Source organism: Pseudomonas sp. R84 (genome assembly GCF_009834515.1).
GTDB lineage: Bacteria > Pseudomonadota > Gammaproteobacteria > Pseudomonadales > Pseudomonadaceae > Aquipseudomonas.
In genome coordinates this window covers 5,533,518-5,591,188 of record NZ_CP019426.1, presented here as the reverse complement: position 1 = coordinate 5,591,188, position 57,671 = coordinate 5,533,518, and the positions used below count along the sequence as shown (strand labels likewise).

Below are 57,671 nucleotides of genomic sequence, written 5' to 3'. Positions count from 1 at the left end.
GGCGGCGCGATCCAGCGTGCCATCGGCCAGCAGCACGCCGGGGCCGAAGTGTTCGGCAATCTTTGCCAGCGCCGGACGCCCCGGCTCTACCACCCAGCGCGCCGCATGATCGGCATCCACCACGTGGATACCCAGATCAATGAAGTGCTGGGCCGCCGCGCTTTTGCCGCTGCCGATGCCGCCGGTGAGGCCGAGAATCCAGGATTTTTCCACAGGGGTATTCATTTCAAACCGACAAACTGCCAATAGAAGTCGGTTATTTGACCACCCCAGAGCAAGGCAATCCAGCCGGCAATTGCCAGATAGGGGCCGAAGGGGATGGGGGTCGAGGTTTTCTCATTACGCAAGCGCAGCAAAATCACCCCGATAATGGCGCCGACCAGCGATGACAACAGGATCGTCAGCGGCAAAATCTGCCAGCCGCCCCACGCTCCAAGCAACGCCAGCAGCTTGAAATCACCGTGGCCGATGCCGTCCTTGCCGGTCAGCAGTTTGAACAGCCAGAATACTGACCACAGCGCCAGGTAACCGGCCACCGCGCCCCACAGTGCATCGTGCAACGGCACGAACAAGCCGAAGCTGTTGACGATCAGCCCTAGCCACAGCAACGGCAGTACCAGCACATCGGGCAACAGTTGATGCTCGGTGTCGATCAGACTCATCGCCAGCAAACCCCAGGTGAGGACGATCAACAGGCACGCCGGCCAACCGAAACCGAAGTGCCAGGCGATGAAGGCCGAGAGCAACCCACAGGCCAGTTCGGTTAGTGGATAACGTTTGCTGATCGGTGCGGTACACGCAGAGCAGCGCCCGCGCAGCCACAGGTAACTCAACAGGGGAATGTTTTCCCACGGGCGAATCCGGTGGGCGCAATGCGGACATTCGGAGTGCGGCAGCATCAGGTTGTAAGTGGGCAGCGGCGTTTCACCAGGCAAACCGAGCACATCGTGGGCCTGCTGGCGCCAGTCGCGCTCGAGCATTTTCGGCAGACGCCAGATCAGCACGTTGAGGAAGCTGCCGACCACCAGACCCAGCAGCAGGGCGGTGAAGACAAAGGCCAGCGGATACAGGGCGAACAGTTCTTCGATAGGCATGTCAGATCGCTGAGCCAAGTTGGAAGATCGGCAAATACATGGCCACCACCAGCCCACCGACGATTACCCCCAGCACCACCATGATAAATGGCTCCATAAGGCTGGTGAGGTTGTCGACCATGTTATCCACTTCCTCTTCGTAAAACCCCGCGACCTTGTCGAGCATCTCATCCAGCGCGCCGGACTCTTCGCCGATCGCGGTCATTTGCACGGCCATGTTGGGAAAGACCCCGGTGCTGCGCATCGAAAAATTCAGCTGCATGCCGGTCGAGACGTCCTGACGAATCCGCAGCACAGCACGCTTGAACACCACGTTGCCGGTGGCGCCGGCCACCGAGTCGAGCGCTTCCACCAGCGGCACACCGGCAGCGAATGTGGTCGACAGGGTTCGAGCGAATCGCGCCACGGCGGATTTGTACATCAGCGTGCCCACCAAGGGCAGTTTCAATAGCCAGGTGTCTTTGCGATCGCGTAATGCCTGAGATGTTTTCAGTGCATGGCGAGTACCAAAGATCGTCACGACCAGCGCGCCGAGAATCGCCCACCACCATTGCTGCATGAATTCCGACAGACTGATCACCATCAGCGTGAAGGCCGGCAGCTCTGCGCCGAAACCGGAAAACACCGACTGAAACTGCGGCACCACTTTAACCAGCAGTATTCCGGTCACGACTGCTGCCACCAGCACCACGGCGGTGGGGTAGGTCATGGCTTTTTTGATCTTGGCCTTGAGCCGTTCGCTTTTTTCCTTATAGGTCGCGACCCGTTCCAGCAACGTGTCGAGTGCGCCGGACTGCTCGCCGGCGTCGACCAGATTGCAATACAACTCGTCGAAATACTGCGGCTTCTTGCGCAGGGCTGTGGCGAAGCTGTTACCGGCCGCGACCTCCTGCTTCACCTCGTCCACCAGTTTGCGCATGGCCGGGTTTTCAAAGCCTTCGCCAATGATGTCGAACGACTGCAGCAGCGGCACACCAGCCTTCATCATGGTCGCCATCTGCCGGGTGAACAGAGCAATGTCCTGGGCTTTGATGCGTTTGCCAAAGCTCAACAACGACGCGGTCTTCTTGCGTACTTTGCCGGGATTGATCCCCTGTTTACGCAGTTGTGCCTTGATCAGTGCAGGGTTCTGTCCACTTAATTCGCCAGTGACTTTGCTGCCTTTCCTGTCCGTGCCTTCCCAGGCATAAATGCTGATTTTCGCTGCCTTGACCGCCATGTTCAGTCCTTGGTGACCCGGTTGATTTCTTCAAGGCTGGTGATGCCTTGCATGGCCTTGTGCAGCCCGGAGGTGCGCAGGTCGTCGAAGCCGTCGCGGCGCATTTGAATGTCGATTTCCAGCGAGTTGCCTTCGGCCATGATCAAGCGTTGCAGCTCCGGTGTGTTTTTCACCACTTCATAAATCCCCACGCGTCCCTTGTAACCGCCGTTGCAGTGATCGCAACCGACCGGCTCGTAGATCGTGAAATGACCGATGCGTTCCTCGGGGAAGCCTTCCTTGATCAAAGTTTCGCGTGGGATCTCGATGGGCTTCTTGCAGTGGCTGCACAGTTTGCGCGCCAGGCGCTGGGCGATGATCAGACTGACCGACGTGGCGATGTTGAAACCGGGAATGCCCATGTTATGCAGGCGCGTCAGAGTTTCCGCGGCGCTGTTGGTATGCAGGGTCGAGAGCACCAGGTGACCGGTCTGCGCAGCCTTGATCGCGATCTCGGCGGTTTCCAGATCGCGGATCTCGCCGACCATGATCACGTCCGGGTCCTGGCGCAGAAACGAGCGCAGCGCCTGAGCAAAGTCGAGTCCTTGTTTGGGATTGACGTTGACCTGGTTGATGCCTTCCATGTTGATTTCCACCGGGTCTTCAGCGGTGGAGATGTTGATGTCGACGGTGTTGAGGATATTCAGGCCGGTGTACAGCGACACGGTTTTACCCGATCCGGTGGGCCCGGTGACCAGAATCATGCCCTGTGGCTGCTTGAGCGCGGCCATGTACAGGTCTTTCTGCTCTGGTTCATAGCCAAGGGCGTCGATGCCGATCTGCGCACTGGACGGGTCGAGGATCCGGATCACCACTTTCTCGCCCCACAGGGTCGGCAAGGTGTTGACGCGGAAATCGATCGACTTGCTCTTCGACAGACGCATCTTGATCCGCCCGTCCTGCGGTTTGCGCCGTTCCGAGATATCGAGGCTGGCCATGACTTTCAGGCGTGCGGCGATGCGCCCGGCCAGTTGAACCGGTGGCTTGGCCACCTCGCGCAGGATGCCGTCGGTGCGCACCCGCACCCGGTAGTTCTTCTCGTAAGGTTCGAAGTGCAAGTCGGATGAGCCGCTCTTGATCGCGTCTAGCAGCATCTTGTGAACGAAACGCACCACCGGCGCATCGTCGGCATCGAGGCCACCGATGGCCTCCTGTTTGCTGTCGTCGATTGATTCGACATCGAGGCCATCGAGATCGACATCGGCCATGTCTTCCAGGCCACTGGTGTGGGTGTCGAAGAACTTCTCGATGGCATCGGTGAGCTTGTCGTCCTCGACCAGAATGGCTTCGGTGCTCAGCCCGGTACTGAACTGAATGTCGTTGATCGCTTGATGATTGCTCGGGTCGGAAATCCCCACGAACAGCTTGTTGCCGCGTCGCCACAAAGGCAGGGCGTGATGCTGGCGTACGAGTTTTTCGCTGACCAGGCCTTTGGGCTGGGTTTCCTTGTCCAGACAGTTGAGATCGAGGAACGCCATGCCGAAGTGCTCGGAAGCGATCTCGGCGACCTGTGAGCTTTTCACCAGTTTGTTCTGCACCAGATAGCTGACCAGCGACAGGCGATTGCGCTGGGCCTGTTGCCAGGCTTGCTGGGCGCCTTTTTCCGTGAGCAGTTCGGCCTGCACCAATTGTTTGGCCAGACCGCTCAGAGCGATGTCATTCATGGGGATCCCGCACGCTTGCAGTTCATGACTTATAGCCTAGTCAAGTGACAGCGCCAAACACGCCCGGTGCAGGTGACAAAAATTGTCAGATAGTGCGGTTGCGGGTTGTAGGAAAAGGCGTTGTAGGGGGTTCGCGCCCAACGGGCTGGGCTTGGAGGCGTTGGCATGGCCTATGCTGCGTCCCTTGCAGATCATGAGATTTCGACTCATGCATGGAGCGTGTCTATGAAAAAACAACAAGGTTTTACTCTGATCGAACTGCTGATCGTGGTGGCGATCATCGGGATTCTGGCGACCATCGCCTTGCCGCAGTATTCCAAGTATCAGGCGCGGTCGAAGGTAACGGCGGGGCTGGCGGAGATCAGTGCGCTGAAGGTGCCGTTTGAAGACACCATCAATCAAGGAACCAATCCGACACTGGCCATCGTGAAGGGCGATGCGGCGACCTCGACATCCAATTGCGCGCTGACGGCCTCCGGTACTGCCGCCGATGGTGCGGGAACAATCGTTTGTACGATCGCCAACGCGCCAGCTCCTGTGCTGGGTAAAACAATCACTCTGACACGTACCGCCACCACTGGGTGGGCGTGTACTACAAACGTGTCGCCGGATTACTCGCCTAAAGGCTGCACCGCCAGTGGTACATAACTGGGTTGTGTGCTGACCAGAATGCCCCGCAATGCGGGGCATTTTTCATTGCGCAGCCGTTCACAAAAGCTTCAATAATTTCAGCGTCTTAGGAACTTTCCAAAAAACCGCAAGTTGCATGCGAATATTGTCCGGCTCATGCAAATTGCATGATTTCGAAAATTCGTGATAAGTATAACTTGTTGATTTATAAAGAAATTATATAGCTGCAAAAGTTGGCACAGCGTTCGCAACTACCTTGGTAACCCTGCTGACAAGACAACCAGCAGACTTTCCAGAAAAACAGGAGTTACTCGTATGAAGAAGTTCGCTATCACTGCCGCTGCTGCTACCGCGCTGACCCTGACCATGGCTTCCGGTGCATTCGCACAATCCACTCAGGCTACCCAGGCTCCAATGACTCTGGCTGCCGGTGAAGTCACCCAGGCTAAAGAAGCTACTTCTGACACTTGGATCACCACCAAAGTCAAAGCTGACTTGGTCACCGAAAAAGGCATTCCAGGCACTGACATCAAAGTAGAAACCAACAAAGGCGTTGTATCGCTGTCGTCGACTACTGCTGTAACTGAATCGCAGAAAGACGTTGCTGTTGCGATCGCCAAGAAAATCAAAGGCGTCAAAGCGGTCTCCGCTGACGGCCTGAAAGCCGAGTAAGGCATGACTTCTCGCCTGGACCGGGAGAAGGCGCGACAGACGGGCCGAGCAATACGTCTGCCGCAACTTTAGAGTTCATGCGAACGGTCACACGGATGTGACCATTACAGGCCCCGCCACTTGTGTCGGGGCCTGTTCTATTTCAGAGACAACACAAAACAAATGTAGGAGTGAGCCTGCTCGCGATAGCGGTGTGTCAGTCCGCAATTTGATTAGCTGACAGACCGCTATCGCGAGCAGGCTCACTCCTACAGGGGGAATCGGTGTCGGGTCAGTTACCGCGTTTGCTGTTGATCTGGCGCAGGCGATTGCCTTCGAAGCGCAGGTATTGAAACATGCCGTTACTTGGGCCGTAGGTCCATTCCTCGACCTGAAACTCCTCGCGGCGATTGGCGCTGCGCTTGTAGCCGAGCAAATCGCGACTGACCGGCTCACCGCACTTTTGCAGGACTTCGCTTGAGCGGTCGCCAAGGCTGATCAACTGACTGCCGCAGCGCAGGGTATCGGACGCCGAGGCGTGACTGGCCGCGAACGTCATTGCGATCAAGGCCAGCCACTGCGGTTTCATCACTCGGCATCCAGATGCATTTGCGTTACTACGCGGCCATCGCTCTCGGCTTCACCCAGATTGGCGTCGATGAAGTACACGCGGTCGTCTGCCAGTTGGCCTTTATCAACCAGATAATCCTTGATGCTGCTGGCACGGTCCTGACCCAATTGGCGCAGCAACACATCGCTGCCACTCCAGAACTGGATCACCCCTTCGCGCATCTTCGCCGTGCGTTCTTCCTTGCCCAGATCCTTCCATTCGGCCGGCGGCTGGGTTTTCAGGCGGGTGCGGTAAATGCCCTCGAGCAGTGGACCTTTCTCGCTGTCGGGCACTTGCAGCAGCGACGCCTGAGCCGGGACTTTATCGCCACGACGCTGGAGCATCTTGTAGTAGTTGTACTGGTATTCACGTTCCAGACGCTGCTCGGCGAGCAACGGGCCGTCACTGCTTTTGGCGGCCGTGCCTTCGATCTCCAGACGCAGTGCCGGACGCTCCTTCAGCGCCTGAGACAGTTTGATCAGCGCCGCTTCGGCATCCTTGCTCAACTCGCTGGAACCCGGAGCAAACGACACGGTGCCAAGGTCTTGCGAACTGCCACCACTGATCAGGCCGCCAATCATCTTGAATGGCGCGGCGGCGGCTTTGACGATCAGGTTGCGCAGGGTCTGCCAGACAATCGGCATCACGCTGAACTGCGGGTTGTTCAAGTCGCCGGTCACCGGCAATTCGATGGAGATCTTGCCGTCGACATCCTTGAGCAAGGCAATCGCCAATTTCAGCGGCAGGCTCACGGCATCCGGGCTGTCGACTTTTTCGCCGAGCTGCAATTGCTCGACCACCACTTTGTTTTCGGCTTTGAGCTGGCCCTTGGTGATCAGGTAATGCAGGTCGAGGTTGAGCCGGCCTTTGCGGATGCGGTACCCGGCGAATTTGCCGGAGTAGGGCGTCAACGTGGTCAGCTCGACGCGTTTGAAACTGGTAGCGATGTCGAGGCTGGCCATCGGGTCGAACGGATTCACCGCGCCCTTGATGGTCACCGGTGCATAGCGGTCGACCTTGCCTTTGATGTCGACGCTGGCCGGTTTCGCCTGACGGCTGTCGATGGTGCCGATCTGGCCGTTGAGCTGCTGCACGGCGGTGGCGAAGTTCGGCGTCAGGCTGAAGTCGGCGAAGTTGGCCGAGCCGTCGTTGATGGCGATGCCGCCAATGTGAATGCCCAGCGGTTTTTCGTTGCTGGCCGGTTTCGCCGCTGTGGTTTTGGTGCCGCTGTCGGCGGGCTGCGGAATCAGCAGATCGTCAATGTTGGTGGTGCGATCATCGTTGATCATGAACCGCACATAAGGCTGGAACAGGTTGACCTTGTCGATCGACAGGCTGTCGCCGTGTTGATAATTCAGGCCTTCGACGACCACCTGCTGCCACTTGAGGAAGTCGCGGGTTTTCAGAGTGTCGAGGGTGTGCAGTTGATCGATCTGCGCCCGTCCGGTGACGCTGAGCGCCAGCGGTTCGGTGCTTTTCAGATTGACCTTCAGATCACTGCCGAGCATGCCGCTGCGCAGTTCCAGGCGAATGAACGGGTTGATGTAGGACTGTGCGACGCGCAGGTCGATGTCCTGGGTTTTCACATTGAGCTGGGCGTTGACCGGGGCGAGATTGACGGTGCCGTCGGCCGTGATCTTGCCTTGCTTGCCCACGCCGCTATCGAGCTTGAGCTGGAAGGGCGAACCGTTGAGGCTGTCGAAGTCTTGCAGGTCGACGTTCAGCGGGGTGATATCCAGTGCCACCGCAGGTGTTGCCGAACGGTCGGCCAGATGCACGGTGTAGTTACGCAATTGCACGTCTTTGAGCAGCACCTGCCAAGGCTTGCTCGGCGCAGTGGGTTCAGCTTTTGGCGAGTCGGCAGCGGCCGGCGTGTCTGCCGGTTCTGCGGCGGCTTTGGCGGCGGGTTTCGACGGTTGGCTGGCGAACAGTTTCTGCCAGTCCAGTTGTCCGTCGGCTTCAAGGGCTGCCCAGGTTTCCAGTTTGTTGCTGCGGATCTTGCCGACCACGACTTGTTGCTTGGCCAGATCCACCGAGGTTTCGCTGACGTCGAGGCGTTCGAGTTTCGCCAGTGGCCGTCCGTCCGGGGCTTTGATGGCAAACGGCGCGATGCTCACCGCCACGTTGTTCAACTGCAGTTCGGTTTCTTTCGACAGATTGAGTTTGTATTCGCTGCTGAGACTGATCACACCGTCTTCAAGCACCAAGGGCACTGAATCACGCACGTAGGGCCAGAAGGCTTTCATCTTGCCGTCGGTGACTTTCAGGGTGCCTTCGGAGGTGAACGGGATCAGGCTGAAATTGCCACTCCAGTCGATCCGGCCGCCAGCGGGGCCGATGGCGACCAGGGTCATGTCGGCGCTGTCTTCGGGGAGGGTGCTGAGGTTTTTCAATTCGAAGCTCAGGTCATCGTAGAGAAACTCGATGGGCTCGCTCGGGCGCACGTCCTCAAAGTGCACGACGCCGCCGGCCAGTTTGATGTTGTCGATGCGCAGCGGGAAGGGCTTGGCGTTCGGATCGGCCGGTGTCGGCTCACTGGCCGGCACATTGAACAGGCCCAGCAGGTTGAGCTTGCCGTCTTTGGCGAAAAGGATTTCAGTCTTCGGCTTGTCCAGCTCGATGTTCGCCAGATGCAGGGCTTTGGTCCACAGGCTGTCGATTTGCAGGTCGGCGTACAGGCGATCGAAACCGATCTGCTCCTTGCCCGGCTCGCCAATGACCAGCCCCCACAGGGTGACTTCAAGGCTGAACGGGTTGAGTTCGACACGCTGGATATGCGCAGGCACCGTGGCGTAATTGGCCAGTTGTTGATTGGCCACACGCAGGGCGATGCCTGGCAAAATCAGAAACCCCAGCAGGCTGTAGAGGGCCAGAGCAGTCAACAGGGCGCCAATCGCGCGAATCAATCCTTTGGGCATGTGCGGCTTCATCTGTCTGAATCGGAGTGCCTTGGAGTATGGCACGCGATTCTGGTTCCGAAGTACCTCGCATGGAGCAGGATTGTTCAGATTCTTCTGTCGGAACGCTTTCCATGTGGGAGCGAGCCTGCTCGCGAAGGCGTCATACCAGTCGCTCTATTAGTTGGCTGATGCTCCGCGTTCGCGAGCAGGCTCGCTCCCTCATTGGACAGTTGTCAGCCGCGCGGTCGGATCAGAGCTGCAGGATCAGGGTTTTCAGCGGCGGTTGCTGGTCCATGGACGGGAAGTCGGCGCCCGGTGTCATCACGCTCCACTCACGTACCGGTCGCCCAGCCTTCTCGGCGCAGCGCAGCACCTGCTCGCGCCAGTCGTCCATGCTGACTTTCGCCAGGTTGTTGCAGCAGATCAGCACGCCGTTGTCGGCGGTGGTCAGCAGGGCCGGTTTGAGCAGGCTCTGGTAGTCGCGCAGTAAATCGACAGTGCCGAATGCGCTCTTGGCCCACGCGGGCGGGTCGAGCAGGACCAGGTCGTATTGGCGCTGATCGAGGCGTTGGTAGCTCGGCAGTTTCTGCCCGCGACGCTGGCTGATCGGCAGGCCGGCGAGTTGGCGAATGGCCGGGAAGTAGTCCGACTGGATGAACTCCATCTCGGGCAACTGCGGGTTGAGCAGACCGTTTTCGCGACCGACCGCCAGATTGCCTTCGGCGAAATCCAGGTTGCACACTTCACGCGCGCCACCGGCGGCCGCACTGAGGCCGACGCCGCAGGTGTAGGCGAACAGGTTGAGCACGGATTTGCCTTTGGCGTGATCCTTGACCCAGCCGCGCGTGTTGCGCAGGTCGAGGAACAGCAGCGGGTCTTGTCCGGCATGGCGACCGCGCACCCGGTAGTTCAGACCCCATTCGTGACCGACCAGATCGGCCAGCGCGGCGTCTTCGGCTTTGTAGACGCTGTCTTCACGATCAATGCGCGAATTGCCACGGGAGCGGTCGTTGTAGACCAGCAACGTTTCCAGCCCCAGGCTCTGATTAACCATCGCGTGCAATTGCAGCAGGTCATCGCGCTCGAGCGTCTGGTGGAAGCTTTGCACCAGCAGTTGCGGGCCATAGCGGTCGATAGTCAGACCGCCGGCGCCTTCCTGGCTGCCGTGGAACAGCCGATAGCAATCGGTGCCCTGGCGGTGCAACTCGGCCAGCAGATCCTGGCGTTGATCGAGGGCGGCGCGCAGCGCCTGATTCAAGGAAGACATGCGGGCGCCTTGCTGGAGAGAATGGGGGCGCGGGAGTTTAGCAGTTACTGAGCGGCAAGCTCCAAGCTTCAATCCCCAAGCTTAAATCTTGCAGCTTGCAGCTTGCAGCTTGCGGCTTGCGGCTCTGAGCGTCAGCTCAGCCCCATCCGGCGGTTGGCGCGTTGCACCGAACCATTGCGCATCGCCCAGCGCAGCATCGGTGCGCTGCGTTTGACACTGGCGCGAATCAACTGGCGCTGCAGCGAACTCTGTCGCACATCAAGCATATCGCTGGCCCAATCCGGCAACAGATCGATACCGGCCTTCATCATCAGATCGCCAAACGGTCGCGCCAGAACACTCGGCGCCGGTGCGTCGAGCAACAAGCGCAAAACCTCACGGCTGCGCTCATCGCACAGCAACTGCGGGCGCATGCGTTGCAGATAATCGGCTACGGCTTGCCGCGATTTCGGCACATCCCGCGCACCGAGGCGTTCGGCAATCACGGCGATTTCCGCGTAATAACGATCCTGATCCGCCCCCGACAACTGCGGATTGCGATAACGCAAATGCGCCGCCAGAAAGTTACTGACTTCAGCCACGTGCACCCACGTCAGCAAATCCGCATCGCTGGCCGCATAAGGCCGGCCATCCGGCGCGGTGCCGACGACTTGCAGGTGAATGGTGCGTACCTTCTCGATCAACCAATCTGCATCGCGGCGCGAGCCAAACGTGGTGCCGGAAACAAACTGGCTGGTACGCCGCAAGCGCCCGAGCATGTCCTGGCGAAAATTCGAATGATCCCAAACCCCGGCCAGTGCCAGTGGATGCAGGGCTTGCAGCAACAACGCGCTGATCCCGCCGATCAACATGCTGCTGAAATCGCCGTGCACTTGCCAACTGACCGAGTCGGGGCCGAACAGGCCGGGATCGCCCTTGGGGTTTTCCAGATCGAGTTGGCCGAGGGACAGCCCGGTCAGGCTCATGAGTTGGTTTTCAATACGACTGCGGATGAATTCCATGACCACTCAGTGCGAAAGGGCGGGCGCGGGCGTTTGACCGCGCCCGGGGTGTTACTGATTGAGGCGCTTGTCGATCAGGCCTTGCACCACACTAGGATCAGCCAGGGTCGAGGTGTCGCCGAGGCTGTCGAGTTCGTTGCAGGCGATCTTGCGCAGAATGCGCCGCATGATCTTGCCTGAACGGGTTTTCGGCAAGGCCGGCGCCCACTGGATCAGGTCTGGTTTGGCGAAGCTGCCGATTTCCTTGCTGACGTGGGCGAGCAATTCTTTTTTCAACTCGTCATTCGGTTCGGTGCCGTTCATGGGTGTGACGAAGGCGTAGATGCCCTGACCTTTGACGTCGTGGGGGTAACCGACCACGGCGGCTTCGGCGATGCTGTCGTGCAGCACCAGCGCGCTTTCGACTTCGGCGGTGCCGATGCGGTGGCCGGAGACGTTGATCACGTCGTCGATGCGCCCGGTGATCCAGTAATCGCCATCCTCATCGCGGCGCGCGCCGTCGCCGGTGAAGTAGTAGCCGGGGTAGGGTTTGAAATAGGTGTCGACCATGCGTTGCGGGTCGCCGTAGACGCTGCGGATCTGCGCCGGCCAACTGGATTTGATCGCCAGCACGCCGCTGCCGGCGCCTTTGATTTCCTTTCCGTGTTCATCGAGCAGTACCGGTTGTACGCCGAACATCGGCTGCGTGGCGCAGCCCGGTTTGATCCGCTGGGCGCTGACCAGCGGGCTGAGCATGATGCCGCCGGTCTCGGTCTGCCACCAGGTGTCGACGATAGGGCAGCGCTGTTCGCCGACCACGTTGAAATACCACTCCCACGCTTCCGGGTTAATTGGCTCACCGACGCTGCCGAGTAATCTGAGGCTCTGCCGCGAGGTTTCCTTCAACGGTTCGGCGCCCTCGCGCATCAACGCGCGCAGCGCAGTGGGTGCGGTGTAGAAAATGTTGACCTGGTGTTTATCGATGACCTGCCAGAATCGTGAACTGTTCGGGTAGCTCGGCACGCCTTCGAACATCAGCGTGGTCGCGCCGTTGGCCAGCGGGCCGTAGACGATGTAGCTGTGGCCGGTGACCCAACCAACATCGGCGGTGCACCAGAACACCTCGCCGTCGCGGTAATCGAGCACATATTTGAAAGTCATCGCCGCTTGCAGCAAATAGCCGCCGGTGGTGTGCAGTACGCCTTTGGGTTTACCGGTGCTGCCCGAGGTGTAGAGGATGAACAGCGGATCTTCGGCGTCCATTGGTTCCGCTGGGCAATCGTCGCTGACATCGCGTACAGCCTGGTGATACCAGAGGTCGCGGCCTTCGACCCAGTCGACGTTGCCTTGGGTGCGCTCTACCACCACGACGGTGCTGACGTCCGGGCAACTCTGCAGGGCTTTGTCGACGTTCTGCTTGAGCGGCACGAACTTGCCGCCGCGTACACCTTCGTCGGCGGTGATCACTGTGCGGCAATCGGCATCGAGAATACGGTCACGCAGGGAATCAGGAGAGAAGCCGCCAAACACCACCGAATGGATCGCGCCGATTCGTGCACAGGCAAGCATAGCGTAGGCAGCTTCGGGGATCATCGGCATGTAGATGCACACCCGGTCGCCTTTGTTCACGCCACGGCTTTTCAGCACGTTGGCCAAGCGGCAGACATGGTGATGGAGTTTTTTGTAAGTGATTTGTGCCGATTCGGCCGGATCGTCGCCTTCCCAGAGCAGTGCGGTCTGTTCGCCGCGCTTTTCCAGGTGGCGGTCGATGCAGTTGTAGCTGACGTTCAGTTTGCCCCCGGCAAACCAGGCGGCTTCACCGGTTTTCAGGTCGTAGCGCTGAACGGTCTGCCACGGCGTGCTCCAGTCGAGGAACCGCGTGGCCTGTTCGGCCCAGAAGGCCGTGGGGTGTTCAATGGATTCGCGGTACAGGCGCCGATAGTCTTCCTGACTCAATTGCGCAGCCCGGCGGACGGCATCGGCTTTGGGGAACGTGCTGATATCGAACATGACGGTTCCTTATTCTTGTGGAGCGACAGGAATAAAGATGCGCCGAGCGATGCAGAGGTTCAAGTCATGCGCAAAACAACTGTGGGAGCGAGCCTGCTCGCGAATGCGGTGAGTCAGTCAACAAAGAGGCTGAATGACACACTGCATTCGCGAGCAGGCTCGCTCCCACATTGAAGATGGGTTGCCCACTGGAATTGTGGGCAACCCATTTACATCACCCGCGGTGACGACCGCGGAAGTAGTTGATCAGGCCCTGGGTAGAAGGGTCATCGGCAGTGGTTTCATCGCTGCCGACCAAGCGGTTGTAAACGCCTTTGCCCAGTTCCTTGCCCAATTCCACGCCCCACTGGTCGAAGGCGTTGATGCCCCAGACCACGCTTTGTACGAACACTTTGTGCTCATACATCGCCACCAGTGCGCCGAGACGACGTGGACTGATGCGTTCAACCACGATGGTGTTGCTCGGACGGTTGCCCGGGATCACCTTGTGCGGCGCGAGTTTGTGTACTTCTTCTTCGCTCATGCCTTTGTCGCGCAACTCTTGCTCGGCTTCCGGCAGGGTTTTGCCGAGCATCAGTGCCTGGCTCTGCGACAGGCAGTTGGCGTACAGCCACTGATGGTGGTCGGAAACCGGGTTGAAGCTGACGATCGGCACGATGAAATCGGCCGGGATCAACTGCGAACCTTGATGCAGCAACTGGTGGTAAGCGTGCTGACCGTTGCAGCCGACGCCGCCCCAGATCACCGGACCGGTATCGGTCGACACCGGCGTGCCGTCCTGACGCACGCTCTTGCCGTTGGATTCCATGTCCAGCTGTTGCAAGTGCTTGGTGATGTTACGCAGGTAATGGTCGTACGGCAGGATCGCGTGGCTTTGCGCGCCCCAGAAGTTGCCGTACCACACGCCGAGCAGCGCAAGTAGCACCGGCATGTTCTGTTCGAACGGCGCGGTCTGGAAATGCTGGTCCATGGTGTAAGCCCCGGACAGCAATTCCTTGAAGTTGGACATGCCGATGGCCAGAGCAATCGGCAAACCGATGGCCGACCACAGCGAATAACGACCGCCGACCCAGTCCCACATCGGGAAGATGTTTTCTTCGCGAATACCGAACGCCACGGCCGCTGCGTTGTTGCTCGATACAGCGATGAAGTGACGATACAGCTCGGCTTCCGAACCGCCCTGCGCCAGGTACCAGGCGCGTGCAGCTTGAGCGTTCTTCAGGGTTTCGAGGGTGTTGAACGACTTCGACGAAACGATGAACAGCGTGGTCTCGGCGCGCAGTTTCTGCGTCAGTTCGTGGAACTCACTACCGTCGATGTTCGCCAGATAGTGGCAACGCACGCCTTTCTGTGCGTACGACAGCAGCGCTTCGGAGACCAGCTCAGGGCCGAGGAACGAGCCACCGATGCCGATGTTCACCACGTCGGTGATCGGCTTCTCGGTGTAACCACGCCACAGGCCATCGTGTATGCGGCCAACCAGATCGGTAATCTGGTTCAAAACCTTGTGGACTTCCGGCATCACGTTGACGCCATTGACCGACAGCTTGTCGCCCACCGGGCGACGCAAGGCGGTGTGCAGCGCCGGGCGGCCTTCGGAAGTGTTGACGATTTCGCCTTCAAACAGCGCTTTGATGGCGCCTTTGAGATCGACTTCATTGGCCAGACCGACCAGCAGATTGCGGGTCTGGGCGTTGATCAAATTCTTCGAATAATCGAGAAACAGTCCGCAGCTGCTGAGGGTGAACTGGTTGAAGCGCTGCGGATCGGCGTTGAAGGCTTCGCGCATGCTGAAATCCTGCATGGCTTGGCGGTGATCTTTCAACGCTTGCCAGGCGGGCAGAGCGGTAACGTCTTGAGGAGTGAGGTAATACGCCATCGCTGCGGTTTTCCTTTTTACTTGAACGGCCTTTTGAACACTGAACAGACCCGGCACGCCATGTTTGTGCACGGGATCAACTGTGTCGACACGATTTCCGGACACAGGGCGAATACAGTAAACCTCGCGCTGCGTTCTGTCTTGACTTTGTCTGACCAGATCCCTGTACTTTTTTAACATCGAGACCGGGAACTGGCCGACAAACGGAGGGGGCGGGGCGAAATCGGGATCAGGCGAGCTGAACCGGGATGGCGTTGCTGGTGTGGCTCAGTTCATTGCCCGGCGCCATGTAAAGCATGCGCGGCTTGAAATTGACCAGATCGGCTTCGCTGTAATGGGCGTAGGCACAAATGATTACGCGGTCGCCGACCTTGGCCTTGTGCGCAGCGGCGCCGTTGACCGAGATCATCCGCGAGCCTTCTTCGCCACGGATCGCGTAGGTGGTGAAACGCTCGCCGTTGTCGACGTTATAAATCTGGATCTGCTCGTATTCGCGAATACCGGACAAGTCCAGCCACTCGCCATCAATGGCGCACGAACCTTCGTAATCGAGCACCGCATGAGTGACTTCGGCGCGGTGCAGTTTGGCCTTGAGCATGATCGCGTGCATGAGGGTTTTCCCGGGTTGGAATCAAACGGCGGGCAGTGTGCCCGAAGGCTTTGGGGGCGGCAATACGCCTTGAAATGCAATTTCAAGAGCACCGAAAAACACTGTAGGAGTGAGCCTGCTCGCGATAGCGGTGTGTCATTCAACGCTAATGCTGACTGACACACCGCTATCGCGAGCAGGCTCATTCCTACAGGGGGGATTGCGGTGTTTTTAAGCGGGCGTATCGAGGTTCAGGTGCAGGTTGTCGATCAACCGTGTGGTGCCGAGGAACGCGGCCACCAGAATCACCAGATCACGGTCTTCAGCCGTCGCCGGGCGTAAGGTTAGCGCATGGCGGATTTCCAGGTAATCCGGACGCAGGCCTGCCGCTTCCAGCTGTTGCAACTGGCCACCGATCAGCGCCGGGAAGTCCCGTTCACCTTGCTTGATCGATTCGGCAATATTGCTGAGGCTGCGATAGACCACCGGAGCCACCGCGCGTTGTTCTTCGCTGAGGAAACCATTGCGCGACGACAGCGCCAGGCCATCGGCTGCACGTACGGTCGGCTCGCCAATGATCTGGACCGGCATGTTCAGGTCATGCACCAAGGCACGGATCACCGCCAATTGCTGATAATCCTTCTGGCCGAAAATCGCCAGATCCGGCTGGACCATGTTGAACAGCTTGCTGACAACAGTCGCCACGCCTTCGAAGTGCCCCGGACGGCTGTCACCGCAGAGCCCTTCGGACAATTGCGGCACGCTGACGCGCGTCTGTCCGGCCATGCCGTCGGGGTACATTTCTTCGACAGTCGGCGCGAACAGCAGGGAGCAACCGGCTTCGAGCAGCTTCTCCTGATCCGCCGCCAACGTGCGCGGGTATTTATCGAGGTCTTCGCCAGCGCCGAACTGCAGCGGGTTGACGAAAATGCTCGCGACCACGAAGTCCACACGTTGGGTGGCTTTGGTGATCAGTGCAACGTGGCCGCTGTGCAGGTTGCCCATGGTCGGCACGAAGCCGATGCGCTTGCCTTCGCTGCGGGCGCGGGCTACGGCGGCGCGCAGTTCGCGTACGGTTTTAACGGTGTTCATGCAGAGAATCCGTGTTCGATGCCGGGGAACGTGGTGGCTTTGACTTCGCTGACGTAAGCCTTCAGCGCGGACTGGATGCTGTCCTGACCGTGCATGAAGTTCTTGACGAATTTCGGCACGCGGCCAGTGATCGACAGGCCGAGCATGTCGTGCAGTACCAGAACCTGACCGTCGGTGGCGTTACCGGCACCGATGCCGATGACCGGGATCTTCACAGCCTGACTGATTTCGGCGGCCAGCTCGCTCGGCACACATTCCAGCAGCAGCATGGCCGCGCCGGCCTGTTCCAGCGAGATCGCATCAGCACGCATCTGCCGCGCCTGGTTCTCGTTACGTCCCTGCACTTTATAGCCACCGAGAATGTTCACCGCTTGCGGGGTCAGGCCCATGTGCGCGCAAACCGGTACGCCGCGCTCGGCGAGCAGACGAATCGACTCGGCCAGCCACAGCTGACCTTCGACTTTGATCATGTGCGCGCCGGCCTGCATCAGCATCGCGCTGTTGCTCATGGTTTGTTCGAGGGTGGCGTTGGCCATGAACGGCAAGTCCGCGAGGATCAGGGCATCGGTGTTGCCACGTTTGACGCAAGCGGTGTGATAGGCCATTTCTGCGGTGGTCACCGGCAAAGTGCTGTCGTGACCTTGCAGGACCATGCCGAGGGAGTCGCCCACCAGCAGCACTTCGACACCGGCCTCGTTGCAGGCGTGGGCGAAGGTCGCGTCATAGCAGGTCAGCATGGTGATCTTTTCACCTTTCTGCTTGAGGCTCTGGAGCGTGGTCAGGGTGATGGCTGGCATGTAAAAAATCCTCGTTCAGGCGCTCTGGAAACTACTGCGAGTAACGCGCGTGATTCTTCATCTACTCAGGCGCACGCTCTTTTGTCGTGCTTATAAGGCCTGGATTGCGCCCGTATGTGCCGGGTTGGCGGCAGCGGGACGCCTATAGTCGTGATGAGCCAACAGGAAGTCAATTGCGTGTGTTACCGCATTGTTACGAGGGGAGTGTTACCGGCGTTACTGATGCGATTCAGCGGCGCCGCGGGGCTGATGCGCGGGGTTTTTGTCCGACAATAAATCTGGATATGGAAAGCTATTCCTGTAGGAGCTGCGGAACGCTGCGATCTTCTGATCTTGGTTTTGAAGATCAAAAGATCGCAGCGTTCCGCAGCTCCTACAAGGGATTTGTGTCAGGCGTGGGGAAGGCGTTCCAGACCGACGAACGGGCAGGCTGCCAGCAGATCGGGCAGGCTGCGGCCGTCGGCAAGACGCAGATCCTGCGGGGCCAGTTCGGCGAGCGGGTAAAGCACGAAGGCGCGTTCCTGAATCTGGTAATGCGGGACTTTCAGGCGCGGTTCGTCGATCAGTCGATCACCGAACAACAGAATATCCAGATCCAGCGTACGTGGGCCCCAGCGCTCAAGGCGTTCGCGGCCCTGATTGTTTTCGATCGCCTGCAACGCATCAAGCAATTCCAGCGGGGCGAGCGCGCTGTCGAGCGCGGCCACCGCGTTGGTGTAGCGTGGTTGGCCAGGCAACAGGGAATCGCTTTGGTAGAAGGCGGAAACGCCCACCCATTTGGTCTGCGGCAATTGCCCCAGCGCCTCAACGGCGCTGCGCAATTGTTCGGCGGGGTCTGCGAGGTTGCTGCCCATGCCGATGTAGATGCGTTCCATGCCTTTATTCGCCTGTAGCGCTCGGGGCGCTGGTGCGTTTGCGCTTGGAGCCGCTGCTGCGACGACGTTTGCGCGGCGCGCCACTGGCGTCATCGCCCTTGCCGCTGAGGTCGCGGATCATGTCGCGACGTTCACTGTCGTTGGCATCCTGATAGTCCGTCCACCATTCGCCCAGACCATCCGTTTCCTCGCCAGCGCTTTCACGCAGCAGCAGGAAGTCGTAACCGGCGCGGAAACGCGGGTTGTCCAGTAACAGGTCGGCGCGTTTGCCGCTGCGGCGTGGCAGACGTTCCTGCATGTCCCAGATCTCGCGGATCGGCATGGTGAAACGTTTCGGAATCGCGATGCGCTGGCACTGTTCGGCGATCAGCTCGTGGGCGCCTTCCTGCATTGCAGGGATTGGTGGCATGCCACGTTCTTGCAGGCGCAACACGCGAGCCGGCAGGGCAGGCCACAGCAGCGCGGCAAACAGGAACGCCGGGGTCACCGGTTTGTTCTGCTTGATGCGCAGGTCGGTGTTGGTCAGCGCTTCGCTGATCAGCGTGTGGGTGTATTCCGGGTTGTGTTCCAGCGCATCGGCACTGGCCGGGAACAGCGGGGCGAACAGTTGCAGGTCGACCAGCATTTCGAAAGTGATCGCGCCGTGCCCCGAGAGGAACAGTTTGAGCACTTCTTCGAACAGACGCGCCGAAGGGATCTCGCGCAGCATCGGCGCCAGTTCACGAATCGGCTGCACGGTGTGCTTCTCGATACCGAAGTTGAGCTTGGCGGCAAAACGCACGGCCCGCAGCATGCGCACCGGGTCTTCCTGATAGCGCTGCTTCGGATCGCCGATCAGACGGATCAGGTGATTGCGGATGTCGTGTACGCCATTGGCGTAATCGAGGATGCGCTCGCTGACCGGATCGTAATACAGGGCGTTGATGGTGAAGTCGCGGCGTTGCGCGTCTTCTTCCAGGGTGCCGTAAACGTTGTCGCGCAGAATCCGCCCGCTCTCGTTACGCGAAGACTGGTTGCTGTCTTCGTCGTCATCGTTGACCGGGTGATTGGCGCGGAAGGTCGCGACTTCGATGATTTCGCGACCGAAATGGATGTGCACGAGTTTAAAGCGGCGACCGATAATCCGCGCATTGCGGAATTCGGCGCGGACTTGCTCGGGCGTGGCACTGGTGGCGACGTCGAAATCCTTGGGCGTGATGCCCAGCAGCATGTCACGCACGCAACCGCCGACCAGATAAGCCTGGTAACCGGCACCTTGCAGGCGTTCGACGATATTCACCGCATAGCGGCTGAACTGCGTTTTCTGCAGCGAATGTTGACCGCTGTTGAGCACCTCAGGGGTGCTGCGGATGTGTTGCGTACGACGCACGGGAGTTCGGAATGACTGGAACAACTTCTTCAGCATGGGATGCACTGTTTGAAGGAATGTTCGGCCATACCAAAGAATGACCGCATGATGGGCGCAGATTCTAGCATTTAGTCGGGGGATGGTGTAGGACACGGCAGATTTGAGCTGTAAGCCGCAAGCTGCAAGGGTGAAGCGGGGCAAAACAGGGAGTTTTTTACAGAAGGGAGAAACTACAAGGGGAGCCGAAGCTCCCCAAGAAGTAGTTGCGTGCTCTTTTTATTATTGATTCGGGCTTCTTGTTTTTGTTGAGTGCCCTCGCCACGAAGTGTTTCCTTCGTGACCCTCCCAATCGGGAGCCAAGAGCAAACGGATTGCTTTGGTCGCTGAATTGCAGTGATCTCTCGATCCAACCAGTACAGGCTCTGTCTTAGGACAGTTTTTGTTGTTCTCGGCCTGGTCGTGGGGCAAGCCCCAAATACAACGCCTCTCCAAAAGAATCAGTTAGCTGCGCCTCTCGCCGTCTTGTTTTTATTGTGCGTGAGTCGATTCGTCTTATTTTTATTGTCTTGTGCATTGCTTGTTATTGTTCTTGTACTGAACATATAGCAGGTGCCGTGCCAACTTTTGCGATAGCCAATAAAACAAGGGGTTAGGTCGATATAACCGTTTTGTCGGGGCGAAAAAAAGCCGGGGTATCGTTACCGATAACCCCGGCTTCTGTTACGTGAAAGGACTGAGGTAACAGTTTTTTCACCGCTTCAAGCGTTACCCGCACACTCGACAGGTAACGTTCAGCTCTCGCTGGCGACCCCGGTCTTGCGCCGTGGGATGCCCAGACGCTGACGGCGTTCCCATAGGCATTTGCGGCTGACGCCCAGTTTGCGCGCCAGTTCGGTTTCAGTCATGTGGTCCTGATGTTCAAGGACGAAGTGCTGGAAGTAGTCTTCCAGTGACAAGTCTTCGGTCGGCTCATGGCTGCTGTTGCTGGCGTTACCGCCCGTTTGCGGTGGCAGACCGATGAACTCGTCGTCCTCCAGATCGCTCAGCTCGATGTCGATGCCCAGCAGATCGGCGGAGATTTCCGGGCTTTCGCTCAGAATCACCGCGCGCTCGACCGCGTTCTCCAGCTCACGCACGTTACCCGGCCAGGAATAATGCCGGATCGCCTGTTCGGCATCCGCGGCAAATTTAAGGTCGGTACGGTTGATGCGTGCGCTCTGGCGAGCGAGGAATGCCGTGGCGATTTCGTTGACGTCGGCACCGCGCTCGCGCAGCGCAGGCAGTTTCAGCGCGATCACGTGCAGACGGTAATAAAGGTCTTCACGGAACTGGCCGATTTTCGCCAGGCTCTTCAGATCCCGGTGAGTGGCCGCGATCAGGCGTACATCGACCTTCTGCGACTGCACCGAACCAACACGGCGAATTTCGCCTTCCTGCAACACACGCAGCAGGCGGGCTTGCGCCTCAAGTGGCAGCTCACCGATTTCGTCGAGGAACAAGGTGCCGCCGTCCGCCGCTTCAACCAGACCGGCACGCCCGGCGCTGGCGCCAGTGAACGCGCCTTTTTCGTGGCCGAACAGTTCGGACTCGATCAGGCTTTCCGGAATGGCCGCGCAGTTCACCGAAATCATCGGCGCCTTGGCGCGTTTCGACAGATTGTGCAGGGCGCGGGCCACCAGTTCTTTACCGGTGCCGGACTCACCCTGAATCAACACATTGGAATCAGTTGGCGCGACTTTGCGGATCTTGCTGTACAGATCCTGCATCGGCGGGCACGAACCAATGATGCCGATCTCGCCGTTGCTGTTGTCGACGGCAGATTTGCCGCTGCCATTGGCCGGTTTGCTGGCAACCGCTTCGCCGGCAGCCGGTGCCGACTGGCGATCACGCAGGATCCGCGCGACAGCCTGAAGCATTTCATCGTGGTCAAAAGGCTTGGCGATGTAGTCCACCGCGCCCATTTTCATCGAGTCGACCGCCGAGCGCAGGCTGGCGTAACTGGTCATGATCAGCACCGGTGTGCCCTGGCCGAGCTTGATCAGCTCGGTACCCGGCGCGCCCGGCAAACGCAGATCGCTGACGATCAGATCGAACGTAGGAATGGTGAAGCGTTCTTGTGCTTCCTGCACTGAACCGGCTTCGCTGACCTGATACTGGTTGCGTTCCAGCAGGCGGCGCAAGGCGGAGCGGATAATTGTTTCGTCTTCGACGATCAAAATGTGCGGCATTGATTCGATACTCTCGACGGTCTCAGTTCACAGCGGACGTCGCTTCGACATGACGCGGTAAGGTCACCCGGATACGGGTGCCGCGTTGGCTTTGTACATCAGCCGGGCTGTCGATGGTGATTTGTCCATAATGCTCTTCAACGATGGAATAGACCAGTGCAAGGCCCAGACCGGTGCCTTCGCCAGGATCCTTGGTGGTGAAGAAGGGTTCGAACAATCTATCCATGATGTTCTTCGGAATACCGCTGCCTTCGTCTTCGACGATCAGATCGACCGTGTGTTCGCCGGCTTCGCTCTTGACCCGTACCGCACTGTGCGGCGGCGAGGCGTCGCGGGCGTTGGAGAGCAGATTGATCAGCACCTGAGCGAGCCGCTGTGGGTCGCCTTCGACCCAGTGGTCGGGATCGCACAGGTTGTAGAACTGCACTTCGAAATTGCGTCGGTTCAACGCCAGCAGGCCAATCGCATCCTGGGCGACTTCGGCCAGACAAACGGGCTCGTCACTGTGCTGATGACTGCCGGCGTGGGCAAAGCTCATCAGCGACTGGACGATGCGTGACACACGTTTGGTCTGTTCGAGAATCTGTCCGCTGATTTCCGTCAGTTCGCCGTCGTCTTCACGTTCTTCGCGCAGGTTTTGCGCCAGACAGGCGATGCCGGTGATCGGGTTGCCGATTTCGTGGGCTACACCGGCCGCAAGGCGACCAATGCTGGCCAGGCGCTCGGAGTGCACCAGTTTGTCTTCGAGCATCTGCGTTTCGGTCAGATCTTCGACCAGTAACACCAGACCACTGTTGCCCGGTGCCAGCGGTTCATCGATGGCCGCTTTGTGCAGATTCAGCCAACGAGTCTGGCCGTCGAGGGCCAGGTGCTGTTTGTGCAAATGCTCGTCCGGCAGATCGATGAAGCCTTGCAGCAGGCCTTTCCACGGCTCGCCAATGGTGCTCAAACGCGAACCAACCACGCGTTGCGCGGCAATCCCGGTGAGTTCTTCCATGGCCTTGTTCCACATCAGGATCTCTTGATCCTTGGCCAGCGAGCAGACGCCCATCGGCAGTTCCTGCAAGGTCTGACGGTGGTAACGACGCAGGGCATCGAGTTCGGCGGCCAGACCTGTGAGGCGTGAGTGGTAATCCTCGAGGCGGCTTTCAATGAAGTGGATGTCTTCAGTGACATAGTTTTCGCCGCCGGCCTTGTACGGCAGGAAGGTTTCAACCATGTCCTGGGCCACGCTCGGGCCCATCAGGCCGGAGAGGTTGGCTTCGATGCGGTCGCGTAAACGGCGTAAGGCGTAAGGACGGCGTTCGTCGAATGGCAGATAAAGATCACGCAGCGCTTGCTCGACTTCTTTCTGCGCAGCCTTGGCACCCAACGGTTTCGCCAGTTGTGTGGCGAACTCCTGTGGCGAGGCCGCGTGCAGTTCACGCCGCTGCGGGCGACGAACGTTATCCACGGCGCAGGCTTCGGCAGCGCTGGCTTCTTCGGGGCTTGCGTTGGTGAACAGCGAGATCAGGGTGAACATCAACACGTTGGCGGCGAGCGAAGCAATGGCCGCCATGTGCCAACTGGTGTCGTCGAGCACGTAGATCATGTTCAGCAGCGGAATGTAGAAGCCCTGCAGATTACCGACCAGCGGCAACAGCATGGTCACCACCCAGACCAGAATCCCCGCCAGCAGACCGGCGATAAAGCCGCGACGGTTGGCCGTCGGCCAATAGAGCACGGACAACACACCGGGGAGGAATTGCAGGGTCGCAACAAACGCGACAATGCCGAGGTTGGCCAGATCCTGCTCGGCGCCGAGCATCAGGTAGAAACCGAAACCGGCCATGATGATCGCGACGATCAGCGCGCGGCGCGTCCACTTCAGCCAACGGTAGATATTGCCTTCAGCCGGCGGCTGATAGAGCGGTAACACCAAGTGGTTCAGTGCCATGCCCGACAGCGCAAGCGTGGTCACAATGATCAATCCGCTCGCTGCCGACAGACCGCCGACATAGGCGAGCAACGCCAGCGGTTTGCTGTTGGCGGCAATGCCGATGCCGAGGGTGAAATATTCCGGATTGGTCGTCGCGCCGAGTTTGAGGCCAGCCCAAAGGATCAGCGGCACCGCCAGGCTCATCAACAACAGGAACAGCGGCAAACCCCAGCTCGCACTGACCAGTGAGCGCGGGTTGAGGTTTTCGGTAAACGTCATGTGATACATGTGCGGCATCACGATCGCCGAGGCGAAGAACACCAGCAACAGCGTACGCCACGGGCCTTCCTGCAACGGCGTGTGCAAGGCGGCGAGGGCGGTCTGGTTCTGCAGCAGCCACAGCTCAAGTTGCTGCGGGCCGTCGAACACGCCGTACAGCGCATACAGGCCGACGCCGCCGAGAGCGATCAGTTTGATCACCGATTCAAAGGCAATCGCGAACACCAGCCCTTCGTGCTTCTCGCGAGTGGCGATATGCCGGGAGCCGAAGAAAATCGTAAACAGGATGATCAGCGCACAGAACGCCAACGCCACGCGGCTCTGAATGGGCTCGCCGGTGAGGATGCCGATGGAGTCGGCCACCGCTTGAATCTGCAGCGCCAGCAACGGCAGCACACCGATCAGCATGAAAATCGTGGTCAGCGCGCCTGCCCAGGTGCTGCGAAAGCGGAAGGCAAACAGATCCGCCAGCGACGACAGCTGATAGGTGCGGGTGATTTTAAGGATCGGATAAAGCAACACCGGCGCCAGCAGAAACGCGCCGGACACGCCAAGGTAACTGGAAAGAAAACCGTAACCGTACTGGTAGGCAAGTCCCACCGTGCCGTAGAACGCCCACGCACTGGCGTAAACCCCCAGTGACAACGTGTAGGTCAGCGGGTGGCGAATGATCGCGCGCGGGATCATGCCCCGTTCGCTGATCCAGGCAACGCCGAACAGCACCGCCAGGTACGCGGCGCTGACCAGGATCATCTGGGTCAGGCTAAAGCTCATCGGCATCTTTTTGGCTCTGCAGGATGAAGGTTACGACAATCAGGATCAGCCAGAGCAGATAGGGGCGATACCAGGCGCCCGTAGCGTCGATCCACCAATCCATGATGGCGGGGGAAAACAGGTAGATCCCCACGACTAAAAGCAGGACCAAGCGATAGATGTACATCCCGGCCTCTCTTTTTTATGCGCGTGCCCGAAAACGTGCGGCGATGGTAACGGATGGGCGCGCGACTGCAAGTACCGTCATAGCAGTTGCGCTTCGGGCAGGGTCAGTGTGCGCGGGATCTTTGTCGCATCCCAGTGCGCGCGGCCCCACGCCAGCAACTCTTGCGGCGTGGCGTGAGTCAGTTCGGCGCCGGGGTTTTGTCCCAGTGCGCGCAGGGCTCGCAACAGCAATGGCGTGGCTTGATCGGCTTGCAGCGGCGGCGAGCGGTAGGACTTGCCGAGCTTGTTGCCGTCCGGCTGGATGATCAGCGGCAGGTGCAGGTAGCGTGGTTGACGCAGGCCGAGCAGTTCTTGCAGATAGAGTTGGCGCGGGGTCGAGTCGAGCAGATCGGCACCGCGGACGATGTCGGTGATGCCTTGCCAGGCATCGTCGAGGACCACGGCCAATTGATAGGCATAGAGGCCATCGCGGCGGCGGATCACGAAATCACCGACGTCGCGGCCCAGATGCTGGCGGTATTCGCCCTGTACGCGGTCGATGAAGTGGTATTCCAGCTCCGGCACGCGCAGGCGGATCGCCGCATCTTGCTGGTCATGACCGGCATTGCGGCACAGGCCGGGATAAATCCCGTTATACGGCTCCAGTTGTTTGCGCGAGCAAGTACAGGCGTAGGCCAGGCCATGATTGAAAAGGCTGTTGAGAACGTCGGCGTAGGCGTCATGTCGATCGCTCTGGCGCACCATGTCGCCATCCCATTCGAAGCCGTAGCTCTCCAGCGCCTTGAGGATCGCGGCTTGCGCGCCGGGCTCTTCGCGGGGCGGATCGAGATCTTCCATGCGCACCAGCCAGCGACCGCCGACCGAGCGGGCGTCGAGGTAAGAGGCGAGGGCGGCAACCAGAGAGCCGAAATGCAAGTGGCCACTGGGGGTTGGGGCGAAGCGGCCGATGTAGGCGGGCGATGTTTTGGCAGTCATGAAGACGAAACTACTTTTCAGGCTATACGCAGGTCAACCTGTAGGAGTGAGCCTGCTCGCGATAGCGGTGTGACATTCAACACCGATATTGACCGACCCACCGCTATCGCGAGCAGGCTCACTCCTACAAAAGGCAAAAGGCAAAAGGCAGAAACAAAAACGGAGCGTTCGCACGCTCCGTTTTTTATTCAGGTCGAGATTACTTGCCGACCTGCTTTTCCTTGATTTCCGCCAGTGTCTTGCAGTCGACGCACATGTCGGCTGTAGGGCGTGCTTCGAGGCGTTTTACACCGATCTCGACGCCGCACGAATCACACCAACCGTACTCTTCGTCTTCGATCAATTGCAGTGTCTTGTCGATTTTCTTGATCAGCTTGCGTTCGCGGTCGCGGGCGCGCAGCTCGAGGGCGAATTCTTCTTCCTGGCTGGCACGGTCGGCCGGGTCCGGGAAATTGGCCGCTTCGTCCTTCATGTGGTCAACGGTGCGGTCGACTTCCTGCATCAACTCCTGTTTCCACTTGTTCAGGACCTTGGTGAAGTGCGCGCGCATTGGGGCGCCCATGTACTCCTCACCTTTCGCCGGAACATAAGGTTCGAAACCGCTGATCGTCTGATTCTGCTGTTGCTTTGCTTGGGTGGGCATGAAATGGACCGCCTCTACTCTTGTAATCCATTGCGCAGGATTGCTCCATCACCGACACCTGCCGGCCCTGCGGCTGCAAGCGGGCGAACTTACCAGATCAATTCAGCCTGCGCTACTCCCGGATGTCGAGGCACCGGCGGGTGGCGCTTGCAAATGTTTGGCAAGCCGTGTCTGGTGGTGTTGAAGACCTGTTCAATCACTGATTTTAGTCAATCCTGGAGCGTACGCTCATATCGTTACAGTCCAGCGTTCTTGAGGCTGTGACCGCTGCGGGTTCTCGCTCGTTCCGGCAGACGGGTAGAATCGTCTCTTTTTTCCCGTCGAAGGAAAGCCAATGGCTCAGCCCTACAGTGCGCGCAGTCGTGCGATCGAACCGTTCCATGTGATGGCGCTGCTGGCGCGGGCCAATGAATTGCAGGCTGAAGGCCACGATGTCATCCATCTGGAGATCGGCGAGCCGGACTTCACCACTGCCGAGCCGATCATTCGTGCCGGCCAGGCAGCGCTGACGGCGGGCAAGACTCGTTACACCGCAGCGCGCGGCATTCCCGAGTTACGCGAGGCGATTGCCGGGTTTTACCAATCGCGCTATGGCCTGAACATCGATCCGCGACGGATTCTGATCACCCCGGGTGGCTCCGGTGCGCTGTTGCTGGCCAGTGCGTTGCTGGTCGACCCGGGTAAACACTGGTTGCTGGCGGATCCGGGCTACCCCTGCAACCGGCACTTTCTGCGTTTGGTCGAAGGCGCGGCGCAGTTGGTGCCTGTTGGCCCGGACGTGCGCTATCAACTGACCCCGGATCTGGTCGAGCGTCATTGGGATCACGACAGCGTCGGCGCATTGGTCGCATCGCCGGCCAACCCGACCGGCACCATTCTGACCCGCGATGAACTGGCCGGCTTATCCACAGCCATCAAGGCCAGGCACGGGCATTTGGTGGTGGATGAGATCTATCACGGTCTGACGTACGGCACCGATGCCGCCAGCGTTCTGGAAGTGGATGACAGCGCGTTTGTGTTGAACAGTTTCTCCAAATACTTCGGTATGACCGGCTGGCGACTTGGCTGGCTGGTGGCGCCGGATGCGGCCGTCAGCGAGCTGGAAAAACTGGCGCAGAACCTCTACATCAGCGCACCGAGCATGGCGCAGTACGCGGCGCTGGCCTGTTTTGAACCGGAAACGATCGCCATTCTGGAAGAGCGCCGGGCCGAATTCGGTCGCCGTCGCGACTTCCTGCTACCCACCCTGCGCGAGTTGGGTTTCAATATCACAGTGGAGCCTGAAGGCGCGTTCTACTTGTACGCCGATATCAGCCAGTTCGGCGGCGATGCCTTCGCGTTCTGCCGACATTTCCTCGAAACCGAGCATGTGGCGTTCACCCCGGGTCTGGATTTCGGCCGTTATCAGGCCAGTCATCATGTGCGTTTTGCCTACACGCAAAACCTCCCTCGCTTACAAGAGGCGGTGGAGCGAATCGCGCGTGGCTTGAAGAGCTGGCAAGGCTGATGCGCTTTTATCCTCCTCTGGAAGAGGCGCGCCTGATCCGTCGTTACAAGCGTTTTCTCGCCGATATCGAAACCGCTAGCGGCGAGTTGCTGACCATTCATTGTCCGAACACGGGTTCGATGCTCAATTGCCAAGTTGAAGGCGGGCAGGTCTGGTTCAGTCGCTCCAACGATCCGAAACGCAAATTGCCGGGTACCTGGGAAATTGGCGAAACCCCGCAAGGCCGCTTGTTTTGCGTGAATACCGCACGGGCTAACGGTCTGGTTGAAGAAGCGTTGCAGGCTGGGGTTATCACCGAGTTGAGCGGCTTTACCGCATTGAAACGTGAAGTTGCCTACGGGCAGGAAAAGAGCCGTATCGACTTCCGCCTCGAATACCCCAGCGGCCCGGCCTATGTAGAGGTGAAAAGCGTCACCCTGGGTTTCGATGGTACAGCTGTGGCGGCGTTTCCCGATGCGGTGACCCAGCGTGGCGCCAAGCATTTGCGTGAATTGGCGCATCTGGCGCGGGACGGCATTCGCGCGGTGCAGTTGTATTGCGTCAATCTGACCGGGATTGAAGCGGTGCGGCCGGCGAAGGAAATCGATTCGGCCTACGCCGATGCGCTTCTTGAAGCTGTCGCCTGTGGTGTTGAAGTGCTGGCGTACGGCGTGCGGCTGAACCATGAAGAGATGGTCATCGACCGGCGTCTCGACGTGCTCCTTAAAGGTTAAACATCAATCCACAGCCCTTGCTCATCTTCCCGGCAAGGAATGGCGGTGAGTGATTGCCCAGCGCAAGGCCCGGCGACGCATTCACCGTCCTCGATCAGAAACAGTGCGCCGTGGGTGGCGCACTGGATCAGGCTGTTGCTCGGATCGAGAAACTGGTCGGGCTGCCATTCAAGTCCGACGCCCCGATGTGGGCAGCGATTGAGGTAGATATAGGCCTGGCCGCTCCGGCGCACGGCGAACAGCTTGTTGCCGTCGATCTCGAAACCACGGCTTTTCGCTTCGGCCAGATCGGCGCCTGCGCAGAGAAACTTCATGGCTATCCTCTAGTGTCGGCTCGTGTCTGGATATGTCCGAGCTTGACGTTTAAATGCAAACAATTATCAAATGGCGGCCTTCACCCGCAGGCGTCTGGCAGATGTCGAGGATACTTGGCCTGCCATCCTGATGCCCGGGAAAAACCTTATTCAAGGAAGCTGTGTATGCGCCTGAGTACTCGCGTTGCCGTGCTGTGTGTCGGACTTTTGGTCAGCCACCAGGCTGCAGCGGCTGATTTGCCGCAACGTTGGGTCAGCGCTGGCGGTGCGCTGTCGGAGTGGATCAGTGCCTTGGGCGGTGAGTCGAAACTGGTTGGCGTGGATACCACCAGTCAACATCCAGAGTCGTTGAAGTTGCTGCCGAGCATTGGTTATCAGCGCAGTCTTTCGGCAGAGGGCATTCTCAGTCTGCGTCCGGACATTCTCATCGGCACTGAAGAAATGGGGCCGCCGCCGGTTCTGTCACAAGTCAAAGCGGCCAAGGTTCAGGTGGTGTTGTTCTCGGCTCAACCGGATCTGCCGACGCTGGAGAAAAACGTTACTCATTTGGGCCAATTGCTCGGCGCTCAGGCTCCGGCCGCGCAACTGCTGGAAAGTTATCAACAGCAACTCGATGCGCAGAAGGCTCGGGTTACCGAAGTGCAGACCAAACAAAAAGCGCCTGGTGTGCTGCTGTTGCTTGGACATGCCGGTGGCAAGCCATTGATTGCGGGCAAGGACACCGCGGCCGACTGGCTGCTGCAACAGGCGGGCGGACATAACCTGGCGACGCACACGGGTTACAAGCCGTTTTCCGTGGAATCCCTCGCCGGCCTCGATACTGAAGTGCTGGTGTTCGCCGACCGTGCATTGACCGGTGAGGCGGCGAAAGCGGCGTTGTTTAAGGAAAACCCGATTCTCAATTCAAGCCGCGCCGCCAAGGCCGGGCGTGTGCTGGAGCTGGATCCGACCCTGCTGGTCGGTGGGCTCGGGCCGCGTTTGCCAGCGGCGCTGAAAAGCCTGACTGACGGTTTCTACCCGGCCAAGAGCGGCCAATGACCACACTGGTAAAACCCCGTGACTTGTTCATTGGCCTGACGCTCCTGTGTTTGCTGGCGATCTGGCTGTCGTTGGCGTTGGGGCCGGTGAGTCTGCCGCTGTTCGATACGTTGCGCGCAGCGTTGCGCATGCTCGGCGTGCCGTTGGCACCGGATGGACTGGAGCAGGCTGAACTGATCCTCGGGCAGATTCGTCTGCCGCGAACTCTGCTCGGGCTGGCGGTCGGTGGTGTCTTGGCGTTGTCCGGCGTGGCGATGCAAGGCTTGTTTCGCAATCCGCTGGCGGATCCGGGATTGGTCGGTGTTTCCAGCGGCGCGGCATTGGGCGCAGCGATCGCGATTGTCGGCGGTTCGTTTTTTGGCGGCCTGCCGGAATGGTTCGGCCCCTATCTGTTGTCGGTCTGTGCGTTTCTCGGCGGGCTTGGGGTGACGGCGCTGGTTTATCGCCTCGGTCGCCGTAATGGCCAGACTAATGTGGCGACGATGTTGCTGGCGGGCATTGCCCTGACCGCGCTGGCCAGTTCCGCGGTCGGGCTGTTCACATATCTGGCGGATGACGCGACTTTGCGCACGCTAACGTTCTGGAACCTTGGCAGCCTCAATGGCGCCAGTTACGCGCGGCTCTGGCCATTGCTGATCATCAGCGCTGGTGTCGCGTTGTGGCTGCCGCGTCGGGCGAAAGCGCTGAATGCCTTGCTGCTTGGAGAATCCGAGGCTGGGCATTTGGGCATTGATGTCGAGCGGCTCAAGCGTGAACTGGTGTTTTGCACGGCGCTGGGGGTTGGCGCGGCAGTCGCGGCCGCCGGGATGATCGGTTTTGTCGGGCTGGTGGTGCCGCATCTGGTGCGTTTGCTGGCGGGGCCAGATCATAAAGTATTGCTGCCGGCATCGGTGCTGGCGGGGGCGAGCCTGTTGCTGTTGGCTGATCTGGTCGCGCGGCTGGCGCTGGCGCCGGCAGAGCTGCCGATCGGCATTGTCACCGCGTTTATCGGTGCGCCGTTCTTTCTTTATCTGCTGCTGCGAGGGCGTGCCTGATGTTGCGTGCGCAGAATCTGCACATCCAGCGTGGTCGAAAAGCCGTGCTCAGCGATGTCACGCTGCAACTCGAACCCGGTGAAGTACTCGGTGTGCTCGGGCCGAACGGTGCCGGTAAAAGTACATTGCTCGGTGCCTTGTGCGGTGAGTTGGCGGCGAGCGCGGGCGGGGTTTCGCTTGACGGGCAGGCGTTGAGTCACTGGACTGGCCCGCAGCGTGCGCAACGATTGGCGGTGTTGCCCCAAGTGTCGACCCTGGATTTTGCTTTCCGCGTCGAAGAAGTGGTGGGCATGGGCCGTTTGCCTTGGCAAAGCGGTCGGTTGCGCGATGACGAAATCATCGCGGCGGCTTTGGCGGCGGCGGATGCCGGGCACTTGAGCGGTCGCAGTTATCTGGCGCTGTCCGGTGGCGAGCGTCAGCGTGTGCATCTGGCGCGGGTGTTGGCGCAGCTCTGGCCGGGGCAGGCCGGGCAGACGCTGCTGTTGGATGAGCCGACATCGATGCTTGATCCGCTTCATCAGCACACTACGCTGCAGGCGGTGCGTGAGTTTGCCGATCGTGGCGCGGCGGTGTTGGTGATCCTGCATGATCTGAATCTGGCGGCGCGTTATTGTGATCGCATCCTGCTGCTTGAAGGCGGTCGCCCGGTGGCGCTGGATACACCGCAGCAGGTTTTGCGACCGGACACGCTCCAAGCCGTATTCGGTCTCGAAGTGTTGGTGCAGCTGCACCCGGAGCGTGGGCATCCGCTGATCATCGCCCGCTGACAGGATCATCGAGGTGATTACATGCGTGGCTTGTGGCTGTTGGCGGTGGTGTTGCTTGTGGGGTGTCAGCATGTTGTTGCGCCGCCGCCAGTCAATGGCGAGATTCGCGATCTGCGTAGCGGGCAGGAGCTGACGGCGCAGCAGTTGCTGACGCGACTTGCTGAGCCCGAGCAATTGATTATTGGCGAGCAGCATGACAATGCCGATCATCACGCCGTGCAGTTGTGGGTATTGCGCTCGCTCGGTGAGCAGCGGTCGCAAGGTAGCCTGTTGCTGGAAATGCTTACGCCGGATCAGCAGTCTCGCGTTGATCAAGTGCATCAGTCGATAACGCCGCCCGCTGACCTGCCTGGTGTATTAGCCTGGCAGGACGGCTGGGACTGGAACCTCTACGGGCCGATTGTACGCTTCGCCCTCACTCAGCCGTATCCACTGCTGGCGGCAAATCTGAATAGCGCCGAAATCCGCACCGTCTATCGCAACGCACCAGTGTTGAAGGGGCAGCGCAGCAATGTTGAGTCGGTGAAAACTGTATTGCTGGAGCAGATCAGCGATTCCCACTGTGGCTTGCTGCCTGAATCACAGATGCCCGCGATGCTGGCCGTTCAGCAACAACGTGATCGGCGTATGGCTGAGCGTCTGTTGGCGGCTCCCGCACCTTCAATCTTGCTGGCCGGTGCGTGGCATGCGCGCAAGGATGTTGGCGTGCCGCTGCATGTTGTGGATTTGGGCGCCACAGAGACTCCGACAGTGCTGATGCTGGCAGAGCAGGGCGCCGAAGTGACCGCAACGATGGCCGATTACGTTTGGTACACGCCCGCCACGCCCAAGCAGGACTACTGCGAGCAGATGCGCAAACAGTTCGGCAAATGACTTTTCCCCAGGCAAAAAAAGACCCGGTAAAAACCGGGTCAAATAACCGTGATTAGCCTGATGAGGAGATAATCTGAGAGTCCGAACCAAGGGCTTTTCAGAATATCGACTGATCTCGCGACCAGTTGTGATAATCATAGCGATTCTCATTAGCGCGTCAACAACTGTTTTCTCATTTCTTTGATTTAGTCTTGGAAATGGCCGTAATGGCCCGGAAACAAAGGACGTGGCGTCAGCTCTTGGTTACGCAAAATTGGGTGACTTGCTTGTTCAGCTGACCGATCCGCCGCGCCATGCTCTCGATCAGGCTGTGGGCGATCTTCGGATTGGTGCGGGTCATGCTCAAGAATTGATCGCCGGGAATCAGCATTACGGTGCTTGGCTCTCGGGCAACGACCGTGGCATTGCGTGGTTCGCCAGTGAACACGGCCATGGCACCGAAAATCTCGTCCTTGGGCACGTCTCCGACTTTCTGCCCGTCTACAAACGCTTCGGCATGCCCGTCGATGATCACAAACACGTGATCAGCCGCGTCACCCTGATTGATCAGAATTTCACCGGCCTCAACCCGTTTGAAGCCATTGGTACTGCGAAAATCGCGCGGTTTCAATTCCGCGACGGCATGGGCGAGGATTGCCATTTGTCCCAGCAGATAATCCAAGAACTGGTCTGCCCGACGAGCATCGCCATACAAATGCTGAAGAACCTCACGGCGCCGATAGGGCGTCAAACGCAATGCCCCGTCACTGCACAAACGGCAATCAGCCCAGTCCTCACCCTGCTGAAGGCCGATCAAATCACCCTCCTGCCAATAAAACAGTGGACGCGACCCGATACAGCCGTTGATCACCCCTTCATTGAGCAGGAATAACTGATCGGCGGGTAACTGCGCCAGTAAATCATCCGACGCCTGCAGTTCCAGCGTCGACCCGCAAGGCATCAAATCGCGCAGCCACAGCGCGGGCAAGCTCTGCAAGCGGTTGATCAAGGCATCGGCCCAAGCCGATTGTTCCCCCAGTAAATACATGACGGTCTATGCCCGTTCAGTTCTTGTGACGCGATGAAATGGCTTCAAGCTGCTTGTTCAGGGCGTCCTTGCGTTCGGCGGGGATGTCGTTCCAATGCACATCCATCAACGCGCCCTCGATCGCATATAACAACACCTTCGATGCGCGAAACCCACGGGTACGCACGGCCCGGTAGGCGTCCACCGCGCCCAGGCGACGCAAGTCCGAGGCGCTGTGGATGCCCACGGCATGCAGCCATTGCGCCGACGTCTTGCCAAGATTCTTCAGGTGTTGCAGTTCATCATTCATCAAGCCTCCTTGCGACGGCCGAATGGTGCGTGGGCGAGCTTCTCAGGAGTGTAGCCATCAGTAGGAAAAGCGTGGTTGTTTGGTCGGATTCGACGCAAATGCTTCTAAGAAAGGGCGCTTGAACGGCCTGCGAACGCAGATGAGGAGGGGGGAACACAAATCAATGTAGGAGTGAGCCTGCTCGCGATAGCGGACTGGCAGGCACACATGTGTTGAATTTTAAACCGCTATCGCGAGCAGGCTCACTCCTACAGGGAAGGCTTTGTGTCAGGGAATAATGAGGTGATCAGCGGGTGCGATAACGCAGGCGCGTACCGAAATTCATCGACATCAGAATCTCGTCAGCACTCAACTCCGGCGGGAAGTACGCCCCGGAAATCTGTGCGTGCGCCAGGCTTGCACCTTCAAGCGAGGCGTTGCGGAAATCGATACCGCGAAGATCGGCGGATCGGAAGTAAGCGTCGCGGAAATCCACGCCATCGGCATTCAGTTCACGCAGATCGAGGCCACGGAAATCGCCACCGACCATATCGATCGGGCCATCCTGTGGACGCTCTTTGTTGAAACCTGTGATGTCGTCTTTGTGCAGCAAGGCATACAGCGGGGTGTCGAGAAGTTTCGGCTGGCTCATGTCATATCACCGTTGGTTTTATGACGCCAGTATAGTGCCACTATTTGACGGCCGTGAAGCAAGCGAGGGCTTCACGGCCGAAATAGTTTCTTACAGGCCTGGCAAGCGCTGACGGATCTGCGCGACCACGGTGTCCAGGGTTCCGGATTCATTGGTCTGCACGCGTTTGCTGCGCAGGATTTCTTCTGGTGTCAGCGCTTCGCGGTTGGCCTGCTGTGCTTCGATCACAGCCAGTGTGGCGTCGGACGGATCCTGTTTGTCCGCCTGACGAATCGCCAGCCAGCTCTCAATCACCGCTTGCGGCGCGTTGCAGTCGAGGATCAGGAATGGCGTACCGGTGGCCTCGGCGATCTTCGCCGCGTTGTCGCGCTGCTCACGCTTGAGGTAAGTGGCATCGATCACCACCGGGAAACCAGCGTGCAGGATCACTTCAGCGATTTCATGCAGACGCGCGTAGGTCGCGGTGCTGGCGTCGGCACTGTAGATACCGGCCTGCACATCATTGGCAACAGTTTGCTCACCGAACAGACGCTTGCGTTCAACATCGGAGCGCAGGCGAATCGCGCCCAGCGCTTCGACCAGACGCATGGCCACGTGGCTTTTGCCGACAGCGGAAACGCCGTGGGTGATTGCCATGAAGCGCGAAGGAATGGTGCTGTAGCTTTCCGCCAGGTTGGCGTAGTTGCGGTACTGGCGCAGGGTGGTGGCGCGCTGCACCGGAGTCGCGTCTGCCGGCATGCTGAACAGCGCAACCTTGGCGCGCACCAGAGCGCGGTAGGCTTTATAGAAGTTCAGCACTTCCAGGCCTTGATAGTCGCCGGTCAGCTCCAGGTACTGGCTGATGAAACGGCGGGCCAGGGATTTCAGGCCACGGTCTTCCAGGTCCATCGCGAGGAAACCGGTGTCGGCCCAGACGTCAGTGAAGCGGAACGGTTCGTTGAACTCGATGCAGTCGAAGATCACCACTTTGCCGTCGATGACCGTGGCATTGCCCAGATGGATATCGCCATGGCACTCGCGGGTGAAACCGTCGGCCTTGCGCTGGGCAAACAGTGGCTTGAGACGCTCGAAGCTGCTCTCGGCCCAGGCTTTCAGCGCGTCGAGTTGCAGCAGATCGTTTTTGTCGCTGAGGAACGGCAGGATCTGCTCGAAGTTTTGCGAGACTGGCGCCATCACGCTGTCCGGGGTGCCGGCGTCGTGTTCGGCCGGGACTTTCGGCGCAGTGAGGTGGAAGCGAGCAATCTGCTCGGCCATCTCGTCGATGTGCTGTGTGGTCAGCTCGCCGTTGGCTTGCAGGGTGCTGAGCAAACCGCTCTGCGGGAACTGGCGCATTTTCAGCACATATTCGATCGCCGGGCCGTCGCCGCCCAGTTGCGGCGCTTCAACGCTGCCGGTGACTGGCAACACTTCCAGATACAAATCGTCGGTCAGACGCTGGTTCAGACGCAGCTCTTCAGCGCAGAAATGCGCGCGCGACTCGAGGCCGGTGAAGTCGAGGAAGCCGAAATTCACCGGCTTCTTCACTTTATAAGCGAACGGACCGGTGAGGATCACCCACGAGATATGCGTTTCGATGACCTGAAACCCTTCGACAGGGTGCGGGTAGAGGGCCGGGTTTTGCAGGGCAGCGATCAGTGACTGGCTCACGGGCGATCCTTCAGAGACTGGGGGAAATTCGAGGTCGCCATTATGGCCGCTCGCCAGCCTGACGCAAACCTCGGAGCGCTCCTGTTGAGTATGAATAAAGTGCGTATAATCCGCCGCCATGACTCGAACTCGATCCCCCCGTACCAAGAAAAAACCACCCTCCAAGGGCCTTAGCCCGTGGTTGAGCTGGGCCATTAAACTCAGTCTGGTCGGCCTTGTCGTGCTGGCCGGCTTCGCCGTATACCTCGATGCGGTGGTGCAGGAGAAGTTCTCCGGCAAGCGCTGGACCATCCCGGCCAAGGTCTATGCGCGCCCGCTCGAGCTGTTCGTCGGACAAAAGCTCAGCAAGGACGATTTCCTTACCGAACTCGATGCCCTCGGCTATCGTCGCGAAGCCGTGAGTAACGGCCCCGGTGCCGCAGCCGTCAGCGGCAATACGGTCGATCTGAATACCCGTGGCTTCCAGTTCTATGAAGGCCTGGAAAAACCGCAGCCGGTGCGCGTGCGCTTCTCCGGCGACTATGTGGCTGAACTGTCGGCGACCAACGGTTCGAAATTGTCCGTGGTGCGTCTTGAACCGCTGATGATCGGCGGCATTTATCCGAAAAACCTCGAAGACCGCATCCTGATCAAACTCGATCAGGTGCCGCCATATCTGCTCGAAACCCTGGTCGCTGTAGAAGATCGCGACTTCTATAGCCACTGGGGTGTGTCGCCGAAGTCGATTGCCCGTGCTGTCTGGGTCAACACCTCTGGTGGCAAGATGACGCAGGGCGGCAGTACGCTGACCCAGCAGTTGGTGAAAAACTTCTACCTGACCAATGAACGCAGCCTGACCCGCAAGCTCACCGAAGCGATGATGGCGATGCTGCTGGAACTGCATTACGACAAAAAGGAAATCCTTGAGGCCTATCTCAATGAAGTCTTCGTCGGGCAGGATGGTCAGCGTGCGGTGCACGGTTTCGGTCTGGCCAGCCAGTTCTTCTTCGGTCAACCATTGTCCGAACTGAAACTGCATCAGGTGGCGTTGCTGGTCGGCATGGTCAAAGGGCCTTCCTACTACAACCCGCGTCGTAATCCCGAACGTGCGCTGGAGCGTCGTAACCTGGTGCTCGATGTGCTTGAGCAACAAGGCGTGGCGACTGCCGAGCAAGTGGCCGCAGCGAAGAACATGCCGCTGGGCGTGACTACTCGCGGCAAGCTCGCCGACAGCTCGTTCCCGGGCTTTATCGATCTGGTCAAACGTCAGTTGCGTGAAGACTATCGCGACGAAGACTTGACCGAAGAAGGTCTGCGCATCTTCACCAGCTTCGACCCGATCCTGCAGATGAAAGCCGAGGCCTCGGTCAACGACACCTTTAAACGTCTGTCCGGGCGCAAGGGCTCCGACGATGTCGAAGCGGCGATGGTCGTGACCAATCCGGAAACCGGCGAGGTCCAGGCAATGATCGGCAGTCGTCAGGCCAGTTATGCCGGTTTCAACCGCGCACTGGATGCCGTGCGACCGATCGGCTCGTTGATCAAGCCTGCGGTTTATCTGACTGCGCTGGAAAAACCGAGCCAGTACACACTGACCAGTTGGCTGTCTGATGATCCGTTGTCGGTCAAAGGCGCGAACGGTCAGGTGTGGAAACCGCAGAACTATGACCGCCGCTCCCACGGCACGGTGTTCCTCTATCAGGGGCTGGCGCATTCCTACAACTTGTCGACCTCGCGTCTGGGCCTGGAAGTCGGTGTGCCGAATGTGTTGAAAACACTCGGTCGTCTGGGAGTGACGCGTGAGTTTCCGGCGTTCCCGTCGATGTTGCTCGGTGCTGGCGGCATGACCCCGATCGAAGTCGCGACCATGTACCAAACGCTGGCCAACGGTGGTTTCAACACGCCAATGCGCGGGATTCGCAGCGTGCTGACCGCCGAGGGCGAGCCGCTCAAACGTTATCCGTTCCAGATCGAGCAGCGTTTCGACCCTGCCTCCATTTATCTGATCCAGAACGCCATGCAGCGCGTGATGCGTGAAGGTACCGGCAGCTCGGTTTATAACGTGCTGCCCAAGACTCTGACGCTGGCCGGCAAGACCGGTACCAGTAACGATTCCCGTGACAGCTGGTTCGCCGGTTTCAGTCAGGATCTGCTGGCGGTGGTCTGGCTGGGGCGCGACGATAACGGCAAGACACCGTTCACCGGTGCGACCGGTGCGCTGCAGGTGTGGACCAGTTTCATGCGCAAGGCCGATCCGCTGCCGCTGGACATGCCGCAGCCGGACAACGTCGTGCAGGCGTGGGTCGATTCGCGGACCGGGCAGGGCTCCGATGCCAACTGCCCAGGGGCGGTGCAGATGCCGTATATTCGCGGCAGCGAACCGCCACCCGGCGCCGCCTGTGCAAGCGAAACGCCTGCTTCCGGCGAGTCGGTGATGGATTGGGTCAAGGGCTGGATGAATTAAGCAAAGAGGGTTTCAAGTGAACAAGTGGTTGATTCCAGCGGTGACCGCCGTGGCTTTGCTCAGCGGCTGCTCTACCGTACAGCGTGGTTCGATTCCGGTGGTTGATTCCGGTACTGCGGTGTCCAACAGCGAGCGCATTTCGGCCAATGGCGGTTTCCGTCAAACGACGGTCAAGCGTCCAGCACAGGGCCAGACTCAGGCGATTCCGCAAGGTGATACTGGTGTGGTGGTGATGGTGCCGGGTGGCGGCGCTGCCGTGTCGACACCGATCAGCGCTTCGCCAATCGTGCCTGGGCCGGCATCCGGCGGTATCACGTCGGGGCCGTACAATCCTTCGCCGGCTGAGTCTGCGCCGATCAATACCGGCAGCTACAGCATGCCATCGACGCCAAGCGGGATTCCTTCCGCCAGCAGTGGTGGCGGCTTGTCGGCCGATGAGCAACTTGACGGCCCGGTGCTCGCTCTGCTGACCACCGCGCAACAGCAGCAGGCCGGCGGCGACCTCAACGGTGCATCGTCCAGCCTTGAGCGAGCCCAGCGTGTCGCCCCGCGTGAACCGCAAGTGCTTTATCGTCTGGCGCAGGTTCGCATGGCCCAAGGTGATGCGCCGCAAGCCGAGCAGTTTGCCCGGCGTGCGCTGACCATGGCCAACGGTCGTCCGGACCTGCAAGCCAACCTGTGGGAAATCATCGCTCAGTCCCGCGAGAAACAAGGCGATTCCGCCGGTGCCGCTCAGGCCCGTCAGAAGGCCAAGGTTTCGCTGTGATGGATGCACGTTTCCCGAAAATCGCCGATCAGTTGCTACTGATCGAGCGTGAACTGCGCACGCAGGGTTGGTGGGACGAAGTTGCGCCGTCAGCTGAAGCGTTGAGCAGTGTCGAGCCGTTTTCGGTCGATACGCTGGATTTCGAGCAGTGGCTGCAATGGATCTTCCTGCCGAAGATGAAATACATCCTCGAACAGGATCTGCCGTTGCCGAATGCCTCGGGGATTCAGGAAATGGCTGAAATGGTCTTCGCCCAGCGCAATGTGCAGGGCAAGGATCGTCAGCTTCAGGTGTTGCTCAAAGAGTTTGACCTGCTGATCACTGCCTCGCGCTAATACCGATTCTGTGTAGGAGTTGCCGAAGGCTGCGATCTATTGATCTTTAAAGTCAAAAGATCGCAGCCTCGTTTCACTCGACAGCTCCTACAGTCCTGCAGATGCCTATTGGCAATTCTCGGCTATCTGTTTCTGAGCCTCGACAATGCGTTCCTGACGCTGCGCATCATCCAGCCGGCGCAACTGTCCCTCCACCTCTTCTCTCAAGCGCGGATTGTTTTGCAATTGCGCAAGGTTCGTCCGAGCCTGTTCGCAGAACTGTTTTAGCTGTGCCTGTTGGTCAGCCACCTGTTTCTTGACCTTGTCATCGATAGCCTTCTGATCTCCCAGCACGCCGCTGCCCGGCATTGCCGCCGGTTTCGGCGGAGGCGAGGAGGGCGTCTGCAGGGTGGTGGACGGCTGGCCCGGTGGCGGCTGCGCATCGAAGTGCGTGACACCCTGGGCATCGACCCATTTATAGATTTGAGCGGCCATGCACCACGGGCTGAGGCCGATCAGCAGAGTGAGGAGGAGCGTTCGCATGCTGATTCCTTGGCAAAGTTGCGCAATTGACACTAACAGAGTAGCGGTTTTCGGGTTTTTTCTTGCGTTCTCATGTGCTTACCCACAATTAACCACATAGACGGCTTGACTTGGAGAGGGCGAAACAGAAGAATCCAAAGTCCGCTGTAGAGGGACTGCCAGAAGCAGACCCACTCGGTAGATCATGAGGCGCACATCCGCGCCGACCTGTTACACCCGCAACGCGTTACCTCGCGCTGGGTGGGAAAGGCCCGCAACACTTGGGACGATCCCAATACTTGCTCAGTCAGTGCTGACGTAGTCGGCGACCACCGTCGCTCATGCTCTGCCGAGAAGTAAACCTATTAAGACCCGCCCCTTTTTTGTGGACGGTATTCTGGCGTTTTAGAGGTGAACAACGTGGAGCTTTTATCTGGCGGTGAGATGCTCGTCCGCTTTTTGCGTGACGAAGGCGTCAAATATATCTACGGGTACCCGGGTGGTGCTCTCCTGCATGTTTACGATGCCCTGTTCAAAGAACCGGAAGTGACTCACATCCTGGTTCGTCACGAACAAGCGGCTACCCATATGGCTGACGGTTATGCCCGTGCCACCGGTAAAGCCGGCGTGGTATTGGTGACGTCTGGTCCTGGCGCCACAAACGCCATTACCGGTATCGCGACCGCCTATATGGACTCGATTCCGATGGTGATCATTTCCGGTCAGGTGCCAAGCACCATGGTCGGCACCGACGCGTTCCAGGAAACCGACATGATCGGTATCTCCCGGCCGATCGTGAAGCACAGCTTCATGATCAAGCACGCTTCGGAAATCCCGGAAGTCATGAAGAAGGCCTTCTACCTGGCGCAATCCGGTCGTCCGGGCCCGGTCGTGGTCGATATCCCAAAGGACATGACCAACCCGGCCGAGAAGTTCGAATACATCTTCCCGAAGAAAGCCAAGCTGCGTTCCTACAGCCCGGCCGTTCGCGGTCACTCCGGGCAAATCCGCAAGGCAGCAGAAATGCTCTTGGCGGCCAAGCGTCCGGTCATGTATTCCGGCGGCGGCGTGATTCTCGGCAACGGTTCCGCACCGCTGACCGAACTGGCGAAAATGCTCAACTTGCCTGTGACCAACACCTTGATGGGCCTGGGCGGTTTCCCTGGCACTGATCGTCAGTTCATCGGCATGCTCGGCATGCACGGCAGCTACACCGCCAACCTGGCGATGCACCATGCTGACGTGATCCTTGCGGTCGGCGCGCGTTTCGACGATCGCGTGATCAACGGCGCGGCGAAGTTCTGCCCGAACGCCAAGATCATCCACATCGACATCGACCCGGCTTCGATTTCCAAGACCATCAAGGCCGACGTGCCAATTGTTGGCCCGGTGGAGAGCGTCCTGACCGAAATGGTCGCGATCCTCAAGGAAATCGGCGAGACCCCGAACAAGGAGTCCGTGGCCAGTTGGTGGAAGCAGGTGGATGAATGGCGCGGTGATCGCGGCCTGTTCCCTTACGAAAAGGGCGACGGCAGCCTGATCAAGCCGCAGACCGTGATCGAAACCCTCTGCGAAGTGACCAAGGGCGATGCCTTCATCACTTCCGACGTGGGCCAGCATCAGATGTTCGCGGCGCAGTACTACACGTTCAACAAGCCGAATCGCTGGATCAACTCCGGCGGTCTGGGCACCATGGGCTTCGGTTTCCCGGCGGCCATGGGCATCAAATTGAGCTTCCCGGATGACGACGTTGCCTGCGTCACCGGCGAAGGCAGTATCCAGATGAACATCCAGGAACTGTCGACCTGCCTGCAGTATGGCTTGCCAGTGAAAATCGTCATCCTCAACAACGGTGTTCTGGGGATGGTTCGTCAGTGGCAGGACATGAGCTACGGCAGCCGCCACTCGCACTCCTACATGGAATCGCTGCCTGACTTCGTCAAGCTGGCTGAAGCCTACGGCCACGTTGGCGTACGCATCACCGAATCGAAAGATTTGAAGTCGAAGATGGCAGAAGCGTTCGCCATGAAGGATCGCCTGGTCGTGATCGATATTTCGGTCGACACCAGCGAGCACGTCTATCCGATGCAGATCAAAGACGGCTCGATGCGCGATATGTGGCTGAGCAAGACGGAGCGTACTTAATCATGCGGCACATTATTTCCTTGCTTCTGGAAAACGAACCCGGCGCTTTGTCTCGCGTAGTCGGCCTGTTCTCGCAGCGCAACTACAACATCGAAAGCCTGACCGTGGCCCCGACCGAAGACCCGACCCTGTCGCGTCTGACGCTGACCACTGTGGGCCACGATGAAGTCATCGAGCAGATCACCAAAAACCTGAACAAGCTGATCGAAGTGGTCAAGCTGGTGGACCTGTCGGAAAGCGCTCACATCGAGCGCGAACTGATGCTGGTCAAGGTCAAGGCCACTGGCGCCCAGCGCGCCGAGATCAAACGCACCACCGATATTTACCGTGGACAGATCGTCGATGTCAGTGCCAGCGTGTATACCGTTCAATTGACCGGTACCAGCGACAAGCTCGACAGCTTCATTCAGTCCATCGGCACCGCATCGATTCTGGAAACCGTCCGTAGTGGCGTGACCGGCATTGCCCGCGGCGACAAAGTACTCAGCATCTAAACCAAATTAGCGAATGGCCTGAACGGCCTGGATATAAAGGGGAAATTCATGAAAGTTTTCTACGATAAAGACTGCGACCTGTCGATCATCCAGGGCAAGAAAGTTGCCATCATCGGTTACGGTTCCCAGGGCCACGCCCAAGCGTGCAACCTGAAAGACTCCGGTGTCGACGTTACCGTTGGTCTGCGTAAAGGTTCGGCCACCGTTGCCAAAGCTGAAGCTCACGGCCTGAAAGTGACCGACGTTGCTTCCGCTGTTGCTGCTGCCGACCTGGTCATGATCCTGACCCCGGACGAGTTCCAGTCTTCCCTGTACAAGAACGAAATCGAGCCGAACATCAAGAAGGGCGCCACCCTGGCCTTCTCCCACGGCTTCGCGATTCACTACAACCAGGTTGTTCCGCGTGCCGACCTCGACGTGATCATGATCGCGCCGAAAGCTCCGGGCCACACCGTACGTTCCGAGTTCGTGAAAGGCGGCGGTATTCCTGACCTGATCGCGATCTACCAGGATGCCTCGGGCAACGCCAAAAACGTTGCACTGTCCTACGCTGCTGGCGTTGGTGGCGGTCGTACCGGCATCATCGAAACCACCTTCAAGGACGAGACCGAAACCGACCTGTTCGGCGAGCAAGCCGTTCTGTGCGGTGGTACCGTTGAACTGGTAAAAGCCGGTTTCGAAACCCTGGTTGAAGCTGGCTACGCGCCGGAAATGGCCTACTTCGAGTGCCTGCACGAACTGAAGCTGATCGTTGACCTCATGTACGAAGGCGGTATCGCCAACATGAACTACTCGATCTCCAACAACGCTGAGTACGGCGAGTACGTGACCGGTCCGGAAGTGATCAACGCCGAGTCCCGTCAGGCCATGCGCAACGCCCTGAAACGTATTCAGGACGGCGAATACGCCAAAATGTTCATCAGCGAAGGCGCAACCGGCTACCCTTCGATGACCGCCAAGCGTCGTAACAACGCCGCTCACGGTATCGAAGTCATCGGCGAGCAGCTGCGCTCCATGATGCCGTGGATCGGTGCCAACAAGATCGTCGACAAAGCCAAAAACTAAGTCGTCGTTCCTTGTACGAAAAACGCGGCCTCGGCCGCGTTTTTTCGTTTGAGGCGGTGGTTCTGGTATAAAGCTGCAGCGTTTGTGGCCGAACTGTCGTCCTCAAGCACCTGTCGAAATTTCTCCAAACCGTTGCAAGGTAATGTCCATGAGCGAACGTCCCGAAGAGCCGAACAAGGCTTCTGACGCCGAAAGCCTGCTGCCCATCGATGAACACATCGAAGAAGGGCACGACGCAGAAGGTCGTAAAGTCCGGCATCGTGGTATCTATCTGCTGCCGAATCTGTTCACCACTGCGAACCTGTTCGCAGGGTTTTACTCCATCATCAACTCGATGAGCGCCCAGGCTGCTCTAAGCGCCGGCGACTCGGCCAATGCGAGCAAGTATTTCGCGTTCGCCGCGATCGCAATTTTCGTCGCCATGGTGCTCGACGGCCTCGACGGTCGCGTGGCGCGCATGACCAACACGCAAAGTGCCTTCGGTGCCGAGTACGACTCGCTGTCGGACATGGTTGCGTTCGGTGTTGCCCCGGCGCTGCTGGCGTTCGGTTGGGCGTTGGGCGACATGGGCAAGGTTGGCTGGATGGTCGCCTTCATCTATGTAGCGGGCGCGGCGTTGCGTCTGGCGCGCTTCAATACTCAGGTGGGTACGGCGGACAAACGCTATTTCATCGGTCTGGCCAGTCCGGCGGCTGCCGGTGTGGTCGCGGGGATTGTCTGGGCGTTCAGCGATTACGGCATTCAGGGTTCGAAGATGTCGTTCCTGGTCGCACTGATGGTTGCGGCGGCCGGCATGCTGATGGTCAGCAACATCAAGTACAACAGCTTTAAGGAGCTGGACCTGAAGGGGCGCGTGCCGTTCGTGGCGATCCTTGCTGTGGTGCTGGTGTTCGCCGTGGTCTTTAGCGATCCACCGCGCATTCTGCTGCTGGTGTTCCTTGCTTACGCGGCTTCCGGCCCTGTGCAGTACCTGTTGCATCTTCGTCGGCACAAAAAAGCCGAGTGATGTAATTTCCCGCATACTCCGCAGTCTATGGGTGCATCAGTCCTCCAAAGCTGCGGAGTTGCCATGTTGATCAAAGTCCCCAAAGCGTCCGATTGCCACGAGTCGGATGTCACGCCTGAAGCCATTTATCTCTCTCGCCGCCAATTGCTGGGGGCTACTGCTGCCGGTATCGCCGTCAGTAGCTTGCCACGTTGGGCCAATGCCGAGGATGCTCCCAGGTATGCTGATGTCGAATCCGGTAAAGCACCTGCCTGGTTTAACGACAAGCTGTCCTCTACTAAATGGGGAGCAGTCAACGTCAAGGATGAGGCAATCACACCTTATAAAGACGCCACCCACTACAACAACTTCTATGAGTTCGGAACCGACAAGGGTGATCCGGCGGCGAATGCTGGCTCGCTGAAAACCGAACCGTGGAGTGTGGTGATAGACGGGGAGGTGGGTAAGCCGGGGCGATATGCGCTGGAAGACTTCATGAAGCCCTATCAACTTGAAGAACGAATCTATCGCCTGCGCTGTGTCGAGGCGTGGTCGATGGTTATTCCGTGGATTGGCTTTCCGATCTCGGCGCTGCTCAAGCAGGTCGAGCCAACGTCCAAAGCCAAGTACATTCGCTTTGAAACCTTGCAGGATCCCAAGAGCATGCCAGGTCAGCGGTCTGGGTTCGCCTTGATCGATTGGCCTTATGTAGAAGGCTTGCGACTGGACGAGGCGATGAATCCTTTGGCGATTCTGGCGGTGGGTATGTATGGCCGAGAGTTGCCGAATCAGAATGGCGCGCCACTGCGTTTGGTGGTGCCGTGGAAATATGGCTTCAAGAGTGTCAAATCCATCGTGCGTATCAGTCTGGTCAGCGAGCAGCCGAAAACCACTTGGCAAAGCATTGCGGCAGATGAATACGGTTTTTACGCGAACGTGAACCCGACAGTTGATCACCCGCGCTGGACGCAGGCACGGGAGCGGCGTCTGCCGAACAGTCTGTTCAAACCGAATGTACGCGATACGCAGATGTTCAACGGCTACTCGGATGAAGTCGCTTCTTTATATACAGGGCTCGATCTGCGGAAGAACTACTGATGCGATTTCCGTTCTGGCGTATAGGCGTTTTCATTGCGGCGGCTATCTGGCCGATGCTGTGGTTGTATCAGGCTCTCGAGGATTCGCTTGGACCTGATCCTGGCAAGGTGTTGGTGGATCGGTTGGGGCTCGGAACATTGGTGCTGCTGCTGATCACCTTGAGCATGACGCCTTTGCAGAAGCTCACCGGCTGGGCGGGGTGGATTGCTGTACGCCGGCAATTGGGGCTTTGGTGTTTTGCCTATGTTGTTTTGCACCTGTGCAGCTATATGGCGTTTATCCTGGGGTTCGATTGGTCGCAGTTGGCGGTCGAGTTACGTAAGCGGCCCTACATAATAGTGGGGGCGTTGGGTTTCCTTGGTCTGTTGGTGTTGGCGGTGACGTCCAATCGCTACAGTCAACGTCGTTTGGGCTCGCGCTGGAAGAAGTTGCATCGGTTGGTTTACGTGATTCTGGGTCTGGGTTTGCTGCATATGCTGTGGATCGTGCGTGCTGATCTCGAGGAGTGGGCGATCTATGCCTTTATGGGTGCTGCGCTTCTGGTGCTGCGTATACCTCCCGTAACGCGGCGGATCCCGCGTTTGCTGGCTAAAAAGCAGGTTTTGCAAGAAAAGCGAAATTAACGGTTGACGGCAGATTTCAGATGTCTATAATTCGCCCCACTTCCGGCGCAGTCGAAACGGAAAACTCCTTGAGATTCAATGAGTTATGCAGGTTTCGGCGGCAGGCTGCTTCAGTTCATCGAAGCCAAAAGGAAGTTGAAAAAGAGGTGTTGACAGCAGCGTGTAACGCTGTAGAATTCGCCTCCCGCTGACGAGAGATCGGAAGCGCAAGTGGTTGAAGTTGTTGAAGAAATCTTCGAAAACTTCTGAAAATAATCACTTGACAGCAAATGAGGCTGCTGTAGAATGCGCGCCTCGGTTGAGACGAAAGATCTTAGCCAACCGCTCTTTAACAACTGAATCAAGCAATTCGTGTGGGTGCTTGTGGAGTCAGACTGATAGTCAACAAGATTATCAGCATCACAAGTTACTCCGCGAGAAATCAAAGATGTAACCAACGATTGCTGAGCCAAGTTTAGGGTTTCTTAAAAACCCAAAGATGTTTGAACTGAAGAGTTTGATCATGGCTCAGATTGAACGCTGGCGGCAGGCCTAACACATGCAAGTCGAGCGGATGAGAGGAGCTTGCTCCTGGATTCAGCGGCGGACGGGTGAGTAATGCCTAGGAATCTGCCTGGTAGTGGGGGGCAACGTTTCGAAAGGAACGCTAATACCGCATACGTCCTACGGGAGAAAGCAGGGGACCTTCGGGCCTTGCGCTATCAGATGAGCCTAGGTCGGATTAGCTAGTTGGTGAGGTAATGGCTCACCAAGGCGACGATCCGTAACTGGTCTGAGAGGATGATCAGTCACACTGGAACTGAGACACGGTCCAGACTCCTACGGGAGGCAGCAGTGGGGAATATTGGACAATGGGCGAAAGCCTGATCCAGCCATGCCGCGTGTGTGAAGAAGGTCTTCGGATTGTAAAGCACTTTAAGTTGGGAGGAAGGGTTGTAGATTAATACTCTGCAATTTTGACGTTACCGACAGAATAAGCACCGGCTAACTCTGTGCCAGCAGCCGCGGTAATACAGAGGGTGCAAGCGTTAATCGGAATTACTGGGCGTAAAGCGCGCGTAGGTGGTTCGTTAAGTTGGATGTGAAATCCCCGGGCTCAACCTGGGAACTGCATTCAAAACTGTCGAGCTAGAGTATGGTAGAGGGTGGTGGAATTTCCTGTGTAGCGGTGAAATGCGTAGATATAGGAAGGAACACCAGTGGCGAAGGCGACCACCTGGACTGATACTGACACTGAGGTGCGAAAGCGTGGGGAGCAAACAGGATTAGATACCCTGGTAGTCCACGCCGTAAACGATGTCAACTAGCCGTTGGGAGCCTTGAGCTCTTAGTGGCGCAGCTAACGCATTAAGTTGACCGCCTGGGGAGTACGGCCGCAAGGTTAAAACTCAAATGAATTGACGGGGGCCCGCACAAGCGGTGGAGCATGTGGTTTAATTCGAAGCAACGCGAAGAACCTTACCAGGCCTTGACATCCAATGAACTTTCCAGAGATGGATTGGTGCCTTCGGGAACATTGAGACAGGTGCTGCATGGCTGTCGTCAGCTCGTGTCGTGAGATGTTGGGTTAAGTCCCGTAACGAGCGCAACCCTTGTCCTTAGTTACCAGCACGTTATGGTGGGCACTCTAAGGAGACTGCCGGTGACAAACCGGAGGAAGGTGGGGATGACGTCAAGTCATCATGGCCCTTACGGCCTGGGCTACACACGTGCTACAATGGTCGGTACAAAGGGTTGCCAAGCCGCGAGGTGGAGCTAATCCCATAAAACCGATCGTAGTCCGGATCGCAGTCTGCAACTCGACTGCGTGAAGTCGGAATCGCTAGTAATCGTGAATCAGAATGTCACGGTGAATACGTTCCCGGGCCTTGTACACACCGCCCGTCACACCATGGGAGTGGGTTGCACCAGAAGTAGCTAGTCTAACCTTCGGGAGGACGGTTACCACGGTGTGATTCATGACTGGGGTGAAGTCGTAACAAGGTAGCCGTAGGGGAACCTGCGGCTGGATCACCTCCTTAATCGACGACATCAGCTGCTCCATAAGTTCCCACACGAATTGCTTGATTCATTGAAGAAGACGAAAGAAGCAGCCCGAAATTGGGTCTGTAGCTCAGTTGGTTAGAGCGCACCCCTGATAAGGGTGAGGTCGGCAGTTCGAATCTGCCCAGACCCACCAATTTTGTGTGGGAAACGCCTGTAGAAATACGGGGCCATAGCTCAGCTGGGAGAGCGCCTGCCTTGCACGCAGGAGGTCAACGGTTCGATCCCGTTTGGCTCCACCACTACTGCTTCTAAAGTTTGAAAGCTTAGAAATGAGCATTCCATCGTTGTGATGATGAATGTTGATTTCTAGTCTTTGACTAGTTCGTTCTTTAAAAATTTGGGTATGTGATAGAAAGATAGACTGAACGTTACTTTCACTGGTAACGGATCAGGCTAAGGTAAAATTTGTGAGTTCTCTTAGTTGAGAAATTCGAATTTTCGGCGAATGTCGTCTTCACAGTATAACCAGATTGCTTGGGGTTATATGGTCAAGTGAAGAAGCGCATACGGTGGATGCCTTGGCAGTCAGAGGCGATGAAAGACGTGGTAGCCTGCGAAAAGCTTCGGGGAGTCGGCAAACAGACTTTGATCCGGAGATGTCTGAATGGGGGAACCCAGCCATCATAAGATGGTTATCTTGTACTGAATACATAGGTGCAAGAAGCGAACCAGGGGAACTGAAACATCTAAGTACCCTGAGGAAAAGAAATCAACCGAGATTCCCTTAGTAGTGGCGAGCGAACGGGGACTAGCCCTTAAGTGGCTTTGAGATTAGCGGAACGCTCTGGAAAGTGCGGCCATAGTGGGTGATAGCCCTGTACGCGAAAATCTCTTGGTCATGAAATCGAGTAGGACGGAGCACGAGAAACTTTGTCTGAATATGGGGGGACCATCCTCCAAGGCTAAATACTACTGACTGACCGATAGTGAACTAGTACCGTGAGGGAAAGGCGAAAAGAACCCCGGAGAGGGGAGTGAAATAGATCCTGAAACCGTATGCGTACAAGCAGTGGGAGCCCACTTTGTTGGGTGACTGCGTACCTTTTGTATAATGGGTCAGCGACTTATTTTCAGTGGCGAGCTTAACCGAATAGGGGAGGCGTAGCGAAAGCGAGTCTTAATAGGGCGTCTAGTCGCTGGGAATAGACCCGAAACCGGGCGATCTATCCATGGGCAGGTTGAAGGTTGGGTAACACTAACTGGAGGACCGAACCGACTACCGTTGAAAAGTTAGCGGATGACCTGTGGATCGGAGTGAAAGGCTAATCAAGCTCGGAGATAGCTGGTTCTCCTCGAAAGCTATTTAGGTAGCGCCTCATGTATCACTGTAGGGGGTAGAGCACTGTTTCGGCTAGGGGGTCATCCCGACTTACCAAACCGATGCAAACTCCGAATACCTACAAGTGCCGAGCATGGGAGACACACGGCGGGTGCTAACGTCCGTCGTGAAAAGGGAAACAACCCAGACCGTCAGCTAAGGTCCCAAAGTTATGGTTAAGTGGGAAACGATGTGGGAAGGCTTAGACAGCTAGGAGGTTGGCTTAGAAGCAGCCACCCTTTAAAGAAAGCGTAATAGCTCACTAGTCGAGTCGGCCTGCGCGGAAGATGTAACGGGGCTCAAACCATACACCGAAGCTACGGGTATCATCTTCGGATGATGCGGTAGAGGAGCGTTCTGTAAGCCTGTGAAGGTGAGTTGAGAAGCTTGCTGGAGGTATCAGAAGTGCGAATGCTGACATGAGTAACGACAATGGGTGTGAAAAACACCCACGCCGAAAGACCAAGGTTTCCTGCGCAACGTTAATCGACGCAGGGTTAGTCGGTCCCTAAGGCGAGGCTGAAAAGCGTAGTCGATGGAAAACAGGTTAATATTCCTGTACTTCTGGTTATTGCGATGGAGGGACGGAGAAGGCTAGGCCAGCTTGGCGTTGGTTGTCCAAGTTTAAGGTGGTAGGCTGAGATCTTAGGTAAATCCGGGATCTTAAGGCCGAGAGCTGATGACGAGTGTTCTTTTAGAACACGAAGTGGTTGATGCCATGCTTCCAAGAAAAGCTTCTAAGCTTCAGGTAACCAGGAACCGTACCCCAAACCGACACAGGTGGTTGGGTAGAGAATACCAAGGCGCTTGAGAGAACTCGGGTGAAGGAACTAGGCAAAATGGCACCGTAACTTCGGGAGAAGGTGCGCCGGTGAGGGTGAAGGACTTGCTCCGTAAGCTCATGCCGGTCGAAGATACCAGGCCGCTGCGACTGTTTATTAAAAACACAGCACTCTGCAAACACGAAAGTGGACGTATAGGGTGTGACGCCTGCCCGGTGCCGGAAGGTTAATTGATGGGGTTAGCTAACGCGAAGCTCTTGATCGAAGCCCCGGTAAACGGCGGCCGTAACTATAACGGTCCTAAGGTAGCGAAATTCCTTGTCGGGTAAGTTCCGACCTGCACGAATGGCGTAACGATGGCGGCGCTGTCTCCACCCGAGACTCAGTGAAATTGAAATCGCTGTGAAGATGCAGTGTATCCGCGGCTAGACGGAAAGACCCCGTGAACCTTTACTATAGCTTTGCACTGGACTTTGAATTTGCTTGTGTAGGATAGGTGGGAGGCTTTGAAGCGTGGACGCCAGTTCGCGTGGAGCCATCCTTGAAATACCACCCTGGCAACTTTGAGGTTCTAACTCAGGTCCGTTATCCGGATCGAGGACAGTGTATGGTGGGTAGTTTGACTGGGGCGGTCTCCTCCTAAAGAGTAACGGAGGAGTACGAAGGTGCGCTCAGACCGGTCGGAAATCGGTCGTAGAGTATAAAGGCAAAAGCGCGCTTGACTGCGAGACAGACACGTCGAGCAGGTACGAAAGTAGGTCTTAGTGATCCGGTGGTTCTGTATGGAAGGGCCATCGCTCAACGGATAAAAGGTACTCCGGGGATAACAGGCTGATACCGCCCAAGAGTTCATATCGACGGCGGTGTTTGGCACCTCGATGTCGGCTCATCACATCCTGGGGCTGAAGCCGGTCCCAAGGGTATGGCTGTTCGCCATTTAAAGTGGTACGCGAGCTGGGTTTAGAACGTCGTGAGACAGTTCGGTCCCTATCTGCCGTGGACGTTTGAGATTTGAGAGGGGCTGCTCCTAGTACGAGAGGACCGGAGTGGACGAACCTCTGGTGTTCCGGTTGTCACGCCAGTGGCATTGCCGGGTAGCTATGTTCGGGAAAGATAACCGCTGAAAGCATCTAAGCGGGAAACTTGCCTCAAGATGAGATCTCACTGGAACCTTGAGTTCCCTGAAGGGCCGTCGAAGACTACGACGTTGATAGGTTGGGTGTGTAAGCGCTGTGAGGCGTTGAGCTAACCAATACTAATTGCCCGTGAGGCTTGACCATATAACACCCAAGCAATTTGCGAACTCGAGAGAGACCAGATTGCGGTGTGTGAAGACGAAACGAACCGAAAGTTTGATGTTCACAAAACACCGAAAGCTGTCACATACCCAATTTGCTGAAGCGAGGCCCTCTGGTCACGACTCAGTACCCGAATTTCTTGACGACCATAGAGCGTTGGAACCACCTGATCCCATCCCGAACTCAGCAGTGAAACGATGCATCGCCGATGGTAGTGTGGGGTTTCCCCATGTGAGAGTAGGTCATCGTCAAGATTAAATTCCGAAACCCCAATTGCGAAAGCAGTTGGGGTTTTGTTTTGCCCGCAGAAAAGTTTTTTACTCGTGACAGCGAACAAATTTGCACAGTTATTTTCGAATCAGAACACTAGAATAGCCCCACCTTATTCGGAGCCAGAGCCTTTATGCCAGAGTCGGTTGACGCCCCCGGGCTGTCAGATTTACCGCTGGAAGACTTGGTGGCCTGTCACGAGTGCGATCTGCTGATGCGCAAGCCAACGCTTGCTCACGGCGAGAAAGCGCTCTGTCCTCGTTGCGGTTACGAGTTATATGCCCACCGCCATAACGTGGTGCAGCGCAGCCTTGCCTTGGTGATCGCGGCATTATTGCTGTATATCCCGGCAAACTTTTTACCCATCATGCAACTCAATATCCTCGGACAATCTTCGCAGGACACGGTCTGGAGCGGCGTACTCGGCCTGTTCAACACGGACATGCAGGGTGTGTCGATCGTGGTGTTTCTGTGCAGCATGGCCATACCGTTGCTGAAGTTGCTATGCCAGTTATTCGTTCTACTGACTATTCGTTTCGATATCGGTCGCGGCTACGGCTTGCTGCTTTATCGCATTTACCACCACCTCAAAGACTGGGGAATGCTCGAGGTTTACCTCATGGGCGTACTGGTGGCGATCGTCAAACTGGCGGACATGGCCGCCATTACCGTAGGTCTGGGCCTGGCGTGTTTCATCGGTTTGTTGTTGGTGCAGGTCTGGCTGGAAGTGGTGATGTCACCGCACCAGATATGGCAGGCGTTATCAGGAGAGGACGCTCATGCGGGCGATTGATGCGGGCATTCTGGTGTGTACCGAATGTCATGAGTTGAACAAACAGGAAGCGGACGCCGACGAGCAAACCTGCACCCGCTGCGGTGCGCTGGTTCACGCTCGCCGTCCGAACAGCCTCGTACGCACCTGGGCACTGCTGATCACCGCCGCGATTATCTATATCCCGGCCAATGTCTTGCCGATCATGACTGTCAGTTCTTTGGGCCAGGGTGATCCGAGCACTATCATGTCCGGCGTGATTCAGTTAGTGCAGCACGGCATGATCCCGATTGCAGCCGTAGTGTTCATCGCCAGTATTCTGGTACCGACCTTCAAACTGGTCGGCATCGCGCTGTTGCTTTTCTCTGTGCAAAGACGCCAGCCGCTGTCCGCTCGTCAACGCATCTGGATGTACCGCTTCATTGAGTTCATTGGCCGCTGGTCGATGCTCGATATATTTGTGATCGCCATTCTGGTGGCGGTCGTCAACTTCGGCCGGCTTGCCAGTGTCGAAGCCAATCTTGGCGCCATCGCCTTCGCCAGTGTGGTGATTCTGACGATGCTCGCCGCAGTAACTTTCGATCCCCGACTGATTTGGGATAACACGGAGTCGGACGACGACCATGATTGATTTGCCCGTAGCGAAAACCCGACCGGCTTCGAACTGGTCTGCCATTTGGGTACTGCCTCTGATCGCGCTGATCATCGGTGGCTGGCTCGGCTGGCGCGCCTATTCCGAAACCGGTATCGAAATTCAGATCCGCTTCGAGAGTGGTGAAGGCATCCAGGCCAACAAGACCGAGGTCATGTACAAAGGCATGTCGGTCGGTAAGGTCAAGGCGCTCAAGCTCGACGATGAGGGCAATTCCAAAGGCGTGATTGCCACCGTCGAGATGAATAAAGACGTTGAGCAATACCTCAAGACCAGCACGCGTTTCTGGCTGGTCAAGCCAAGCGTGACCCTGGCCGGTATCACCGGTCTGGAAACCCTGGTTTCGGGTAATTACGTCGCCATCAGTCCCGGCGAAGGTGAACCGGTGCGCAAGTTCAAGGCGCTCTCCGAGGAGCCGCCGTTGTCCGACGCCAAGCCCGGTCTGCACCTGACCATCAAGGCTGATCGTCTCGGTTCACTGAGCCGAGGCAGCCCGGTGTTCTACAAGCAGATCAAGGTTGGCCAGATCAAAAGCTACGTGCTGTCGGAAGACCAAAGTACCGTTGAGCTCAAAGTCTTCATCGAACCGACCTACGCCAAACTGGTGCGCAAACACACGCGTTTCTGGAACGCTAGCGGCATCAGCATCGACGCCAACCTGTCCGGGGTGAAAGTACGCAGCGAATCGCTGGCCAGTATCGTCGCCGGCGGCATCGCTTTCGCCACACCAGAAAACCGCAAGGACAGCCCACCGACCGATCCAAGCCTGCCGTTCCGACTCTATGAAGACTTCGATGCTGCTGCTGCCGGGATTCGCGTAAAGGTCAAACTCAGCGACTTCGAAGGCCTGCAGGCTGGCCGTACGCCGGTGATGTACAAAGGCATCCAAGTCGGCAACCTGAAAGCGCTGAAGGTCGATCCAGATCTGAACAGTGCCACTGCCGAGTTGACCCTTGATCCGCTCGCTGAAGATTATCTGGTCGACGGCACGCAGTTCTGGGTGGTCAAACCGTCGATTTCTCTGGCCGGTATCACCGGGCTGGAGGCGCTGGTGAAAGGTAACTACATCGCCGTGCGCCCGGGCGACAAGGGCGCTGCGCCGAAGCGCGAGTTCGAGGCGCGGCCGAAAGCGCCGCCGCTGGATCTGCGCTCACCGGGCTTGCACCTGGTGCTGTTCACCGATGTCCTCGGCTCGATCGATGTCGGCAGTCCAATTCTGTACAAACAGGTCAAGGTCGGTTCGGTGCAGAGCTACCAGTTCTCCAAGACCAAGAAGCAATTGGTCATTGGCGTGCACATCGATAAGGAATACGAAAACCTGGTCAACGCCTCGACGCGTTTCTGGAATGTCAGTGGCATCACGTTGACCGGCGGACTGACCGGTGGCATTCAGGTCAAGAGTGAGTCGCTGCAGACCCTGATGGCCGGTGGTATCGCCTTTGAGACACCGCAAGCCAAGGCGCCGCTGCAGAAACGTATTCCGCGTTTCCGCCTGTTCGCCAACCATGATGAGGCGAATCAGAAAGGCGCGGTGGTGACAATCAAAGTCGATCGCGCTGATGGTCTGCGCAGTGGCACCCCGGTGCGCTTCAAGGGACTGGATGTCGGCAAGATCGAAAGTGTCGATCTGACTGACGATCTGCAATCGGTCATCCTCACGGCGCGCATCACCGAAGTGCCAGAGAAGATCGCCCGGGTCGGCAGTCAGTTCTGGGTGGTCAAACCGGAGCTCGGCCTGATCAAGACAGCGAATCTGGAAACCCTGGTGACCGGTCAGTACATCGAAGTACAACCGGCGGTTAAGAACCTCGGCCCGCAGAAGAACTTCGTTGCCCTGGCCAATGCGCCGGAAGTGACCAAGCAAGAGGCGGGTCTGAGCCTGGTACTGAGCGCTGCCCGTCGTGGATCGCTGAAACCGGGTGTGCCAGTCACCTACCGCGAAATTACTGTGGGTAAGGTCACCGGTTATGAACTGGGGCAGACCGCTGATCGCGTGTTGGTGCACATTTTGATCGAGCCGAAGTATGCGCCGTTGGTGCGCAGCGGTAGCCGGTTCTGGAACACCAGCGGTGTTGGTTTTGATATCGGTCTGTTCAACGGGCTGACGGTACGCACCGAGTCGTTGGAGACGGCGATTCAGGGTGGCATCGCCTTCGCCACGCCGGATGGCGAGCGCATGGGCAACCCGGCGCGTGCGGAGCAGACGTTCCCGCTGTTCGACAAGTTTGAGGATGAGTGGCTGACATGGGCGCCGAAGATTTCCCTCGGTAAATAACCTGAAGTTGATGTGGCGTCTACAAAGACGCCTTCGCGAGCAGGCTCGCTCCCACATTTGGAATGCGTTTCAATGTGGGAGCGAGCTTGCTCGCGAAGAGGCCTCAAAGCCCAGCACAAACCCCAAGCCATAAAAAAGGGCCGCGATCCAAACTGATCGCGGCCCTTTTTTTTGCCTTCAGCTAAAGCCGATCAAACCGCATCCAGCTCCGGCTCATCCGCTTCAACATTGACCGTAGCCTTCACCACATCATGGCGACGAATGTACTTCCAGTCCGCCTCATCAATATAGATACCGGCCGGGCCGCTGCCGCCTTCCAGGTCGATCGCGACACTCGCGCAAACCTGCGGCTTCACACTCGCCAGAATCGGCACGAAGCCCAGTTGCAGACTGGTTTCCAGCAACGCGGCCTGGTTCTTCTCGTCGATGTCTGCTGCTTCATCGAGGTAGTACGGCAGACGCACGCGACCGGCCTGATCGCGATCCATCAAGTGCAGCAACAAATACATGTTGGTCAGCGCCTTGATGGTCATCGTCGTACCGTTGGACGCCGCGCCATCGATGTCGGTGTGGATCACCGGTTGGCCGTTGACCTTGGTGATCTCGAACGCCAGCTCAAACAAGTCCTTGAGACCGAGCTGGTTGTGGTTTGCCGCCACCAGCCGCGCCAAGTATTCCTTGGCCTCTTCGTTCTTGTTGTCCTGCTCGGCACTTTGGCTCAGATCGAACACCGACAGGGTTTCGCCTTCTTCGTACTGACCGGCGCTGTGGATGATCTGGTCGATGTGCTTGAGGGCTTCCTTGTTCGGCGCGAGGACGATGCGGAAGCTCTGCAGGTTGGAGACCTGACGCTTGTTGATCTCGCGGTTGAACAGCGCCAGTTGATGCTCGAGGCTGTCGTAGTCGCTACGGATATTGCGCAGGGTCCGGGCGATGTCGGTAACCGCTGCACGACGGGCCTTGCCCAACGTCAGTGCTTCATCGGTACGGTGCGCATAAGCGTTGATCAGCAGCGAGAGCCGGCGTTCCATGTCGTCTTCGCTGTCGAACTTGGCCACGCCTTTGAGGCGTACTTGCGCATACAGCGCTTCGATCTGACCGTCAGCGCGCAGCAAGCCTTGCCAGCTGTCCTGATAGTCGTTGAGCAGCGGCAGCAGGTTGTCCATTGAGTCGTCGACCGGATCCATGAACGGCGTACCGAACGGCAGATCCGCCGGCAACAGCTGACGACGGCGCAGCGCATCGTCGAGGGTGCGTTGCTTGGCTTCCATATCGGCGATCTGCCGGCCGACCAGTTGCAGCTTGGCCGACAGTTGCTGGACGCGCTCAGTGAAGGC

General features: G+C 58.0%; 47 protein-coding genes, 2 tRNA genes and 3 rRNA genes (2 of these 52 cut by a window edge). 25 read left to right on the top strand and 27 right to left on the bottom strand.

The window, feature by feature from the left end; translation table 11 throughout:
- The 4 genes in view from coaE to pilB are tightly spaced (at most 2 nt apart) and all read right to left on the bottom strand, a layout consistent with a single transcriptional unit that may run on beyond the window.
- On the bottom strand, positions 1-225 hold the beginning of the coding sequence (gene coaE, locus PspR84_RS24680) for a dephospho-CoA kinase (protein ID WP_160059461.1). It extends 399 nt beyond the left edge of the window; the window shows 225 of its 624 coding nt (coding positions 1-225); its start codon is at positions 223-225; its stop codon lies off the left edge, out of view.
- Positions 222-1,094, bottom strand: coding sequence for an A24 family peptidase (locus PspR84_RS24675; protein WP_160059460.1), 873 nt, complete (start codon positions 1,092-1,094; stop codon positions 222-224). Before PspR84_RS24675 ends, coaE begins: the two co-directional genes overlap by 4 nt.
- Position 1,095: 1 nt before the next feature.
- Positions 1,096-2,313, bottom strand: a complete 1,218-nt coding sequence (locus PspR84_RS24670) for a type II secretion system F family protein (protein WP_160059459.1) — start codon at positions 2,311-2,313, stop codon at positions 1,096-1,098.
- A 2-nt stretch (positions 2,314-2,315) separates the two neighbouring features.
- Positions 2,316-4,016, bottom strand: coding sequence for a type IV-A pilus assembly ATPase PilB (gene pilB / locus PspR84_RS24665; protein WP_160059458.1), 1,701 nt, complete (start codon positions 4,014-4,016; stop codon positions 2,316-2,318).
- A gap of 225 nt (positions 4,017-4,241) precedes the next feature.
- On the opposite strand from pilB, the gene PspR84_RS24660 reads away from it, so the two are divergent.
- Both PspR84_RS24660 and PspR84_RS24655 read left to right on the top strand, forming a co-directional pair.
- Positions 4,242-4,664 (top strand): pilin, encoded by a 423-nt coding sequence (locus PspR84_RS24660; protein ID WP_160059457.1) that lies wholly within the window; start codon positions 4,242-4,244, stop codon positions 4,662-4,664.
- A gap of 297 nt (positions 4,665-4,961) precedes the next feature.
- Positions 4,962-5,318 carry a BON domain-containing protein gene (locus PspR84_RS24655; RefSeq protein WP_047600285.1) on the top strand — a complete coding sequence of 119 codons (357 nt, stop codon included), beginning with the start codon at positions 4,962-4,964 and terminating at the stop codon, positions 5,316-5,318.
- Between the two features lie 271 nt (positions 5,319-5,589).
- Here PspR84_RS24655 and PspR84_RS24650 read toward each other — a convergent pair whose 3' ends face one another.
- The 16 genes from PspR84_RS24650 to dksA all read right to left on the bottom strand — a co-directional run bounded on the left by PspR84_RS24650 (position 5,590) and on the right by dksA (position 26,626).
- Positions 5,590-5,886: a DUF2845 domain-containing protein gene (locus PspR84_RS24650; protein WP_160059456.1), complete on the bottom strand. Its 297-nt coding sequence runs from the start codon at positions 5,884-5,886 to the stop codon at positions 5,590-5,592.
- Positions 5,886-8,837 carry a DUF748 domain-containing protein gene (locus PspR84_RS24645; RefSeq protein ID WP_160059455.1) on the bottom strand — a complete coding sequence of 984 codons (2,952 nt, stop codon included), beginning with the start codon at positions 8,835-8,837 and terminating at the stop codon, positions 5,886-5,888. The genes PspR84_RS24650 and PspR84_RS24645 overlap by 1 nt, the downstream gene beginning before the upstream one ends.
- Positions 8,838-9,057: 220 nt before the next feature.
- Entirely contained in the window at positions 9,058-10,074 is a 1,017-nt protein-coding gene (locus PspR84_RS24640) for a class I SAM-dependent methyltransferase (RefSeq protein WP_123593227.1), read from the bottom strand.
- A gap of 131 nt (positions 10,075-10,205) precedes the next feature.
- Complete coding sequence (locus PspR84_RS24635) at positions 10,206-11,075, bottom strand: oxygenase MpaB family protein (protein ID WP_160059454.1); 870 nt, start codon at positions 11,073-11,075, stop codon at positions 10,206-10,208.
- Between the two features lie 51 nt (positions 11,076-11,126).
- A complete protein-coding gene (gene acs / locus PspR84_RS24630; RefSeq protein ID WP_160059453.1) occupies positions 11,127-13,064 on the bottom strand; it encodes an acetate--CoA ligase in 1,938 nt (645 codons plus the stop codon).
- A 214-nt stretch (positions 13,065-13,278) separates the two neighbouring features.
- A complete protein-coding gene (gene pgi / locus PspR84_RS24625; RefSeq protein WP_102900508.1) occupies positions 13,279-14,943 on the bottom strand; it encodes a glucose-6-phosphate isomerase in 1,665 nt (554 codons plus the stop codon).
- Positions 14,944-15,172: 229 nt separating this feature from the next.
- Complete coding sequence (gene panD, locus PspR84_RS24620; RefSeq protein WP_095048673.1) at positions 15,173-15,553, bottom strand: aspartate 1-decarboxylase; 381 nt, start codon at positions 15,551-15,553, stop codon at positions 15,173-15,175.
- Positions 15,554-15,763: 210 nt separating this feature from the next.
- Positions 15,764-16,624 (bottom strand): pantoate--beta-alanine ligase, encoded by an 861-nt coding sequence (gene panC, locus PspR84_RS24615; protein WP_160059452.1) that lies wholly within the window; start codon positions 16,622-16,624, stop codon positions 15,764-15,766.
- Positions 16,621-17,421 (bottom strand): 3-methyl-2-oxobutanoate hydroxymethyltransferase, encoded by an 801-nt coding sequence (gene panB / locus PspR84_RS24610; RefSeq protein WP_160059451.1) that lies wholly within the window; start codon positions 17,419-17,421, stop codon positions 16,621-16,623. Before panB ends, panC begins: the two co-directional genes overlap by 4 nt.
- Before the next feature lie 389 nt (positions 17,422-17,810).
- Positions 17,811-18,296, bottom strand: a complete 486-nt coding sequence (folK, locus tag PspR84_RS24605; RefSeq protein ID WP_160059450.1) for a 2-amino-4-hydroxy-6-hydroxymethyldihydropteridine diphosphokinase — start codon at positions 18,294-18,296, stop codon at positions 17,811-17,813.
- A 4-nt stretch (positions 18,297-18,300) separates the two neighbouring features.
- Positions 18,301-19,701 (bottom strand): polynucleotide adenylyltransferase PcnB, encoded by a 1,401-nt coding sequence (locus tag PspR84_RS24600; protein ID WP_160059449.1) that lies wholly within the window; start codon positions 19,699-19,701, stop codon positions 18,301-18,303.
- A gap of 734 nt (positions 19,702-20,435) precedes the next feature.
- The gene (locus PspR84_RS24595; RefSeq protein WP_007909919.1) at positions 20,436-21,872 is read right to left on the bottom strand and encodes a sigma-54 dependent transcriptional regulator; all 1,437 of its coding nucleotides are present in this window, start codon (positions 21,870-21,872) and stop codon (positions 20,436-20,438) included.
- Positions 21,873-21,894: 22 nt separating this feature from the next.
- Positions 21,895-24,849, bottom strand: a complete 2,955-nt coding sequence (locus PspR84_RS24590) for a sensor histidine kinase (protein ID WP_174244481.1) — start codon at positions 24,847-24,849, stop codon at positions 21,895-21,897.
- On the bottom strand, positions 24,833-25,009 hold the full coding sequence (locus PspR84_RS24585) for a hypothetical protein (protein ID WP_003176118.1): 177 nt from the start codon (positions 25,007-25,009) through the stop codon (positions 24,833-24,835). The genes PspR84_RS24590 and PspR84_RS24585 overlap by 17 nt, the downstream gene beginning before the upstream one ends.
- 77 nt (positions 25,010-25,086) lie before the next feature.
- Entirely contained in the window at positions 25,087-25,983 is an 897-nt protein-coding gene (gene gluQRS / locus PspR84_RS24580; protein ID WP_160059448.1) for a tRNA glutamyl-Q(34) synthetase GluQRS, read from the bottom strand.
- 199 nt (positions 25,984-26,182) lie between these two features.
- Positions 26,183-26,626 carry an RNA polymerase-binding protein DksA gene (gene dksA, locus PspR84_RS24575; protein ID WP_008080850.1) on the bottom strand — a complete coding sequence of 148 codons (444 nt, stop codon included), beginning with the start codon at positions 26,624-26,626 and terminating at the stop codon, positions 26,183-26,185.
- 334 nt (positions 26,627-26,960) lie between these two features.
- Here dksA and PspR84_RS24570 point away from each other — a divergent pair, with 334 nt between their 5' ends.
- A complete protein-coding gene (locus PspR84_RS24570; RefSeq protein ID WP_160059447.1) occupies positions 26,961-28,133 on the top strand; it encodes a pyridoxal phosphate-dependent aminotransferase in 1,173 nt (390 codons plus the stop codon).
- Positions 28,133-28,846: a DNA/RNA nuclease SfsA gene (gene sfsA / locus PspR84_RS24565; protein ID WP_160059446.1), complete on the top strand. Its 714-nt coding sequence runs from the start codon at positions 28,133-28,135 to the stop codon at positions 28,844-28,846. Before PspR84_RS24570 ends, sfsA begins: the two co-directional genes overlap by 1 nt.
- Here sfsA and PspR84_RS24560 read toward each other — a convergent pair.
- The gene (locus PspR84_RS24560; RefSeq protein ID WP_160059445.1) at positions 28,843-29,160 is read right to left on the bottom strand and encodes a Rieske (2Fe-2S) protein; all 318 of its coding nucleotides are present in this window, start codon (positions 29,158-29,160) and stop codon (positions 28,843-28,845) included. The genes sfsA and PspR84_RS24560 overlap by 4 nt on opposite strands.
- Before the next feature lie 165 nt (positions 29,161-29,325).
- On the opposite strand from PspR84_RS24560, the gene PspR84_RS24555 reads away from it, so the two are divergent.
- The 4 genes from PspR84_RS24555 to PspR84_RS24540 are packed head-to-tail and all read left to right on the top strand — an operon-like array spanning position 29,326 to position 32,872.
- On the top strand, positions 29,326-30,198 hold the full coding sequence (locus PspR84_RS24555; protein WP_160059444.1) for an ABC transporter substrate-binding protein: 873 nt from the start codon (positions 29,326-29,328) through the stop codon (positions 30,196-30,198).
- A gap of 50 nt (positions 30,199-30,248) precedes the next feature.
- A complete protein-coding gene (locus PspR84_RS24550; protein ID WP_174244531.1) occupies positions 30,249-31,232 on the top strand; it encodes an iron ABC transporter permease in 984 nt (327 codons plus the stop codon).
- Complete coding sequence (locus PspR84_RS24545; RefSeq protein ID WP_160059442.1) at positions 31,232-31,999, top strand: heme ABC transporter ATP-binding protein; 768 nt, start codon at positions 31,232-31,234, stop codon at positions 31,997-31,999. The genes PspR84_RS24550 and PspR84_RS24545 overlap by 1 nt, the downstream gene beginning before the upstream one ends.
- 21 nt (positions 32,000-32,020) lie before the next feature.
- Complete coding sequence (locus PspR84_RS24540; protein ID WP_160059441.1) at positions 32,021-32,872, top strand: ChaN family lipoprotein; 852 nt, start codon at positions 32,021-32,023, stop codon at positions 32,870-32,872.
- A gap of 232 nt (positions 32,873-33,104) precedes the next feature.
- Here the strand turns inward: PspR84_RS24540 and PspR84_RS24535 are convergent, their stop codons facing one another.
- From PspR84_RS24535 to PspR84_RS24520, 4 genes are all read right to left on the bottom strand, one after another.
- A complete protein-coding gene (locus PspR84_RS24535) occupies positions 33,105-33,899 on the bottom strand; it encodes a cyclic nucleotide-binding domain-containing protein (protein ID WP_160059440.1) in 795 nt (264 codons plus the stop codon).
- 16 nt (positions 33,900-33,915) lie between these two features.
- Complete coding sequence (locus PspR84_RS24530; protein WP_003228231.1) at positions 33,916-34,188, bottom strand: TfoX/Sxy family protein; 273 nt, start codon at positions 34,186-34,188, stop codon at positions 33,916-33,918.
- A gap of 286 nt (positions 34,189-34,474) precedes the next feature.
- The gene (locus tag PspR84_RS24525) at positions 34,475-34,819 is read right to left on the bottom strand and encodes a pentapeptide repeat-containing protein (protein ID WP_007909940.1); all 345 of its coding nucleotides are present in this window, start codon (positions 34,817-34,819) and stop codon (positions 34,475-34,477) included.
- A gap of 90 nt (positions 34,820-34,909) precedes the next feature.
- Positions 34,910-36,466, bottom strand: coding sequence for a bifunctional aminoglycoside phosphotransferase/ATP-binding protein (locus PspR84_RS24520; protein ID WP_160059439.1), 1,557 nt, complete (start codon positions 36,464-36,466; stop codon positions 34,910-34,912).
- 118 nt (positions 36,467-36,584) lie between these two features.
- On the opposite strand from PspR84_RS24520, the gene mrcB reads away from it, so the two are divergent.
- The 3 genes from mrcB to PspR84_RS24505 are packed head-to-tail and all read left to right on the top strand — an operon-like array spanning position 36,585 to position 40,010.
- Complete coding sequence (gene mrcB, locus PspR84_RS24515) at positions 36,585-38,909, top strand: penicillin-binding protein 1B (RefSeq protein ID WP_160059438.1); 2,325 nt, start codon at positions 36,585-36,587, stop codon at positions 38,907-38,909.
- A 16-nt stretch (positions 38,910-38,925) separates the two neighbouring features.
- Positions 38,926-39,675: a hypothetical protein gene (locus PspR84_RS24510; protein WP_108226992.1), complete on the top strand. Its 750-nt coding sequence runs from the start codon at positions 38,926-38,928 to the stop codon at positions 39,673-39,675.
- On the top strand, positions 39,675-40,010 hold the full coding sequence (locus PspR84_RS24505; protein ID WP_160059437.1) for a YqcC family protein: 336 nt from the start codon (positions 39,675-39,677) through the stop codon (positions 40,008-40,010). The genes PspR84_RS24510 and PspR84_RS24505 overlap by 1 nt, the downstream gene beginning before the upstream one ends.
- Before the next feature lie 105 nt (positions 40,011-40,115).
- Here PspR84_RS24505 and PspR84_RS24500 read toward each other — a convergent pair whose 3' ends face one another.
- Entirely contained in the window at positions 40,116-40,532 is a 417-nt protein-coding gene (locus PspR84_RS24500) for a DUF4124 domain-containing protein (RefSeq protein WP_160059436.1), read from the bottom strand.
- A 399-nt stretch (positions 40,533-40,931) separates the two neighbouring features.
- On the opposite strand from PspR84_RS24500, the gene PspR84_RS24495 reads away from it, so the two are divergent.
- The 14 genes from PspR84_RS24495 to PspR84_RS24425 all read left to right on the top strand — a co-directional run bounded on the left by PspR84_RS24495 (position 40,932) and on the right by PspR84_RS24425 (position 56,334).
- Positions 40,932-42,656 carry an acetolactate synthase 3 large subunit gene (locus tag PspR84_RS24495; protein ID WP_093434972.1) on the top strand — a complete coding sequence of 575 codons (1,725 nt, stop codon included), beginning with the start codon at positions 40,932-40,934 and terminating at the stop codon, positions 42,654-42,656.
- Positions 42,657-42,658: 2 nt separating this feature from the next.
- On the top strand, positions 42,659-43,150 hold the full coding sequence (ilvN, locus tag PspR84_RS24490; protein ID WP_003176102.1) for an acetolactate synthase small subunit: 492 nt from the start codon (positions 42,659-42,661) through the stop codon (positions 43,148-43,150).
- Between the two features lie 48 nt (positions 43,151-43,198).
- Positions 43,199-44,215 (top strand): ketol-acid reductoisomerase, encoded by a 1,017-nt coding sequence (gene ilvC, locus PspR84_RS24485; protein ID WP_007909969.1) that lies wholly within the window; start codon positions 43,199-43,201, stop codon positions 44,213-44,215.
- 148 nt (positions 44,216-44,363) lie between these two features.
- Positions 44,364-45,221: a CDP-diacylglycerol--serine O-phosphatidyltransferase gene (pssA, locus tag PspR84_RS24480; RefSeq protein ID WP_016983477.1), complete on the top strand. Its 858-nt coding sequence runs from the start codon at positions 44,364-44,366 to the stop codon at positions 45,219-45,221.
- 63 nt (positions 45,222-45,284) lie between these two features.
- On the top strand, positions 45,285-46,298 hold the full coding sequence (gene msrP / locus PspR84_RS24475; protein WP_160059435.1) for a protein-methionine-sulfoxide reductase catalytic subunit MsrP: 1,014 nt from the start codon (positions 45,285-45,287) through the stop codon (positions 46,296-46,298).
- Positions 46,298-46,921: a protein-methionine-sulfoxide reductase heme-binding subunit MsrQ gene (gene msrQ / locus PspR84_RS24470; RefSeq protein WP_160059434.1), complete on the top strand. Its 624-nt coding sequence runs from the start codon at positions 46,298-46,300 to the stop codon at positions 46,919-46,921. The genes msrP and msrQ overlap by 1 nt, the downstream gene beginning before the upstream one ends.
- 484 nt (positions 46,922-47,405) lie before the next feature.
- Positions 47,406-48,942 (top strand): 16S ribosomal RNA (locus PspR84_RS24460).
- An 81-nt stretch (positions 48,943-49,023) separates the two neighbouring features.
- Positions 49,024-49,100, top strand: a tRNA-Ile gene (locus PspR84_RS24455).
- A 30-nt stretch (positions 49,101-49,130) separates the two neighbouring features.
- Positions 49,131-49,206, top strand: a tRNA-Ala gene (locus tag PspR84_RS24450).
- Between the two features lie 247 nt (positions 49,207-49,453).
- Positions 49,454-52,347 (top strand): 23S ribosomal RNA (locus PspR84_RS24445).
- A gap of 156 nt (positions 52,348-52,503) precedes the next feature.
- Positions 52,504-52,619: ribosomal RNA gene (gene rrf, locus PspR84_RS24440) — 5S ribosomal RNA — on the top strand.
- The 16S, 23S and 5S rRNA genes sit together here with 2 tRNA genes alongside, the layout of an rRNA operon.
- Before the next feature lie 149 nt (positions 52,620-52,768).
- Positions 52,769-53,428, top strand: a complete 660-nt coding sequence (locus PspR84_RS24435) for a paraquat-inducible protein A (protein WP_160059433.1) — start codon at positions 52,769-52,771, stop codon at positions 53,426-53,428.
- Positions 53,415-54,038: a paraquat-inducible protein A gene (locus PspR84_RS24430; RefSeq protein WP_160059432.1), complete on the top strand. Its 624-nt coding sequence runs from the start codon at positions 53,415-53,417 to the stop codon at positions 54,036-54,038. Before PspR84_RS24435 ends, PspR84_RS24430 begins: the two co-directional genes overlap by 14 nt.
- The gene (locus PspR84_RS24425; RefSeq protein ID WP_160059431.1) at positions 54,031-56,334 is read left to right on the top strand and encodes an MlaD family protein; all 2,304 of its coding nucleotides are present in this window, start codon (positions 54,031-54,033) and stop codon (positions 56,332-56,334) included. The genes PspR84_RS24430 and PspR84_RS24425 overlap by 8 nt, the downstream gene beginning before the upstream one ends.
- A gap of 191 nt (positions 56,335-56,525) precedes the next feature.
- Here PspR84_RS24425 and mksF read toward each other — a convergent pair whose 3' ends face one another.
- Positions 56,526-57,671 carry the 3' portion of an Mks condensin complex protein MksF gene (gene mksF / locus PspR84_RS24420; RefSeq protein ID WP_160059430.1) on the bottom strand. It continues 1,695 nt past the right edge of the window, so the window shows 1,146 of its 2,841 coding nt (coding positions 1,696-2,841); the start codon falls outside the window, past its right edge; its stop codon occupies positions 56,526-56,528.

Bases quoted from the DNA above. Each gene is read 5' to 3' on its own strand.
- PspR84_RS24675 (WP_160059460.1), bottom strand. From the start codon at position 1,094: ATGCCTATCGAAGAACTGTTCGCCCTGTATCCGCTGGCCTTTGTCTTC.
- PspR84_RS24670 (WP_160059459.1), bottom strand. From the start codon at position 2,313: ATGGCGGTCAAGGCAGCGAAAATCAGCATTTATGCCTGGGAAGGCACG.
- pilB (WP_160059458.1), bottom strand. From the start codon at position 4,016: ATGAATGACATCGCTCTGAGCGGTCTGGCCAAACAATTGGTGCAGGCC.
- PspR84_RS24660 (WP_160059457.1), top strand. From the start codon at position 4,242: ATGAAAAAACAACAAGGTTTTACTCTGATCGAACTGCTGATCGTGGTG.
- PspR84_RS24655 (WP_047600285.1), top strand. From the start codon at position 4,962: ATGAAGAAGTTCGCTATCACTGCCGCTGCTGCTACCGCGCTGACCCTG.
- PspR84_RS24650 (WP_160059456.1), bottom strand. From the start codon at position 5,886: ATGAAACCGCAGTGGCTGGCCTTGATCGCAATGACGTTCGCGGCCAGT.
- PspR84_RS24645 (WP_160059455.1), bottom strand. From the start codon at position 8,837: ATGAAGCCGCACATGCCCAAAGGATTGATTCGCGCGATTGGCGCCCTG.
- PspR84_RS24640 (WP_123593227.1), bottom strand. From the start codon at position 10,074: ATGTCTTCCTTGAATCAGGCGCTGCGCGCCGCCCTCGATCAACGCCAG.
- PspR84_RS24635 (WP_160059454.1), bottom strand. From the start codon at position 11,075: ATGGAATTCATCCGCAGTCGTATTGAAAACCAACTCATGAGCCTGACC.
- acs (WP_160059453.1), bottom strand. From the start codon at position 13,064: ATGTTCGATATCAGCACGTTCCCCAAAGCCGATGCCGTCCGCCGGGCT.
- pgi (WP_102900508.1), bottom strand. From the start codon at position 14,943: ATGGCGTATTACCTCACTCCTCAAGACGTTACCGCTCTGCCCGCCTGG.
- panD (WP_095048673.1), bottom strand. From the start codon at position 15,553: ATGCACGCGATCATGCTCAAGGCCAAACTGCACCGCGCCGAAGTCACT.
- panC (WP_160059452.1), bottom strand. From the start codon at position 16,624: ATGAACACCGTTAAAACCGTACGCGAACTGCGCGCCGCCGTAGCCCGC.
- panB (WP_160059451.1), bottom strand. From the start codon at position 17,421: ATGCCAGCCATCACCCTGACCACGCTCCAGAGCCTCAAGCAGAAAGGT.
- folK (WP_160059450.1), bottom strand. From the start codon at position 18,296: ATGGAACGCATCTACATCGGCATGGGCAGCAACCTCGCAGACCCCGCC.
- PspR84_RS24600 (WP_160059449.1), bottom strand. From the start codon at position 19,701: ATGCTGAAGAAGTTGTTCCAGTCATTCCGAACTCCCGTGCGTCGTACG.
- PspR84_RS24595 (WP_007909919.1), bottom strand. From the start codon at position 21,872: ATGCCGCACATTTTGATCGTCGAAGACGAAACAATTATCCGCTCCGCC.
- PspR84_RS24590 (WP_174244481.1), bottom strand. From the start codon at position 24,849: ATGCCGATGAGCTTTAGCCTGACCCAGATGATCCTGGTCAGCGCCGCG.
- PspR84_RS24585 (WP_003176118.1), bottom strand. From the start codon at position 25,009: ATGTACATCTATCGCTTGGTCCTGCTTTTAGTCGTGGGGATCTACCTG.
- gluQRS (WP_160059448.1), bottom strand. From the start codon at position 25,983: ATGACTGCCAAAACATCGCCCGCCTACATCGGCCGCTTCGCCCCAACC.
- dksA (WP_008080850.1), bottom strand. From the start codon at position 26,626: ATGCCCACCCAAGCAAAGCAACAGCAGAATCAGACGATCAGCGGTTTC.
- PspR84_RS24570 (WP_160059447.1), top strand. From the start codon at position 26,961: ATGGCTCAGCCCTACAGTGCGCGCAGTCGTGCGATCGAACCGTTCCAT.
- sfsA (WP_160059446.1), top strand. From the start codon at position 28,133: ATGCGCTTTTATCCTCCTCTGGAAGAGGCGCGCCTGATCCGTCGTTAC.
- PspR84_RS24560 (WP_160059445.1), bottom strand. From the start codon at position 29,160: ATGAAGTTTCTCTGCGCAGGCGCCGATCTGGCCGAAGCGAAAAGCCGT.
- PspR84_RS24555 (WP_160059444.1), top strand. From the start codon at position 29,326: ATGCGCCTGAGTACTCGCGTTGCCGTGCTGTGTGTCGGACTTTTGGTC.
- PspR84_RS24545 (WP_160059442.1), top strand. From the start codon at position 31,232: ATGTTGCGTGCGCAGAATCTGCACATCCAGCGTGGTCGAAAAGCCGTG.
- PspR84_RS24540 (WP_160059441.1), top strand. From the start codon at position 32,021: ATGCGTGGCTTGTGGCTGTTGGCGGTGGTGTTGCTTGTGGGGTGTCAG.
- PspR84_RS24535 (WP_160059440.1), bottom strand. From the start codon at position 33,899: ATGTATTTACTGGGGGAACAATCGGCTTGGGCCGATGCCTTGATCAAC.
- PspR84_RS24530 (WP_003228231.1), bottom strand. From the start codon at position 34,188: ATGAATGATGAACTGCAACACCTGAAGAATCTTGGCAAGACGTCGGCG.
- PspR84_RS24525 (WP_007909940.1), bottom strand. From the start codon at position 34,819: ATGAGCCAGCCGAAACTTCTCGACACCCCGCTGTATGCCTTGCTGCAC.
- mrcB (WP_160059438.1), top strand. From the start codon at position 36,585: ATGACTCGAACTCGATCCCCCCGTACCAAGAAAAAACCACCCTCCAAG.
- PspR84_RS24505 (WP_160059437.1), top strand. From the start codon at position 39,675: ATGGATGCACGTTTCCCGAAAATCGCCGATCAGTTGCTACTGATCGAG.
- PspR84_RS24500 (WP_160059436.1), bottom strand. From the start codon at position 40,532: ATGCGAACGCTCCTCCTCACTCTGCTGATCGGCCTCAGCCCGTGGTGC.
- ilvN (WP_003176102.1), top strand. From the start codon at position 42,659: ATGCGGCACATTATTTCCTTGCTTCTGGAAAACGAACCCGGCGCTTTG.
- ilvC (WP_007909969.1), top strand. From the start codon at position 43,199: ATGAAAGTTTTCTACGATAAAGACTGCGACCTGTCGATCATCCAGGGC.
- pssA (WP_016983477.1), top strand. From the start codon at position 44,364: ATGAGCGAACGTCCCGAAGAGCCGAACAAGGCTTCTGACGCCGAAAGC.
- msrP (WP_160059435.1), top strand. From the start codon at position 45,285: ATGTTGATCAAAGTCCCCAAAGCGTCCGATTGCCACGAGTCGGATGTC.
- msrQ (WP_160059434.1), top strand. From the start codon at position 46,298: ATGCGATTTCCGTTCTGGCGTATAGGCGTTTTCATTGCGGCGGCTATC.
- PspR84_RS24435 (WP_160059433.1), top strand. From the start codon at position 52,769: ATGCCAGAGTCGGTTGACGCCCCCGGGCTGTCAGATTTACCGCTGGAA.
- PspR84_RS24430 (WP_160059432.1), top strand. From the start codon at position 53,415: ATGCGGGCGATTGATGCGGGCATTCTGGTGTGTACCGAATGTCATGAG.
- PspR84_RS24425 (WP_160059431.1), top strand. From the start codon at position 54,031: ATGATTGATTTGCCCGTAGCGAAAACCCGACCGGCTTCGAACTGGTCT.